The organism is Pseudonocardia sp. CA-107938 (assembly GCF_050936315.1).
Classification (GTDB): domain Bacteria; phylum Actinomycetota; class Actinomycetes; order Mycobacteriales; family Pseudonocardiaceae; genus Pseudonocardia.
Map to the genome: position 1 here is coordinate 2,442,930 of NZ_JBNJNA010000001.1, position 54,130 is coordinate 2,497,059.

The 54,130-nt window shown below is 73.1% G+C and carries 63 protein-coding genes (2 of these 63 only partly in view); 35 read left to right on the forward strand and 28 right to left on the reverse strand.

Annotated features, from left to right (window positions below; genetic code table 11):
• The 5 genes from ACQEVB_RS12375 to ACQEVB_RS12395 form a co-directional block, all read left to right on the forward strand.
• Positions 1-687 carry the 3' portion of a glucosyl-3-phosphoglycerate synthase gene (locus ACQEVB_RS12375; RefSeq protein WP_432969249.1) on the forward strand. It extends 288 nt beyond the left edge of the window, so the window shows 687 of its 975 coding nt (coding positions 289-975); its start codon lies off the left edge, out of view; the stop codon is at positions 685-687.
• 53 nt (positions 688-740) lie between these two features.
• Positions 741-1,094, forward strand: a complete 354-nt coding sequence (locus ACQEVB_RS12380; RefSeq protein ID WP_432969252.1) for a DivIVA domain-containing protein — start codon at positions 741-743, stop codon at positions 1,092-1,094.
• Positions 1,091-1,552 (forward strand): SRPBCC family protein, encoded by a 462-nt coding sequence (locus ACQEVB_RS12385; protein WP_432969255.1) that lies wholly within the window; start codon positions 1,091-1,093, stop codon positions 1,550-1,552. Before ACQEVB_RS12380 ends, ACQEVB_RS12385 begins: the two co-directional genes overlap by 4 nt.
• The gene (locus tag ACQEVB_RS12390; protein WP_432969258.1) at positions 1,545-2,099 is read left to right on the forward strand and encodes a DNA-3-methyladenine glycosylase I; all 555 of its coding nucleotides are present in this window, start codon (positions 1,545-1,547) and stop codon (positions 2,097-2,099) included. The genes ACQEVB_RS12385 and ACQEVB_RS12390 overlap by 8 nt, the downstream gene beginning before the upstream one ends.
• A 193-nt stretch (positions 2,100-2,292) precedes the next feature.
• The gene (locus ACQEVB_RS12395; RefSeq protein WP_073458381.1) at positions 2,293-2,460 is read left to right on the forward strand and encodes a DUF3117 domain-containing protein; all 168 of its coding nucleotides are present in this window, start codon (positions 2,293-2,295) and stop codon (positions 2,458-2,460) included.
• Positions 2,461-2,538: 78 nt separating this feature from the next.
• On the opposite strand, the gene ACQEVB_RS12400 is transcribed toward ACQEVB_RS12395, so the two are convergent.
• Positions 2,539-2,733, reverse strand: coding sequence for a hypothetical protein (locus tag ACQEVB_RS12400; RefSeq protein WP_432969262.1), 195 nt, complete (start codon positions 2,731-2,733; stop codon positions 2,539-2,541).
• Between the two features lie 77 nt (positions 2,734-2,810).
• On the opposite strand from ACQEVB_RS12400, the gene ACQEVB_RS12405 reads away from it, so the two are divergent.
• On the forward strand, positions 2,811-3,362 hold the full coding sequence (locus ACQEVB_RS12405; RefSeq protein WP_432969265.1) for a CGNR zinc finger domain-containing protein: 552 nt from the start codon (positions 2,811-2,813) through the stop codon (positions 3,360-3,362).
• A gap of 169 nt (positions 3,363-3,531) precedes the next feature.
• Here the strand turns inward: ACQEVB_RS12405 and glgA are convergent, their stop codons facing one another.
• Positions 3,532-4,683 carry a glycogen synthase gene (gene glgA, locus ACQEVB_RS12410; RefSeq protein WP_432969268.1) on the reverse strand — a complete coding sequence of 384 codons (1,152 nt, stop codon included), beginning with the start codon at positions 4,681-4,683 and terminating at the stop codon, positions 3,532-3,534.
• Positions 4,684-4,841: 158 nt separating this feature from the next.
• Between glgA and glgC the strand changes: the two genes are divergently transcribed.
• The gene (glgC, locus tag ACQEVB_RS12415; protein ID WP_432969271.1) at positions 4,842-6,101 is read left to right on the forward strand and encodes a glucose-1-phosphate adenylyltransferase; all 1,260 of its coding nucleotides are present in this window, start codon (positions 4,842-4,844) and stop codon (positions 6,099-6,101) included.
• A gap of 79 nt (positions 6,102-6,180) precedes the next feature.
• On the forward strand, positions 6,181-6,840 hold the full coding sequence (locus ACQEVB_RS12420) for a response regulator (protein WP_432969274.1): 660 nt from the start codon (positions 6,181-6,183) through the stop codon (positions 6,838-6,840).
• Here the strand turns inward: ACQEVB_RS12420 and ACQEVB_RS12425 are convergent.
• From ACQEVB_RS12425 to ACQEVB_RS12470, 10 genes are all read right to left on the reverse strand, one after another.
• Positions 6,818-9,706, reverse strand: coding sequence for a GAF domain-containing protein (locus ACQEVB_RS12425; protein ID WP_432969277.1), 2,889 nt, complete (start codon positions 9,704-9,706; stop codon positions 6,818-6,820). The genes ACQEVB_RS12420 and ACQEVB_RS12425 overlap by 23 nt on opposite strands.
• A 67-nt stretch (positions 9,707-9,773) precedes the next feature.
• The gene (locus ACQEVB_RS12430; RefSeq protein WP_432969280.1) at positions 9,774-10,007 is read right to left on the reverse strand and encodes a hypothetical protein; all 234 of its coding nucleotides are present in this window, start codon (positions 10,005-10,007) and stop codon (positions 9,774-9,776) included.
• 41 nt (positions 10,008-10,048) lie between these two features.
• Positions 10,049-10,309 carry a hypothetical protein gene (locus tag ACQEVB_RS12435; protein WP_432969283.1) on the reverse strand — a complete coding sequence of 87 codons (261 nt, stop codon included), beginning with the start codon at positions 10,307-10,309 and terminating at the stop codon, positions 10,049-10,051.
• Positions 10,310-10,327: 18 nt separating this feature from the next.
• Positions 10,328-12,019 carry a GAF domain-containing sensor histidine kinase gene (locus ACQEVB_RS12440; protein WP_432969286.1) on the reverse strand — a complete coding sequence of 564 codons (1,692 nt, stop codon included), beginning with the start codon at positions 12,017-12,019 and terminating at the stop codon, positions 10,328-10,330.
• A gap of 4 nt (positions 12,020-12,023) precedes the next feature.
• On the reverse strand, positions 12,024-13,157 hold the full coding sequence (locus tag ACQEVB_RS12445) for an FIST signal transduction protein (protein ID WP_432969290.1): 1,134 nt from the start codon (positions 13,155-13,157) through the stop codon (positions 12,024-12,026).
• Positions 13,158-13,269: 112 nt separating this feature from the next.
• Positions 13,270-13,650, reverse strand: coding sequence for a response regulator transcription factor (locus tag ACQEVB_RS12450; protein WP_432969293.1), 381 nt, complete (start codon positions 13,648-13,650; stop codon positions 13,270-13,272).
• A 143-nt stretch (positions 13,651-13,793) separates the two neighbouring features.
• On the reverse strand, positions 13,794-15,140 hold the full coding sequence (locus ACQEVB_RS12455; RefSeq protein WP_432969296.1) for an FAD-dependent oxidoreductase: 1,347 nt from the start codon (positions 15,138-15,140) through the stop codon (positions 13,794-13,796).
• Positions 15,137-15,700 carry a PadR family transcriptional regulator gene (locus ACQEVB_RS12460; protein WP_432969299.1) on the reverse strand — a complete coding sequence of 188 codons (564 nt, stop codon included), beginning with the start codon at positions 15,698-15,700 and terminating at the stop codon, positions 15,137-15,139. Before ACQEVB_RS12460 ends, ACQEVB_RS12455 begins: the two co-directional genes overlap by 4 nt.
• 125 nt (positions 15,701-15,825) lie before the next feature.
• The gene (locus ACQEVB_RS12465) at positions 15,826-16,272 is read right to left on the reverse strand and encodes a DUF6918 family protein (protein WP_432969302.1); all 447 of its coding nucleotides are present in this window, start codon (positions 16,270-16,272) and stop codon (positions 15,826-15,828) included.
• Between the two features lie 78 nt (positions 16,273-16,350).
• Positions 16,351-16,974 carry an O-methyltransferase gene (locus ACQEVB_RS12470; protein WP_432969305.1) on the reverse strand — a complete coding sequence of 208 codons (624 nt, stop codon included), beginning with the start codon at positions 16,972-16,974 and terminating at the stop codon, positions 16,351-16,353.
• On the opposite strand from ACQEVB_RS12470, the gene sigE reads away from it, so the two are divergent.
• From sigE to tatB, 4 genes are all read left to right on the forward strand, one after another.
• On the forward strand, positions 16,973-17,761 hold the full coding sequence (sigE, locus tag ACQEVB_RS12475; protein ID WP_432969308.1) for an RNA polymerase sigma factor SigE: 789 nt from the start codon (positions 16,973-16,975) through the stop codon (positions 17,759-17,761). The genes ACQEVB_RS12470 and sigE overlap by 2 nt on opposite strands.
• A complete protein-coding gene (locus ACQEVB_RS12480; RefSeq protein ID WP_432969311.1) occupies positions 17,758-18,384 on the forward strand; it encodes an anti-sigma factor family protein in 627 nt (208 codons plus the stop codon). Before sigE ends, ACQEVB_RS12480 begins: the two co-directional genes overlap by 4 nt.
• A 93-nt stretch (positions 18,385-18,477) precedes the next feature.
• Positions 18,478-20,046, forward strand: a complete 1,569-nt coding sequence (locus tag ACQEVB_RS12485; RefSeq protein ID WP_432969314.1) for a S1C family serine protease — start codon at positions 18,478-18,480, stop codon at positions 20,044-20,046.
• A gap of 9 nt (positions 20,047-20,055) precedes the next feature.
• Positions 20,056-20,445 (forward strand): Sec-independent protein translocase protein TatB, encoded by a 390-nt coding sequence (gene tatB, locus ACQEVB_RS12490; RefSeq protein ID WP_432969317.1) that lies wholly within the window; start codon positions 20,056-20,058, stop codon positions 20,443-20,445.
• A gap of 15 nt (positions 20,446-20,460) precedes the next feature.
• Here tatB and ACQEVB_RS12495 read toward each other — a convergent pair whose 3' ends face one another.
• Both ACQEVB_RS12495 and ACQEVB_RS12500 read right to left on the reverse strand, forming a co-directional pair.
• The gene (locus ACQEVB_RS12495) at positions 20,461-21,858 is read right to left on the reverse strand and encodes an amidase (protein ID WP_432969320.1); all 1,398 of its coding nucleotides are present in this window, start codon (positions 21,856-21,858) and stop codon (positions 20,461-20,463) included.
• A complete protein-coding gene (locus tag ACQEVB_RS12500) occupies positions 21,855-22,805 on the reverse strand; it encodes a D-2-hydroxyacid dehydrogenase (protein WP_432969323.1) in 951 nt (316 codons plus the stop codon). The genes ACQEVB_RS12495 and ACQEVB_RS12500 overlap by 4 nt, the downstream gene beginning before the upstream one ends.
• Before the next feature lie 119 nt (positions 22,806-22,924).
• Between ACQEVB_RS12500 and ACQEVB_RS12505 the strand changes: the two genes are divergently transcribed.
• From ACQEVB_RS12505 to ACQEVB_RS12525, 5 genes are all read left to right on the forward strand, one after another.
• Entirely contained in the window at positions 22,925-23,410 is a 486-nt protein-coding gene (locus ACQEVB_RS12505) for a DUF3830 family protein (protein ID WP_432969326.1), read from the forward strand.
• Between the two features lie 5 nt (positions 23,411-23,415).
• Positions 23,416-24,204 (forward strand): maleate cis-trans isomerase family protein, encoded by a 789-nt coding sequence (locus ACQEVB_RS12510; protein WP_432969329.1) that lies wholly within the window; start codon positions 23,416-23,418, stop codon positions 24,202-24,204.
• Entirely contained in the window at positions 24,201-24,914 is a 714-nt protein-coding gene (locus tag ACQEVB_RS12515) for a maleate cis-trans isomerase family protein (protein WP_432969332.1), read from the forward strand. The genes ACQEVB_RS12510 and ACQEVB_RS12515 overlap by 4 nt, the downstream gene beginning before the upstream one ends.
• Complete coding sequence (locus tag ACQEVB_RS12520) at positions 24,911-25,609, forward strand: GntR family transcriptional regulator (protein ID WP_432969335.1); 699 nt, start codon at positions 24,911-24,913, stop codon at positions 25,607-25,609. The genes ACQEVB_RS12515 and ACQEVB_RS12520 overlap by 4 nt, the downstream gene beginning before the upstream one ends.
• Positions 25,610-25,771: 162 nt before the next feature.
• Entirely contained in the window at positions 25,772-27,016 is a 1,245-nt protein-coding gene (locus tag ACQEVB_RS12525) for an aspartate aminotransferase family protein (RefSeq protein WP_432969338.1), read from the forward strand.
• 69 nt (positions 27,017-27,085) lie between these two features.
• Here the strand turns inward: ACQEVB_RS12525 and ACQEVB_RS12530 are convergent, their stop codons facing one another.
• Complete coding sequence (locus ACQEVB_RS12530) at positions 27,086-28,231, reverse strand: Mrp/NBP35 family ATP-binding protein (protein WP_432969341.1); 1,146 nt, start codon at positions 28,229-28,231, stop codon at positions 27,086-27,088.
• 125 nt (positions 28,232-28,356) lie between these two features.
• Here ACQEVB_RS12530 and ACQEVB_RS12535 point away from each other — a divergent pair, with 125 nt between their 5' ends.
• Positions 28,357-28,824 (forward strand): MarR family winged helix-turn-helix transcriptional regulator, encoded by a 468-nt coding sequence (locus ACQEVB_RS12535; protein ID WP_432969344.1) that lies wholly within the window; start codon positions 28,357-28,359, stop codon positions 28,822-28,824.
• Here ACQEVB_RS12535 and ACQEVB_RS12540 read toward each other — a convergent pair.
• Positions 28,802-29,311 (reverse strand): DUF1003 domain-containing protein, encoded by a 510-nt coding sequence (locus ACQEVB_RS12540; protein ID WP_432969346.1) that lies wholly within the window; start codon positions 29,309-29,311, stop codon positions 28,802-28,804. The genes ACQEVB_RS12535 and ACQEVB_RS12540 overlap by 23 nt on opposite strands.
• Positions 29,304-30,605 (reverse strand): magnesium transporter MgtE N-terminal domain-containing protein, encoded by a 1,302-nt coding sequence (locus ACQEVB_RS12545; protein WP_432969349.1) that lies wholly within the window; start codon positions 30,603-30,605, stop codon positions 29,304-29,306. The genes ACQEVB_RS12540 and ACQEVB_RS12545 overlap by 8 nt, the downstream gene beginning before the upstream one ends.
• Positions 30,606-30,761: 156 nt before the next feature.
• Between ACQEVB_RS12545 and ACQEVB_RS12550 the strand changes: the two genes are divergently transcribed.
• The 6 genes from ACQEVB_RS12550 to ACQEVB_RS12575 all read left to right on the forward strand — a co-directional run bounded on the left by ACQEVB_RS12550 (position 30,762) and on the right by ACQEVB_RS12575 (position 35,811).
• The gene (locus ACQEVB_RS12550) at positions 30,762-31,721 is read left to right on the forward strand and encodes an HpcH/HpaI aldolase/citrate lyase family protein (RefSeq protein WP_432969352.1); all 960 of its coding nucleotides are present in this window, start codon (positions 30,762-30,764) and stop codon (positions 31,719-31,721) included.
• A 21-nt stretch (positions 31,722-31,742) separates the two neighbouring features.
• On the forward strand, positions 31,743-32,015 hold the full coding sequence (locus tag ACQEVB_RS12555) for a hypothetical protein (protein WP_432969355.1): 273 nt from the start codon (positions 31,743-31,745) through the stop codon (positions 32,013-32,015).
• 76 nt (positions 32,016-32,091) lie between these two features.
• Positions 32,092-33,285 (forward strand): acyl-CoA dehydrogenase family protein, encoded by a 1,194-nt coding sequence (locus tag ACQEVB_RS12560; RefSeq protein WP_432969358.1) that lies wholly within the window; start codon positions 32,092-32,094, stop codon positions 33,283-33,285.
• A 117-nt stretch (positions 33,286-33,402) separates the two neighbouring features.
• Positions 33,403-33,936 carry a general stress protein gene (locus ACQEVB_RS12565; protein ID WP_432969361.1) on the forward strand — a complete coding sequence of 178 codons (534 nt, stop codon included), beginning with the start codon at positions 33,403-33,405 and terminating at the stop codon, positions 33,934-33,936.
• The gene (locus tag ACQEVB_RS12570) at positions 33,933-34,739 is read left to right on the forward strand and encodes a class I SAM-dependent methyltransferase (RefSeq protein WP_432969364.1); all 807 of its coding nucleotides are present in this window, start codon (positions 33,933-33,935) and stop codon (positions 34,737-34,739) included. Before ACQEVB_RS12565 ends, ACQEVB_RS12570 begins: the two co-directional genes overlap by 4 nt.
• A gap of 172 nt (positions 34,740-34,911) precedes the next feature.
• Positions 34,912-35,811, forward strand: coding sequence for a DMT family transporter (locus tag ACQEVB_RS12575; protein WP_432969367.1), 900 nt, complete (start codon positions 34,912-34,914; stop codon positions 35,809-35,811).
• On the opposite strand, the gene ACQEVB_RS12580 is transcribed toward ACQEVB_RS12575, so the two are convergent.
• Both ACQEVB_RS12580 and corA read right to left on the reverse strand, forming a co-directional pair.
• The gene (locus ACQEVB_RS12580; protein WP_432969370.1) at positions 35,781-36,743 is read right to left on the reverse strand and encodes a DUF5914 domain-containing protein; all 963 of its coding nucleotides are present in this window, start codon (positions 36,741-36,743) and stop codon (positions 35,781-35,783) included. The genes ACQEVB_RS12575 and ACQEVB_RS12580 overlap by 31 nt on opposite strands.
• On the reverse strand, positions 36,734-37,822 hold the full coding sequence (gene corA / locus ACQEVB_RS12585; protein WP_432969373.1) for a magnesium/cobalt transporter CorA: 1,089 nt from the start codon (positions 37,820-37,822) through the stop codon (positions 36,734-36,736). Before corA ends, ACQEVB_RS12580 begins: the two co-directional genes overlap by 10 nt.
• 229 nt (positions 37,823-38,051) lie before the next feature.
• On the opposite strand from corA, the gene ACQEVB_RS12590 reads away from it, so the two are divergent.
• The 6 genes from ACQEVB_RS12590 (at position 38,052) to ACQEVB_RS12615 (ending at position 41,522) form a co-directional block, all read left to right on the forward strand.
• Positions 38,052-38,555, forward strand: a complete 504-nt coding sequence (locus ACQEVB_RS12590; RefSeq protein WP_432980316.1) for a MaoC family dehydratase — start codon at positions 38,052-38,054, stop codon at positions 38,553-38,555.
• A gap of 85 nt (positions 38,556-38,640) precedes the next feature.
• Positions 38,641-38,892, forward strand: a complete 252-nt coding sequence (locus ACQEVB_RS12595) for a hypothetical protein (RefSeq protein ID WP_432969376.1) — start codon at positions 38,641-38,643, stop codon at positions 38,890-38,892.
• Positions 38,893-38,894: 2 nt separating this feature from the next.
• Entirely contained in the window at positions 38,895-39,446 is a 552-nt protein-coding gene (locus ACQEVB_RS12600; RefSeq protein ID WP_432969379.1) for a PH domain-containing protein, read from the forward strand.
• A 52-nt stretch (positions 39,447-39,498) separates the two neighbouring features.
• Entirely contained in the window at positions 39,499-40,350 is an 852-nt protein-coding gene (locus tag ACQEVB_RS12605) for a PHP domain-containing protein (RefSeq protein ID WP_432980319.1), read from the forward strand.
• A gap of 84 nt (positions 40,351-40,434) precedes the next feature.
• Positions 40,435-41,259 carry a RecB family exonuclease gene (locus ACQEVB_RS12610; RefSeq protein ID WP_432969382.1) on the forward strand — a complete coding sequence of 275 codons (825 nt, stop codon included), beginning with the start codon at positions 40,435-40,437 and terminating at the stop codon, positions 41,257-41,259.
• Positions 41,256-41,522: a hypothetical protein gene (locus tag ACQEVB_RS12615; RefSeq protein ID WP_432969386.1), complete on the forward strand. Its 267-nt coding sequence runs from the start codon at positions 41,256-41,258 to the stop codon at positions 41,520-41,522. Before ACQEVB_RS12610 ends, ACQEVB_RS12615 begins: the two co-directional genes overlap by 4 nt.
• Before the next feature lie 6 nt (positions 41,523-41,528).
• On the opposite strand, the gene ACQEVB_RS12620 is transcribed toward ACQEVB_RS12615, so the two are convergent.
• Genes ACQEVB_RS12620 through ACQEVB_RS12630 form a run of 3 tightly spaced genes read right to left on the reverse strand, consistent with a single transcriptional unit; the run spans position 41,529 to position 45,314 of the window.
• A complete protein-coding gene (locus ACQEVB_RS12620) occupies positions 41,529-42,302 on the reverse strand; it encodes an oxygenase MpaB family protein (RefSeq protein WP_432969389.1) in 774 nt (257 codons plus the stop codon).
• Positions 42,303-42,321: 19 nt separating this feature from the next.
• Positions 42,322-43,599 (reverse strand): Rv3212 family protein, encoded by a 1,278-nt coding sequence (locus ACQEVB_RS12625; protein ID WP_432969392.1) that lies wholly within the window; start codon positions 43,597-43,599, stop codon positions 42,322-42,324.
• Positions 43,600-43,613: 14 nt separating this feature from the next.
• Positions 43,614-45,314, reverse strand: a complete 1,701-nt coding sequence (locus ACQEVB_RS12630; RefSeq protein ID WP_432969395.1) for a DEAD/DEAH box helicase — start codon at positions 45,312-45,314, stop codon at positions 43,614-43,616.
• Positions 45,315-45,642: 328 nt separating this feature from the next.
• Between ACQEVB_RS12630 and ACQEVB_RS12635 the strand changes: the two genes are divergently transcribed.
• Complete coding sequence (locus ACQEVB_RS12635; protein ID WP_432969398.1) at positions 45,643-46,305, forward strand: ferritin-like fold-containing protein; 663 nt, start codon at positions 45,643-45,645, stop codon at positions 46,303-46,305.
• 95 nt (positions 46,306-46,400) lie between these two features.
• On the forward strand, positions 46,401-46,631 hold the full coding sequence (locus ACQEVB_RS12640; RefSeq protein WP_432969401.1) for a DUF3107 domain-containing protein: 231 nt from the start codon (positions 46,401-46,403) through the stop codon (positions 46,629-46,631).
• A gap of 117 nt (positions 46,632-46,748) precedes the next feature.
• Here ACQEVB_RS12640 and ACQEVB_RS12645 read toward each other — a convergent pair whose 3' ends face one another.
• Together ACQEVB_RS12645 and ACQEVB_RS12650 are read right to left on the reverse strand one after the other, a co-directional pair.
• Positions 46,749-47,228, reverse strand: coding sequence for a DUF4873 domain-containing protein (locus ACQEVB_RS12645; RefSeq protein ID WP_432969404.1), 480 nt, complete (start codon positions 47,226-47,228; stop codon positions 46,749-46,751).
• The gene (locus ACQEVB_RS12650) at positions 47,221-47,853 is read right to left on the reverse strand and encodes a TetR family transcriptional regulator (protein WP_432969407.1); all 633 of its coding nucleotides are present in this window, start codon (positions 47,851-47,853) and stop codon (positions 47,221-47,223) included. Before ACQEVB_RS12650 ends, ACQEVB_RS12645 begins: the two co-directional genes overlap by 8 nt.
• 185 nt (positions 47,854-48,038) lie before the next feature.
• Between ACQEVB_RS12650 and ACQEVB_RS12655 the strand changes: the two genes are divergently transcribed.
• Both ACQEVB_RS12655 and ACQEVB_RS12660 read left to right on the forward strand, forming a co-directional pair.
• On the forward strand, positions 48,039-48,929 hold the full coding sequence (locus ACQEVB_RS12655) for an AurF N-oxygenase family protein (RefSeq protein ID WP_432969410.1): 891 nt from the start codon (positions 48,039-48,041) through the stop codon (positions 48,927-48,929).
• An 11-nt stretch (positions 48,930-48,940) separates the two neighbouring features.
• The gene (locus ACQEVB_RS12660) at positions 48,941-49,837 is read left to right on the forward strand and encodes an alpha/beta fold hydrolase (protein ID WP_432969413.1); all 897 of its coding nucleotides are present in this window, start codon (positions 48,941-48,943) and stop codon (positions 49,835-49,837) included.
• A gap of 13 nt (positions 49,838-49,850) precedes the next feature.
• On the opposite strand, the gene ACQEVB_RS12665 is transcribed toward ACQEVB_RS12660, so the two are convergent.
• Complete coding sequence (locus ACQEVB_RS12665; protein WP_432969416.1) at positions 49,851-51,014, reverse strand: acyl-CoA dehydrogenase family protein; 1,164 nt, start codon at positions 51,012-51,014, stop codon at positions 49,851-49,853.
• Positions 51,015-51,065: 51 nt separating this feature from the next.
• Between ACQEVB_RS12665 and ACQEVB_RS12670 the strand changes: the two genes are divergently transcribed.
• Positions 51,066-51,725: a TetR/AcrR family transcriptional regulator gene (locus ACQEVB_RS12670; protein ID WP_432969419.1), complete on the forward strand. Its 660-nt coding sequence runs from the start codon at positions 51,066-51,068 to the stop codon at positions 51,723-51,725.
• Here ACQEVB_RS12670 and ACQEVB_RS12675 read toward each other — a convergent pair.
• The 3 genes from ACQEVB_RS12675 to ACQEVB_RS12685 all read right to left on the reverse strand — a co-directional run.
• Positions 51,709-52,335, reverse strand: a complete 627-nt coding sequence (locus ACQEVB_RS12675; RefSeq protein WP_432969422.1) for a TetR/AcrR family transcriptional regulator — start codon at positions 52,333-52,335, stop codon at positions 51,709-51,711. The genes ACQEVB_RS12670 and ACQEVB_RS12675 overlap by 17 nt on opposite strands.
• A 127-nt stretch (positions 52,336-52,462) precedes the next feature.
• Positions 52,463-54,037 (reverse strand): HAD family hydrolase, encoded by a 1,575-nt coding sequence (locus tag ACQEVB_RS12680; protein ID WP_432969424.1) that lies wholly within the window; start codon positions 54,035-54,037, stop codon positions 52,463-52,465.
• A protein-coding gene (locus tag ACQEVB_RS12685) for a hypothetical protein (RefSeq protein ID WP_432969427.1) crosses the window boundary here: on the reverse strand, positions 54,034-54,130 show its final stretch. The gene runs 737 nt beyond the window's last position; the window shows 97 of its 834 coding nt (coding positions 738-834); its start codon lies beyond the right edge, outside the window; it ends in the stop codon at positions 54,034-54,036. The genes ACQEVB_RS12680 and ACQEVB_RS12685 overlap by 4 nt, the downstream gene beginning before the upstream one ends.

The following is a 54,130-nucleotide window of genomic DNA, read 5'->3' on the forward strand; positions in this document are numbered from 1 at the left end:
CCCGAGCTCGCGCCCGTGCCCGGCAAGGGCGAGGTGCTGTGGCGCTCGCTGGCCGCCACCACCAGCGACATCATCTGCTACATCGACTCCGACCTGATCGACTTCGATCCGGGGTTCGTGCCGGCGCTGCTCGGGCCGCTGCTGCTCGAACCCGACGTGGAGCTCGTCAAGGGCTTCTACCGGCGCCCGCTGCGGCTGGAGACGGAGCAGGCCGACACCGGCGGGGGCCGCGTCACGGAGCTGCTGGTGCGCCCGCTCGTCGCGGCCTTCCGGCCCGAGCTCGCCGGCATCGTCCAGCCGCTGGGCGGGGAGTACGCCGGCACCCGCGAGCTGCTGGAGTCGCTGCCGTTCGCCGCCGGGTACGGGGTGGAGATCGGGCTCCTGCTCGACGCTCACGCCGCCCGCGGCATCGACGCGATCGGCCAGGTCAACCTCGGTGTGCGCAAGCACCGCAACCGCTCGCTCGTCCAGCTCGGTGCCATGGCCCGGCAGATCCTCGCGGCCACCCTCGCCCGCTGCGGCGTGGCCGAGGCGGGTGCCGCGCTCGTCCAGTTCCTGCAGGTCGGCGGGGAGTGGCTGCCCACGTCCACCGAGCTGCAGGTGAGCGAGCGCCCGCCGATGCGGGAGGTCCCGAGCTACGCGACGCGCGTGCCGGAGCCCGACGTGGTCCCTGAGGCCGCTGGTTAGACACGGCCTGACCCGCGTGGACCCTGGCGGGTCCGCGTGGTGGGATGTGTGAGGTGGGGACCGCGCTGATCTACCTGGTCGTGATGGCCGCGGTGGCGGCCGCCGTCTTCGGGGTCACGGCGCTGGTCTTCGGCCGCGGCGAGGAGCTGCCGCCGCTCGCGCCCGGCGCCACCCCCACCCGCCTGCCGGTGGAGGGTGTCACCGGCGACGACGTCCGCGACCTGCGCTTCCCGCAGGCCGTGCGCGGCTACCGCATGGCGGAGGTCGACTGGGTGCTCGACCGGCTCGCCACCGAGCTTGACCGCGCCGACCACGAGCGGGCCGTCCTCGCCGGGCAGGTCGCCGCGCTGCGCGCGGAGCTGGCCGGGAAGAGCGAGGCAGGTGTCGAGGCGGAATCGCCCCGATGACCGCCGAGCTCACGCTCACCGTCGACGTCGCAGCACCGGCCGAGCTGGTGTGGGACGTCGTCACCGACTGGCCGGCGCAGGGCGAGTGGATGCCCGCCACCCGCGTGGAGACGACGAGCGACGGTGACGGTCGCCGGCTCGGCGCCACGCTCTCGGCCGTCACGGGCGTGGGGCCGCTCGCGGTCACCGACACGATGGAGATCACCGAGTGGGACCCGCCGCGTCGCTGCGTGGTGCGGCACACCGGCGCGGTCGTCCGTGGGGACGGGATCTTCGAGGTCGTCCCGCTGGGTGCGGAGCGCGCCCGGTTCGTGTGGTCGGAGCTGCTCGATCTACCGTTCGGGATCCTGGGGCGGGCCGGCTGGCCGATCGTGCGGCCGCTGATGCGGGCCGGGGTGGCGTACGCCCTGCGCGCACTGGCCCGTCGATGCGAGGAGAAGCACCGAGCACATGGATGATCGCGTCCGCTGCGGCTGGGGCAGCAGCACGCCCGACTACGCGGCCTACCACGACGAGGAGTGGGGGGTGCCGCTGCGCGGCGAGCCCGCGATGTTCGAGCGGATCTCCCTCGAGGCGTTCCAGTCCGGCCTGTCGTGGCTGATCATCCTGCGCAAACGTCCCGGGTTCCGGGCAGCGTTCGCCGGCTTCGACCCGGAGAAGGTGGCGGCGTTCGACGACACCGACCGCGAACGGCTGCTCGCCGATCCCGGCATCGTCCGCAACCGCCTCAAGATCGACGCCACGATCGCCAACGCGCGCGCCGTGCTGGAGCTCGACACCCCGCTGGACGACCTGTTGTGGTCGTTCGCGCCGGAACAGCACCGCCGCCCCGCCACGCTCGCCGACGTGCCCGCCACCTCACCCGAGTCGGTGGCGATGGCGAAGGCGCTCAAGAAGCGCGGCTTCCGCTTCGTCGGACCCACCACCTGCTACGCGCTCATGCAGGCCACGGGCATCGTCGACGACCACGTCGCCGACTGCTGGCGGGCCGCGGCGGACGGATGACGTGGCGGTACCGCGTGGATGCACAGGGTGAAATGCCGCCCTCGTGATCGCGCCGGTTGCGTCGTCTTCCGGCCGATGAGGAAAGATGGACGCGCACCCGACGTTCGCAAGCATCACCGTCGCGCCCGGTTCTGTCGCGCGGCGATCCTGCTCGCAGTACGACTTCGGCTGATCGAGATGGAGGAGGCAGGAGATGGCGGCGATGAAGCCCCGGACCGGCGACGGTCCCCTGGAGGTGACCAAGGAGGGCCGGGGCATCGTGATGCGCGTCCCTCTCGAAGGCGGTGGCCGCCTGGTGGTGGAGATGTCCGCCGAGGAGGCGAGCAACCTCAGCGAGGCGCTCAAGGGCGCCGTGGGCTGACCCACCCCGCGCCGACACGACGGCGCCGCACGCTGCTCACGGGCAGCAGTGCGGCGCCGTCGGTCGTTTTCCGGGACGTCAGCCGGCGAGGATCCCGACCCGGGCGTCGGCCGTCTGCACGGGCGCGTCGTCGTCGGTGCGGGCGAGCGTGATCAGCTCGATCCCGACCGTGCCGCACATGCACCGGCGGTACCGCACCCACCCCTCCGACGTGCGGTGCGTCGACAGCACCTTCGCCTCGTCCGTGGGCCACCCGCAGCGTGCGCAGCGCATCGGCCGCGCCTCCTTCCGATGTAAGATGTGTTTGCACTTCACATCTTACACCTCGGACGCGGTGAGGTAAGAGGCAATTGGACTTCATCGGTTACAAGAGTGACGCACTCGGCGCTGCTGTCGACCTCGTGAACGCCGTCACGGCCACGCCGCCGGACCAGCAGCAGCCCGCCGACGCGCTGCGCACCATCCTCGTCGAGCACGGCTACCTGGCCCGACGCGCGCCCGCGTCCGTCGAACCGGCGCTCCGGGCGTGGGCGCGGCGCATGCGGACGGTCTTCGATGCCGTCGACCTCCGCGACGCGGCTGTCGCAGTCAACGCGCTGCTCGCCGACGTCCGCGTCGAACCGCACCTGTCCGACCACGACGGCCAGGCCTGGCACCTGCACTACTCGCCGCCCGAGGCCGGCGTCGTCGACCGGTTGCGGTCCACCACGGCGTTCGCGCTCGCCATGCTCGTCTCCGAGTACGGCATCGACCGGCACGGCCGCTGCGCCGCCGAGGGCTGCAACCGGGTCTTCGCCGACACCTCCCGCAACGCCGCCCGCCGCTACTGCTCCCCGGCCTGCGCCAACCGCTCCGCGGTAGCGGCCCACAGAGCCCGGGCAAAGGAGAAGGCGCGCTCCTGACCGGGCAACGGGCCAACTCGCGCTGTCGAACCGGCCAACTCGCCGTCCTGAACGGGCCAACTCGCCGTCCCGAACGGGGCAACTCGCGGGCGAGTGCCGCGTGGGCCCGCGAGTTGGCCGTCCCGACGCCGCGAGTTGGCCGTCTCAGCAGGGCGAGTTGGCTGTCCTGTCAGGTCAGGGCGCGGTAGATCTGCGCCGTGCGTTCGGCGGCCGTGCGCCAGGCGAACTCGGCCACCGCGCGTTCGCGGCCGGCGGCCCCCATCGCCGCCGCGCGGGACGGGTCGGCCAGCAGCTCGTTGACGGCGGTGGCGAGGTTCCTGCGGAACTCGTCGACGGCGTGCTCGTCGTAGTGGACGAGGAGGCCGGTGCGCCCGTCGTCGACGACCTCGGGGATGCCGCCCACGTCGGAGGCCACGACGGCGGTGCCGCAGGCCATCGCTTCGAGGTTGACGATGCCGAGCGGCTCGTACACCGACGGGCAGACGAACACGGTGGCCGCGGAGAGCACCTGCCGCACCTTGACGGTCGGCAGCATGCCGCGCACCCAGACGACGTTGCCGCGCGCGGCCTGGAGATCGGCGACGGCCTTCTCGGTCTCCTCGGCGATCTCCGGGGTGTCGGGGGCGCCGGCGAGCAGGACGAGCTGCGCGTCCGGGTCGATGTGGTGTCCGGCGGCGACCAGGTGGCCCAGCCCCTTCTGCCGGGTGATGCGTCCCACGAAGACGACGCTGGGCCGGTCTGGGTCGATGCCGGCCTCGACGACGGCGTCGCGGGCGGGGTCGGGGCGGTAGAACTCGGTGTCGATGCCGTTGTGCACGACGTGGACGCGGGCGGGGTCGAGGGCGGGGTAGCAGTCGAGCACGTCGTCGCGCATGCCCGCGCTGACGGCGATGACGGCGTCGGCGGCCTCGTAGGCGGTCTGCTCGACCCACGAGGAGAGCCGGTAGCCGCCGCCGAGCTGCTCGGCCTTCCACGGGCGGCGCGGTTCGAGCGAGTGCGCGGTGACGACGTGCGGCACGCCGTGCAGGATCTTGGCGAGGTGCCCGGCCAGGTTGGCGTACCAGGTGTGCGAGTGCGCGAGGTCGACGCCGTCGAGCGCGGCCACCATCGACAGGTCGACGCCGAGGGTCTGCAGCGCCGGGTTGGCCGCGGCGAGCGCCGAGGGCACGGCGTGCGCGGTGGCACCGTCGCGCGGCTCGCCGAAGCAGTGCACGTCGACGTCGACGAACTCGCGCAGGGCCGGGGCCAGGTACTCGACGTGCACCCCCGCCCCGCCGTAGACGTCCGGGGGGAACTCGCGGGTGAGCAGGCCGATGCGCACGCCAGCACGCTAGTACGCCGACACCGGGGCCACAGGAGGAAGCGCACAAGTGTTAGCTGTCTCGCCTCCGTCGTGCGGTGGCCCCCCGGGCACGGTCGCACTAGGGTCCCCTTCGTGACGACGATGCGGCCCGGAGACGCAGGAGCAGCCTTCGCGGGGTGGTCGCGGTGACGGGGGTGCGGGTGCCCAGCGGGTTGCAGCGCGGGTTCTCGCCGAACGTGCTGGGCATCGTCCTCGCGGGCGGCGAGGGCAAGCGCCTGTGGCCGCTCACCACGGACCGCGCCAAGCCGGCCGTCCCGTTCGGCGGCAACTACCGCTTGATCGACTTCGTGCTGTCGAACCTCGTCAACGGCGGCCTGCACCGCATCTGCGTGCTCACGCAGTACAAGTCGCACTCGCTCGACCGGCACATCTCCACGACGTGGCGGCTGTCGAGCATCCTCGGGCAGTACATCACCAGCGTGCCGGCGCAGCAGCGGCTCGGCCGCCGCTGGTACACCGGCAGCGCAGACGCGATCTTCCAGAGCCTCAACCTGGTCTACGACGAGCGGCCCGACTACATCGCGGTGTTCGGCGCCGACCACGTCTACCGCATGGACCCGTCGCAGATGATCGCGCAGCACATCGAGAGCGGCGCCGGGGTCACGGTCGCCGGCATCCGGGTGCCGCGGGCGGAGGCGAAGGCGTTCGGCTGCATCGCGTCCGACGACGCCGGCAAGATCACCGAGTTCCTGGAGAAGCCGTCGGACCCGCCGTCGGTGCCGGACGACCCCGACGTCACGTTCGCGTCGATGGGCAACTACGTCTTCTCCACCGACGTGCTGCTCGAGGCGCTGCGCGCCGACGCGGAGGACGGCGACTCCGACCACGACATGGGCGGCGACATCATCCCGCGGCTCGTGCGCGACGGGGAGGCGTCGGTCTACGACTTCGCCGACAACGTGGTGCCGGGCGCGACCGACCGCGACGCCGGGTACTGGCGCGACGTCGGCACGCTCGACGCGTACTACGAGGCGCACACCGACCTGGTGTCGGTGCACCCGATCTTCAACCTCTACAACGACCGCTGGCCCATCTCGACGGCGGTCACGCCGCTGCCGCCGGCCAAGTTCGTGGAGGGCGGGATCGCGCAGGACTCGATCGTCGGCGCGGGCACGATCATCTCGGGCGCGATCGTGCGCCGCTCGGTGATCAGCCCGAACGTGCGGATCGACGCGGGCGCCGAGGTGTCCGACTCCGTGGTGCTCCCCGGCGCGCGGGTCGGCCGTGGCGCGGTCGTGCGCGGCGCGATCCTCGACAAGAACGTGATCGTGCCCGACGGCGCACTGGTCGGCGTCGACCTGGCCACCGACCGCGCCCGCTACACGGTCAGCCAGGGCGGCGTGGTCGTGCTCGGCAAGGGCACCACAGCTCTCTGACGGCACCACCTGCAACGATCCTCCGACACCCTGCGACCGGCGGATCGCCGCGGAGCCCCGATGTCCGATAATCTCCGCCATGGCGTCGAGGCCCCCGCGAGTGGTTGTCGCGGAGGACGACGTCCTGCTCCGCGAGGGTCTCGCCAGCCTGATCGATCGCTCGGGGTTCACGGTCGTCGGTCAGGCAGCCGATGCCGCCGCCCTCCTCGCGCTGGTCCGTGAAGAGGTTCCGGACCTGGTGGTGGTCGACATCCGGATGCCGCCGACCCAGACCACGGAAGGGCTGCAGGCGGCCGAGGTGATCCGCCACGAGCTGCCGGACACCGCCATCCTGGTCCTGTCGGCGCACGTCGAGGTCGACCACGCGATGACGCTGCTGGCGAGCGGCCGCGGCGTCGGTTACCTGCTCAAGAGCCGGATCAGCGACGTGTCGGAGTTCATCGAGACGCTCTCGCGGATCGCCGACGGGGCGTGCGTCGTCGATCCCGCGCTCGTGCAGGAGCTCGTCAACGTCAACCGGCGCAACGACCCGCTCTCCGTTGTCAGCGCCCGGGAGCGGGACGTGCTGACGCTGATGGCCGAGGGGCGTTCCAACGCCGGGATCGCCCGCCGGCTGTGGATCACCGAGGGCACCGTCGAGAAGCACGTGCGCAGCATCCTGACGAAGCTGAGCCTCCCCGAGACCGACGACGACCACCGGCGGGTCCTCGCCGTGCTCACGTTCCTCGAGTCCCGCTGACCGGCAGCGTCACCTGCACCACCGTGCCGTCACCGGGCGGGCTGTCGACGTCGATCGAGCCGCCCAGCGCCTCCACCCGGTCGCGGAGCCCGATCAGGCCGGAGCCGTGCGCCGGATCGGCCCCACCGACGCCGTCGTCGGAGATCGAGAGCAGCAGATCGCCGTCGCGCTCGTCGACCGCGACGGCCGCGCCGGTGGCCTCGGCGTGCTTCGTGGTGTTCGTGAGCGCCTCGGAGACCACGTAGTACGCCGCGACCTCGACGGCGTCGGGGAACCGGTGCTTCGTGCGGATGTCGAGCTCGACCGGCAGCGGGCACCGCCGGGCGAGCGTGCGCAGCGCCGGGCCGAGCCCGCCCTCGGACAGGACGGCCGGATGGATCCCCCGCGACATCTCGCGCAGCTCGTCGAGCACGTCGTTGAGCTGATCGACGGCCTGGTCGATCCCGGACCGCAGCTCGGGGAGATCGGGAGGCACCGAGTCCTGCGCGATGCGCAGTTCGAGACCCAGCGACACGAGCCGCTGCTGGGCGCCGTCGTGCAGGTCCCGTTCGATGCGCCGGCGGGTCTGGTCGGCCGCGGCCACGACCCGGGCGCGGGAGGCGGCCAGCTCGGCGCGGCTCTCCGCGTTCCCGATCGCCATCGCGACGAGCTCGGTGAAGCTCGCCAGGCGTTCCTCGGTGTCCGGCGGCAACGCCGCGTGCCTCGTCGCGACGCTCACCGCACCCCACAACCGTCCCTCGGCGACGACCGGGCTGGACACCGTGCTGCACAGGGTGCCCACTGCCCCGTTGGTCGACGCGTCCGCGTCCACGCGGGCGGAGCGGCCGGTGCGCCACACCGCGGTCGTCGCCGCGGAGTCGACGAGCTGCCGGCTCCCGCCCGGCTCGAGCTCCCCGAACCGGGCGACCAGCACCGACGTGCCGTCGGGCTCGAAGCGGCTCACCGCGGCGACGTCGGCGCCGAGCGGCCGGCCGATCTCCTCGGCGACCGCGGCGCACACCGCGGCCGGGGTGGGCCCGCTGGCGACGAGGGTCGCCACGCGGCGCAGCGCGGCCTGCTCGTCGAGCAGCTGGGCGATCCGGGCACGGCTCTCGGCGTTCGTGACGGCGGTAGCGACGAGCTCGGCGAAGTTCTCGAGGCGCTGCTCGGCGTCGGTGGCGAACCGCTCCTTGCGGGTCCCGACGCCCAGCGCACCCCACGTCCGGCCCTGGACGACGATCGGGATCGCGACCGACGACCTGAGCCGCATCCCGCGGATGACCTCGGCGAACGGGCCGGGGATCCGGCTGTAGTCGTCGCGGCGGGCGGGCCGGCCCGTGCGCAGCACCTCCGCCATCGCCAGTCCCGGGTCGAGCTCCCACCGGCTCCCCACCTGCATGTGGCCGGGATGGTCGCCGACCTGGCCGAGCACGGTCGTCGCGCCGTCGGGATCGAGCCGGAGGACGATCGACGCGTCGGCTCCCAGGACGCGGCCGACGTCCTCCGCGACCGCGGTGAAGATCTCCTCGGGCGGCACCTCCCTGGCCACCAGCGTCGCCACGTGGCGCAGCGACGCCTGGTGCTCGATGAGCCGATCGACCTCGGCGCGGCTGTCGGCGTTGGCGATCGCGGTGGCGACGAGCTCGGTGAAGTCGACGAGGCGCTGCTCGGTGTCGGCCGGCATCGGTCCGCCCCGCGATCCGACGCCGAGCGCGCCCCACACCCGGCCCTCGACCGTGATCGGGATGGAGATCCGGCCCTTGATCCCCTCGCCGCGGACGCTCTCGGCGAGACTGGCGGTCCCGCTGAAGTCGTCGTTCCGCGCCGCGGTGCCCGACTCCAGGACGCGCGACAGAGTTCCGGACGGCTGGAGCGAGACCGTGTCGCCCACCCGCATGCCGGCGCCCCTCCAGCCGTCCCCACCGAGGTAGGTCGCGATCCCGCCGGGTTCGAAGCGGAGCAATATGGTCACGTCGAGGTCGTGCAGCCGGCTGACCTCCTGGGTGACGGCCGCGAAGACCTCGCTCTGCGGCGTTCCGCGGGCGACGAGGGTCGCCACCCTGCGCAGCGCGGCCTGCTCGTTCACGAGTCGGCGCCGCTCGCTCCGCCCTTCGGCGTCCGCGACCGCGATCGCGACGATCTCGGTGAACGCCGCGATGTGCGCTTCCGTGTTCGGCGGGAACGGCGCCCCCGTCGACGATGCCGAGATGACGCCCCACAGCTGCCCCGAGACCACGATCGGAGCGCCGACCGACGAGCGGATGCCCTGGTCGCCCGGCGCCGGGTGGTCCGACCGAACCGGGCGGCGCATCTGCCGCACCTGCCCGGCGACGCTGTCGCGCTCGATGGCGCACCGCGTGCCCACGTCGAGCGGAGCGTTCCAGCCGGCGACCGCGGTCACGGTCCCGTCGGGTTCGTAGCGCTCCATGCGCGCGAGATCGGCGCCGGAGAACTGCCCGACCTCCCGCGTGACGGCCGCGAAGAACTCCTCCGCGGGAACGGACTGCCCCACGAGGACCGCGAGCCGCCGCAGCCGCAGATGCTCCTGCGCGAGCCGCGTCGCCTCCTCGGCTCGCCGCCGCAGCTGCGCCGCCAGCTCGCCCGTCACGACCGCCACCACGAGGAAGACGCCCAACCTGACGCCGTCGCGCAGATCATCGGGAGGCACGAAGATCCACGCGAAGAGCACGGTGCTCGCCACCGACATCCCGACGGCGAACCACGTGCCCCACACGACGGCGATCGGCAGCACCGCGAGCAGGTAGAGGACCGCCAGGCCCCGCAACGGGACGTGCGGCTCGATCAGCAGCAGCAGCCCCGTGACGGCAGCCAGCAGGGCCGCGCCGGCGAGCAGCCCGCTCACCCTGCGACGGATCGGCGTACTCACCCGAGCATGTGCCATCCCGCGGCTCCCGCGCGGAAGGCTAACGGGTCTGGTGGTCCGTGAGGAGGGTTCAGCCGGCCGCCTGCCGCCGGCCGGCATCCGGGTTCCAGACCAGCTGGGACTCCGCGACGTCGAGCGCGCGCAGCGCCCACCCCGACAGCTGGCAGTCCGGGCAGGGGTTGGACCGGTGCCGGCAGAGCGGGCAGCGGCCGTCGTCGTCGGCTCGGTGGCGGTCCAGGATCCGACGGGCGCGGGCCGGCTCGACCGCCAGGAACCACACCGCGGTCGCCACCGCGTCACTCATCGGGCGCGCCACGCCGGAAGGGCCCCATCGATGGTTGCGACTCATGCCGCTGCCCTCCGGGTCCGGGCCTGCCGAGCGGCGACCGCCCACCCCGACGCGCGGGCCCGCGCGACCGCCTGCCGATGCCGATCCGCCACCGCCTTCCGCAGCTGCATCGCGGTGACCCGGTTGGTGGCCGGGCGGCAGGTGCAGTCGGCGGGCAGGACCCAACCGCAGTGCTCGCAGATCATCACCCGCGGCGTCGAACGCGCCGCGGTGAGTGCCTCGGCGAGGTGGGCGGCAAGCGGGTCCGACTCGGTCATTCGACGCCTCCGTAGCAGTCAGGTGCCACTGTCGTCGAATCCGACGTGATCCGCATCACCGCCAGCGGCCGTCGTGGAATGGGGGCTGGCTGGAATCGGGAGCGTGACGAACAGCGTCGTCCCGACTCCGGATGGACTCGTGACCTGGACCGTTCCGCCCAGTGCCTCGACGCGGTCGCCGAGCCCGATCAGCCCGGACCCGTGCGCGGGATCGGCGCCCCCGACGCCGTCGTCGGAGATCGAGAGCCGCACCAGCTCGCCGGTCGCGTCCACGTCGACGCGCACCACGGAGGCCGCGGCGTGCTTGGCGGCGTTCGTGAGCGCCTCCGCGACCACGTAGTAGACCGCCACCCCGATCCGTTCGGGAACCCGGCGGTCCGCCTGCACCTGCAGCTCCACGGGAACGGCGGAGCGCCGCGCGAGCGCCTTGAGCGCAGGCCCGAGACCGCCTTCCGAGAGGATCGCCGGATGGATGCCGCGCGAGATCTCGCGCAGCTCGCCGAGCGCATCGGCCAGCCCGTTCTCGACCAGTTCGAGCTGGTCTCGCAGGCCCTGCAGCTCGGCGGGCAGATCCGCCGCTGCGGAGCGCAGGACGAGCGCGAGCGAGACGAGCCCCTGCTGGACCCCGTCGTGCAGGTCGCGCTCGAGCCGCCGGCGCGCGTCGTCGGCGGCCGCGACGACCCGCGCCCGGGATGCGGTGAGCTGGGTGCGCGCCTCTGCGTTGGAGATCGCGGTGGCGATCAGGTCCGCGAAGTTGGCGATGCGTTCCTCCGCGTCGGCGGGCAACGTGTCGGAGAGCGTCGCCGACGTCGTCACGGCCACGCCCCACAGCCGGTCGCCGATGACGATCGGTGCGCCGGCGGACGAGAACTCGTGCCCCGGAAGGGCCTTCGCGATCGGGCCGGCCGCATCGCCGTAACCCTCCAGGCGGGCAGGACGACGGGTGCGGAAGACCCGCGCGGTGACGCTGTCGCCGTCGAGCGACCAGTTCGAGCCCACCGCCATGCGGATGTCCGCGGTACCGCACTTCGCGACGACGGTCGCCGTGTCGTCGGCCTCGTAGCGCAGCACCATCCCGGTGTCGACGTCGGAGATCCGCGCGATCTCCGAAGCGACCGCGGTGAAGATGGCGTCGGGCGCCAGTCCCTGCGCGACGAGCGTCGCCACCCGGCGCAACGACGCCTGCTCCTCCGCCGACCGTTCGAGCAGCTGCTGGTGTTCGGTGAGGCGGGCGAACAGTCGGGCGTTCTCGGCGCCCTGGCGCTCGCTCTCCCTGCGCAGGGCGCGCTCGGCGTCGAGCAGGCTCAGCGTCCGCAGCGCCATCGCGGTGAGCCGCGCCATCCCCTGCAGGACCCAGATCTCCTCGCGGCACAGGGCGTCCGTGCTCGACCGGGCCACGACGAGCCGCGCGCCCGGCGGGTGGACGAGCTCGACGACGGTGGCGGGGCACAGCCCGCTGCCGGGGACGGTGAGCAGGCGGCGCGTTCCGCGAGCCACCGCGTCGAGCTCCCCGACCGGGGCCTCGCCCGCCGGGTAGCCGATCGCGGCGAGGAGCTCCCCGCCGTCGATGATCGCTGCGACCTCCGCGTCGAGCGCCTCCGCCACCCGCTCGACCGCACCCAGCGCCGCCGCCGGCCCGGACGTGAACGCGGAGACCGCGGCGAGGAACTCGGCGAGCTTCTGCGCCGCCCACTCCGGCGGGATCACCACCACGTCAGGCGACCGACAGCACGACGATCGTCTGGTTGTGGAAGCCGCCGACGCCACGGGTCCGGGCGATCTCCCCGTACGTGTAGAGGCCGGCCACCGGTGCACCGGCCGCACCCTGCAGGATCCGGTCGATCTCGACCTGGATCCCGTCGTCGTCGAGCACGCTGCGCCGCGAGACGCAGTCGAACGCCAGCATGCCGAGCGGTTTGTTGCCGGCGAGGGGCAGCAGCGAGTCGGCGCAGGCGGCGTCGGTCGCCTCGATGACCGATGCCGCGTCGCCCTCCATGATCCAGACCTGCCCGCCCTGCGGGATCTCGGTCATGCAGGAGAGCGTGCGTTCGACGACGTCGGCGCCGGAGATGTAGCGGACCTGTTCCTCGCCGTCGCGGCGGATCAGGCCGAGGGGGTGCACGAGCGCGGCGCGGGAGACCTCCTCCTCGCTCGGGTCCTTCGGAGCGCTCGCGCCGAGCCGCTCCAGGTACATGTCGAGCGCGGGTTGCCCGTCCAGCGTGCGGATGCAGCCGCCGTCGCTGCTCGTGACCAGCATCGGCTCCCCGATCTTGCGCCAGCCGTGCCGGACGCCGATCCCGAGCGGCGCGTCCGAACCGATCCCCGCCGCGACGACGGAGTCGGTCAGCACCTGGTCGCCGTGCAGCTGGTAGGTCCGCGTCATCTTCAGGTCGTCGCCTGCGCACCCGCCGACGAGCGGGACGCCGGCACCGAGCACCCCGTAGACACCGCGCAGGATCTCCTGCTGGTCCCCGGTGAGACCGTCCGTGAGCAGCATCAGGACGCGGTGCGGCCGGTCCTCGACCCGGGCGAGGCAGCTCGCCGCCTGCGCGCCCGCTGCACGCGGGTCACGCGCCGCGTCCGTGGCGGCGCACGTCTCGATCGAGAACCCGTCGCCGCCGAACGCGGTCACGACGACGCTCGGCTCGCGGCTCGGCGCGATCTCGCCCGCCGTCGAGCACCCGATCAGCGGCACGCCGCCGGACCGGTCGTTGATCTGGCGGAGGACGGCCGGCAGGTCGTGCTCGCTGGAGCAGAAGACCACCAGCAGCTTCGCGTCATCGGCCACGAGCGCGCGGTCCGCCGCGCGCGTCCCCGGGTCGGGCTCCGAGAGTCCGGCCTGCCCCACTGCAAGCCATCGTGTTGCACGCATCAGTCACCTCGGTTCGAGGGTGCCCCGGGAAGGGGCCGCCGAGCATACTGCTGTCGGGGAGTGATGAGGCGACTTCGTCGCGTGGCGGTCAGGACGCATCTGCCAACAGCGCCCGCACCGCCTTCGCGGAGAGCCCGATCTTCGGGAGGAACCCGGCCGCGGGACTCTCCGCGATCAGGTCCGCGTAGTCCTCCTCGCCCCGCGTCGAGATCAGCACGACGCGGGCACGGAGGTCCGGGAAGGAGGCGACGAGCTGCCGGACGAGCTCGAAGCCGCTCTCCCGGCCGAGCGCGACGTCGACGAGGACGATCTCGGGGCGGAGCTGCCCAGCCTTCTCCAGCGCGTCCGCGGTGGACGTGGCCGTGCCGACGACCTCCATCCCCTCCCGTTCGAGGCTGGAGTGGGCGACGGCGAGAAACCCCTCGTTGTCGTCGACGATCAGGCAGCGCCGCAGCACAGCCCCGATCATCCCATCGCCCGTCCGGCCGACGCATTGCAGCTAACGGGAACGCGGCCGGCTTCCAGCCACCCGGTAGTGCAGATACCGGCAGGCCGTGGCGACATCCCGGTCGGTGGAGGGGACCCTGTGAACGGTGACCGCAGCCGCCGTGATCAGCCCCGGGTCCCGGCCGGATAGCTGCGGTCACCACTTCGTCCGCTCCCCAGCGGTGCGTCCGGGCCGCCACGCAGGATCCGCCGGACGCGGAAGTACGTGCGGCCCGCGTGCCGGCTGAGCCGGTTCGACGTCGTGGCGCGCCGGGTGTTGCTCGCGGCCTCGCGCAGCGCGGCGTAGCCCCACTCGCGCATCCGCTGCTCGTACGCCCCGATCGACGGCACGAGCGGCGCGCCGTTGCGGACGGCGATGAGCTGTCGGGCCAGCTCGGCGGCGTCCCGCAGCGCCGTGTTGGCGCCGAGCCCGCCGACGGGGGACATGTTGTGCACGGCGTCGCCGAGGACGGTGACGGCCGAGCTGGGCCACGGGTCGACGGTCCTCGACTGCTGGACGACCAGCGGGGCGACCGTCGCCGGGTCGCACTCGGCGTAGATCCTGCGCAGGACCGGGTGCCAGCCGTCGAGCATCCCGGCGGCGACCCCGGCCAGCGCCGGCCCGTCGAGGTCGTGGAGGTGGGTCGGCAACGACCGCGTGTCGGCGATCAGGGCGCACAGCACGTAGTCGTCGACGGTGTCGAGCAGCGCGTCGCGGTCGATGCCGAGCCCGGCGAGGTCGAGCCCGCCGGTCAGCGCGCCGGCCACGGTGTCGCGCCCGGGGAACGCCGAGGTGAAGACGGTCCAGCTGCCCGACGCCGGCATGACGAGCGCCATGCCGTCGGTGAGGAAGTCCGGAAGCCAGGCGCGGGTGTCGTCGGTCAGCGGCAGCCGCGCGGCGATCGTCGTGGCGCCGGTCGCGACGCGGCCGGCGTGCGGCAGGAGCTGCGTGCGGACGCGCGAGTTCGCCCCGTCCGCCCCGACGAGCACGTCCCCGGTGGCGGTGCTGCCGTCGGCGAAGTGCGCCGTGACCTGCCCGTCGGGTTCGACCGTGTAGCGCTCGAACTCCGCCCCGAACCGGACGACGTCGTCGAGGCCGGCGAGCAGCAGCCGCCGCAGCACCATCCGGCTGACGCCGTACTGCCCGTCCGCGGCGTCGGTCGAGCCGCCGATCATGTCCGCCCGGGTGAGGGTGAACAGCTCCGCCAGCGTCTCGGTGCGGAACGTGATCCCGCCCGGCGGCGTGGCCGACGTGGCGACGAACGCCTTCCACAGCGCCGGTGGCAGGCAGTCGTGCAGCGCGCGGGCGCCGTGCGGGTTGATGTTGATCCGGTAGCCGTGCAGCCACCCTTCCGGTGACGCGTTGCGTTCGTGCACCTGGACGTCGATGCCGGCGCGCACGAGCGCTTGGGCGAGTGCCAGGCCGCCGATCCCGCCGCCGACGACGATCACGCGTGGTGCAGAGCTGCTCATGTGGGTTCCCCTTGTGCCGGATCCGGACGGGTCGTGGGCAGTTCGGCGAGCACGAGGTCGTGCCAGCGCAGTTCGGCGTCCAGCCGGCTCTGCTGGTGGCGGAACGACAGCCGCTCGATCGCGCTGAGGTGCGGCGCGGCCTGCGTCTCGAGCCGGTTCCAGGCGTCGAGCTCGCTCTGCAGCGCGGCGCGGCGGACGCGGAAGGCCTCGACGATCTCGTCGAGGGGGAGCCCGTCGCTGAACTGCAGGGCGAGGTCGACGGGGTCGGGCCGCAGCCGGACCTCGCGCAGCACGCCGTCCCGCAGCGCGGAGAGCTCGGCGCGGCCGGCCGGCGTGATCCCGTAGACGGTGCGGGCCGGCATGTTCCCGGCGCGCTCCGTGCGCACGGCCTCGATGATCCCCTCGGCCGCCATGCGCCCGAGCGCGCCGTAGAGCGAGCCGACCTTGACGTCGGTCCACAGCTCGGTGCGGTCGATCTGGGCCTCGCGGCGGATCTGGTGGCCGTGCATGGGGCCCCGGGTGTCGAGCATCCCGAGGACGTACAACCGAACGCTGCTCACCCATCTACTCATACGCGAGTACTCGCGCCTGTGCAAGAGCGAGTACCCATATGCGAGTAGATCGATGCCCGGACACGACGAAGGCGGGCCCGGCAACAGCCGGACCCGCCTTCGGTGTCAGCAGTTCAGCGAGCGTGCTTGTCGATCAGCGAGCCCAGGCGGGGCAGCGCCTCCTCGACGTTCTTGCGCGCGTTCGGGCGCAGCTTCGAGTACGCCTTCTTCAGCGCGTCGGAGCTGGAGTACTCGGCCCGGTCGTCGGTGACGGAGAGCAGGGCCTCTGCGGCCTGCTCCGGCCGGCTGGCCAGGAAGGCGCCGAAGTCGGTGCCCCCGGAGGCGCGGTACTCCTGGTAGAACGGGTCCAGCGCCTCGGTGAAGCCGGGGAGCATCTTGTCCACGGCGGCCGGCACGACGCCGGGCTTGATCTTCGTCACGGTGGCGTACCCGAGCTTGACGGCGGCACCGGAAACGCCGCTCTTGTCAGAGACCTCCTGGCCGACCAGCTCGTTCAGGTCGGCGACCACCGTCGGGCGCTTGGCAGGGTTCAGCAGGATGTCGTTCAGGGTCTGCGTCACAGCGCTTTTCGTCCTTCCTTCATCGCGGCCGGAGTCGGGGTGCACCGGCGCGTGATGCGGGACGGTATTACAACGCTGTCAGGACCTCTTCACCGCGGCCAGCAAACCGTCACCCAGGGGGAGGAGGACCGGCGCCAACCGGTCGTCCGCGCGCACCTGCCTGGCCACGTCCTGTGCCGCGCCAGCCGGTTGACCTGCGGTGCTGCCCCCATCGGGGGTCACCCCGTTGATCGCGACGATGCCGCCGGTGCGCAGCAGCCGCAGGGACTCGTCGAGGTAGCGGGGGTGATCGTTCGGGGTGGCGTCGACGAACACGAGGTCGTAACCGCCGTCGGTGAGCCGGGGCAGCACCTCCAGGCCCATGCCGTTGATCAACCGCAGCCGTGCCGGACCGTTGCCGCCGGCGACGAACGCGGCGCGGGCGGCGCGCTGGTGCTCGGGGTCCACGTCGATCGAGGTGAGGGTGCCGTCGGGGACCATCCCGCGCAGCAGCCACAGCCCGCTCACCCCGGTGCCCGTGCCGATCTCGACGACGGCGCGGGCGGAGATCGCGGTGGCGAGGAACCGCAGCGCGGCCCCCACCGCGGGGGCGACCGGCCGGCAGCCGACGCGGACGGCGTGTGCCCGGGCGTCGCCCAGCACATCGTCCTCGGCGACGAATCCGTCCACGTCACCTCGCGTCGCCACCCACCCGTCCGTCATGGGCGAAGGTTACTGCGGTCACGGGGATCGGCCGACTTCACAGGTTCCTCTCAGACGCTTATCACCCCTCTTTCACCGCGGTGGGGCACCGTATGCGGTGTCGGTCGGGGTCGTCGGCCGTCGGACGGGCGGGAACACGGGGGCTCCCGCCGTCGTTACCCACGCAGGCACGACCCGCCGCAGGAGGATTGAGACCGCGATGACCACCACGGTGCTCCCCGGTGAGGGCGCAGAGTGGGCCCCGCCGAGCTGGGACGACATCGTGCGCGATCACGCCGACCGGGTCTACCGGCTGGCGTACCGGCTCACGGGCAACCCGCACGACGCGGAGGATCTCACTCAGGAGACCTTCGTGCGCGTGTTCCGGTCCCTGGCCTCCTACAAGCCGGGCACGTTCGAGGGCTGGCTGCACCGCATCACCACCAACCTGTTCCTCGACATGGTCCGTCGTCGCGCGCGCATCCGCATGGAGGCGCTGCCGGAGGACTCCGACCGCATCGCCGGCGCCGGCCCCGAGCCGGAGCAGGTCTTCTCCGACACCCACCTCGACCCCGACCTGCAGGCCGCGCTCGACGAGCTCCCTCCGGAGTTCCGCGCCGCCGTCGTGCTGTGCGACGTCGAGGGGCTGTCGTACGAGGAGATCGGTGCCACGCTCGGCGTGAAGCTCGGTACGGTGAGGAGCAGGATCCACCGTGGTCGGGCCGCGCTGCGCAGCGCGATCGAGCGCCAGCGCGCGCTGCGCGACGAGACTGCCGCGACGCGGGTGTTGGAGGAGGTAGGAGCGTGACCGGAGCTCGTCGTCGGTTCACCGTCACGGTGCCGGACTGGGGGTCGGACCACCTCTCCACCGAGGCGGTCGTGGCCTTCGTCGACGACGAGCTCGCACCCGGCCCGCGGGAGCGGGCCGTCCGTCACCTCGACGCGTGCCGGGAGTGCGCCGCCCAGGTCGCGGCGCAGAACCGGGCCCGCAGTGCGCTCCGCACCGCCGAGACGCCCTGCCTGCCGTCGTCGCTGCTGTCGTCGTTGCGGGCGATCCCGCAGGCCACCGAGCTGCCGCCGCCGCCGGCCGGCCTCGCGGTCGGGCCCGACGGTCAGCTGGTGAACGTGCTCCGGCACGACCCCGTCCCCACGCCGCGCGTGAGCCGGCGCGACTCCGTCCGCGAAGGGGTGTCCCAGCGCCGCGCGCTGATCGGGGCCACCGCCGCGGTCTCCGGCCTCGCACTGGGTGCGCTCGCCTTCGGGGTGAGCGCCTCGGCCGGTCCGGCGCCTCAGGCGCCCGAGCGCGGGGTGTTCAACGGTTCGGTGCTCGGCGGGTCCAGCCTGCCCACCGACGCGAGCCTGCGGCTGCCCGTCGAGGAGCAGCTCAACACCGCCGACCACGGCGTCCGGTCCTGGCTGCTCGGTCACTGAGCTGCCGCCGGGCACCGCGAACGCGGACTTCACCGCCCGTCCGGCAGTCTGGGGCATCGATCCCGTTCGTGACCTCAGGAGCGTTGCGCCGCGATGACCGATCGTGAGCCCGTGGTGGCCCCGCCGTCCGACCCGCCTCAGGTCCCGACGGCAGGCGGCAACGGCCACCCGGTCGCCACCAGCAACGGGTCCGGCCCGCCACGGCTGGGTCCGCGCCCGCTGGCCCGGCCCGCCGTCGATCCCGCGGTCGCCGCCGCCTTCGGCCGGCCCGACGGCGTGGCGGGAGCGTTCGAGGCGGATCGGGCCGCGCAGCCGTTCACGGTGCCGCGCGCGACGAGTGCCGCACCGGCCGCGCTGGCCGCCGCGTTCAGCCGCCCGGGCGGTGGCACCGACTCGCTCCAGCGCCCGCCGGCGAAGCGTCCCGAGCGGAACGGTGCCCCCGACCCGTTCTGGGACGGCTCGGCGGAGGCCGACCCGTGGCGCGACCCCGACGCGGGGGCCACCTTGGGCCCGCCACCTGCGGAGGCCGACCGCCCGGCTACGGGCCCGGCGCCGCAGCCGGGTGCCCGGCTCAGCATGCGCGAGGTGCTCTTCGGCGACCGTGTCCAGCCCCGGGCGCTGGCCCTGCTCGCGGTGCTCGCGCTGGCCGTCGGCGCGGTCGGCGGTCTCGTCGGCCGCTACACGGCGGAGGGCGCCGGCAGCCTGACCTCGTCCGACCCGTCGATCACGCAGGTCGACGCGGCCAAGGAACGCCCGCCCGGGTCGGTGGCCGACATCGCCAAGCGGGTCGTTCCCGCCGTCATCTCGATCGAGACGCGGGTGGGCACCACCGGCGGCACGGGGTCCGGGGTCGTCATCGACCCTAAGGGCTACGTGCTCACCAACAACCACGTCGTGTCCGCGGCGGCCTCCGCACAGGGCGCGGAGATCGAGGGCGTGTTCACCGACGGCACGCGCGTGCCGGTGCGCATCGTCGGGCGCGACCCCAAGACCGACCTGGCCGTCGTCAAGGTCGAGGTGGCGAACCCGGTGGTGGCCACCATCGGCTCGTCGAAGTCGCTCGCCGTCGGCGACGCGGTGATCGCCATCGGTTCCCCTCTGGGCCTGGCCAGCACGGTCACCACGGGCATCGTGAGCGCACTGAACCGGCCGGTGCGGCTGTCCGGCGAGGGCACCGACACCAACGCCGTCATCGACGCCGTGCAGACCGACGCCGCCATCAACCCGGGCAACTCCGGTGGCCCGCTCGTCGACTCGACGGGGGCGGTCGTCGGCATCAACACCGCCATCCGCGGCAGCGGCGACAGCGGCGGCTCGATCGGGCTCGGTTTCGCCATCCCGATCGACGACGCCCGCGAGATCGCCGACGAGCTGATCCGCGGCGGCTCGGTGAAGCACGCCGAGATCGGGCTGGCCACGCGCTCGGTCAGCGACGGCACCACCGACGGCGCCCAGGTGCAGAACGTCACCCAGGGCGGCGCGGCCGCCGCGGCCGGCATCGTGGAGGGCGACGTGATCGTGAAGGTGGGGGATCGGCCGATCGCGGGGGCGGACGAGCTGGTCGTCGCGGTGCGCGAGCGCAACCCCGGCGACAGCGTGCCCGTGCAGCTCGTGCGGGACGGGCGGCCGCTCACCGTCACCGTCGTCCTGGGCACGGACTAGGCTGGCGGCATGTTCGACAGCGTCGGTTGGGGCGAGATCCTGGTCCTGATCGTGGCCGGGCTGTTCATCCTCGGCCCGGAGCGGCTGCCGTCCGCTGCGGCGTGGCTGGGCAAGACGATCCGGCAGGTCCGCGAGTACGCCACCGGAGCGCGCGACCAGCTGCGCAACGAGCTCGGCCCCGAGTTCGACGAGCTGCGCAAACCCCTCGAAGAGCTGCGCGGCCTGCGCGACTTCAACCCGCGCAGCGCGCTGCAGCGCAGCCTGTTCGACGACGAGCCGCCTGCGGTCAAGCCGAACGGGCACACACCGGGCCCGAACCTGACCAAGCCCCCGGCCCCGCCGGTCGACGAGGCCCTCGCCCCGAACGAGCGCCCGCCGATCGACCCGGACGCCACCTGACCTGCCGGCTGCAGATCACCCCAGCAAGGGCGGCCGGCGGGTGTGCCAGTCGGTGACCTGCTGGTAGGCGTGCGCGGCGGCGAGCACGGCCGCGTCGGCGTGCCGGGGGCCGACGAGCTGCAGCCCGATCGGCAGCCCGGCGCGGGAGAACCCGCAGGGGACGCTGGCGGCCGGCTGCTGGGTGATGTTGAACGGGTAGCTGAACGGCGTCCACGTCATCCAACGCCGGTGCGGCCAGCCGGGCGGCACCTCCAGCCCGATCTCGAACGCGGTGATCGGCAGCGTCGGGGTGAGGAGCAGGTCGTAGCGGGTGTGGAAGGCGCCCATGTGGATGCCGAGCTCGTTGCGCGCGGCCATGGCCCGCAGGTAGTCGACGGCCGAGTAGCGCGCGCCCTGCTCGGCGATCTCGACGAGCCCGGGGTCCATGCGGGCCCGCTGCTCCGGCCCGATGTGCTCCAGCGCCTTCGCCGCGCCGGAGAACCACAGCGTCTCGAACGCCGCGATGGGGTCGCCGAACCCCGGGTCGACCTCCTCGACGTGCGCACCGAGCGACGTGAACACCTCGACGGCGGCGGCGAACGCGGCCGCGACCTCCGGGTCGACGTCGACGTAGCCCAGCGTCGTGCTCACCGCGATGCGCGTGCCGGCGATCGCCGAGCCGATGGCCGCCTCGGCATCGGCCACCGCCGGAAGCGCCCACGGGTCGCGGTCGTCGAAGCCGGAGAGCACGTCGAGCAGCAGCGCGGCGTCGGCGGCCGTGCGGGTCATCGGGCCGAGGTGCGCGAGCCCGCCGTAGGGGCTCGCCGGCCACGCCGGCACCCGGCCGTACGTGGGCTTGATCGTGGTGGTGGCGGTGAAGCCGGCCGGGATGCGCACCGAGCCGCCGCCGTCGGTGCCGACCGACAGCGGGCCCATGCCGAGCGCGACCGCGGCCGCGCTGCCGCCGGACGAGCCGCCGGCCGTGCGCGTCGGGTCCCACGGGTTGCCTGTGGCGCCGGTGAGCGGGGAGTCGGTGACGCCCTTCCAGCCGTACTCCGGCGTCGTGGTCTTGCCGATGATCACGGCCCCGGCCGCGCGCACGCGGGCGACGGCAGGCGCGTCGTCGGACCACGGGCCGGCCGGGTCGATCGTGTGCGAGCCACGCAGCGTCGGCCGTCCGGCGGTGTAGAGGATGTCCTTGATCGAGATCGGCACGCCGTCCAGCGGGCCCTGCGGCGCACCGGCCTGCCAGCGGCCCGCCGACTCCTTCGCCGCGGCCAGCGCGGCGTCGTCGTCGCGCAGGCAGAACGCGTTGACGGCGGCGTCGTGGGCGTCGATCCGGTCCAGCGCGGCCTGCGTGGCCTCGACGGGGGAGAGGTCGCCCGAGCGGTAGCCCGCGAGCAGGTCCACAGCGGTCAGATCCGCGGGGTTCATGATGGGCCTCTCACGTATCCGAGTTGCATGTCCACGACGTTGGCGAGCGGTTCGCCCGCCCGGTACCGCGCGAGGTTGGCGGCGAAGATCTCGGCCAGTTCGGCGCGCCAGCCGGCGACGTCGCCGGACATGTGCGGCGAGACGATCACCCCGGGCAGCTCCCACAGCGGCGACGAGGCGGGCAGCGGTTCGGTCGCGAACACGTCCAGGGCCGCTCCGGCGATGCGCCCCTCCCGCAGGGCCGCCACCAGGTCGTCCTCGACGACGAGGGCGCCCCGCCCGACGTTGACGACGCGCGCCTGCGGCGGCAGCAGGGCGAGTGCGGCCGCGTCGAGCATGCCGCGCGTGGCCTCGGTGAGGGGAACGGCGAGCACCAGCCACGCCGCCTGCGGCAGGAGCTGCGGCAGGTCGGGGAACTCCCGTCGACCCACGACGTCGACCTGCATCCCGACGGCGCGCAGGTGGCCGGCGATCGCCGCGCCGATCGGCCCGCCACCGACGACGACGGCGCGGCGCCCGGCGACCCGCTCGGTCTCCCGGTGGCGCCACTCGCGACCGCCCTGCAGCGCGAGCGTGCGGGCGAGGTCCTTGGCCTGCGCGAGGACGAGCCCGAGCACGTACTCGGCGATCGGGACGTCGAACACGCCGCGCGAGTTGGTCACGGTGATACCGGCGTCGACCAGCCCGGGGAAGGTCAGCCGGTCCACCCCGGCGCTGGCGGTGTGCACCCAGCGCAGCGCGCTCGTGTCGGCGGCCGGCCACGCGTCGCGGACGGCGTCGGAGAGGAAGTCCCAGACGAGCAGCACCTCGCTGCCGGGCAGCGCCGCGACCAGCGATTCGGCCGAGTCCGCGAAGCGCGCGTCGCCGAGGTCCAGCCCGTCCGGCAGATGGTCGCCGTGCAGCACCGTGACCTGCGGATCATGCCGCTGAGCTGCGGAAACAGGCAAGCGGGAGATCCCTTCGAACGGCGCGGGCCGGTGATTGACACGCTAGGAACCGCTCGTATGATTGTCAACAATCCGCGTCGCAGCGGTGTTCGACGTCGACGCCGGAGGTACTCGCCCTCATGTCGAAACTCATCCGCATCGCCCTGGAGCGCCGGGGCGTCTCGTGCGTGGCCGAACTCCTCGAGAAGGAGGCGCCGCGCACCTGCGCGGCGGTCTGGGCGGCCCTGCCGCTCGGCGGCGACGCGCAGCACGCCAAGTACGCGCGCAACGAGGTCTACACGATCGTCCCGCGGTTCGCGGCGCTCGGCCAGGAGAACCCCACCGTCACCCCGATCCCGGGTGACGTGTGCGCGTTCGACTTCCACGGCGGCATGCTCGACACGGCGTTCAAGGCCGACCAGGGCATCGACGCCGAGTCCGGCGGCATCGACCTCGCGATCTTCTACGGCCGCAACAACCTGCTGATCAACGGCGACGTGGGCTGGGTGCCCGGCAACGTCTTCGCGACGATCGTCGAGGGCCTGTCCACGATGGCCGAGGCCTGCCACGACGTGTGGCGCTCGGGCAGTGTCGGCGAGCGCCTCGTGTACTCCCGCGCCGAGTAGGGGCCATGCCCACCGAGCTGTCGGTCGGCCAGGCTCAGGAGCCCCAGCACCAGGGCATCGGGGTGGTCGCACCGTTCGACTTCGCGCTCGACCGCGAGCTGTGGCGCTGGGTGCCGGAGGACGTCTCCCTCTACCTGACGCGGCTGCCGTTCTTCACCACGCCGATGACCGTGCAGATGGCAGTGGCGTGCGGCGACCGCAAGGCCGTCCGGCGGGCCACCCGCGACGTGCTCACGCCCGAGCCGGGGGTGGTCGCCTACGCGTGCACGTCCGGCAGCTTCGTCGACGGCGCGGCCGGGGAGCTCGTGCTGCGCCGCTCGATGGTCGACGCGGGTGCGCCGGCCGCCTGCACCACGTCAGGGGCCCTGATCGACGCGCTGTCCGTGCTGGGGGTCAACCGGATCGCGGTCGCGACGCCGTACGTGCAGCCGGTCACCGACCGGCTCGTCGGGTTCCTCGCCGAGCACGGCGTGCGCACCGTGGCGTGTGAAGGGCTCGGCCTGCTGGGCAACATCTGGCGGGTCCGGCACGAGCAGGTCGTCGAGATCGTCAACGCGGCCGACAGCGACGACGCCGAAGCGCTCTTCATCAGCTGCACGAACCTCCCGACCTACGACCTGATCGAGGGGCTCGAAGCGGCGCTGGGCAAGCCGGTCATCACGGCCAACCAGGTCACCATGTGGGCCGCCCTGCGCGCGCTCGGCCGCTCCGCGGTCGGCGGCGGGGCGCTCCTGCGCCACCCCACCTCCGTGTCCACGCCGCACGCGCCCGACACCAACCCAGGAGCAGCATGAGCCCGACCGTCGGCATCCTCTACCCCGGCTTCTCCGCCGAGGACGACTACCCGCTCGCCGAGCAGTTGCTGGACGGGCCGCGGCTGCCGCTCGTGCACACCGAGATGCGCGAGGACGCCCACCGCGTCGACGCGCTCCTCGACATCGGCGGCGACGACGTCCTCGCGGCCGGGGTGCGGGCGCTGCCGCAGCCGCTCGACGCCGTCGTGTGGGCGTGCACGTCCGGCAGCTTCGTGTTCGGCTGGGACGGCGCGGCGGCGCAGGTCGCGGCGTTGGGGCAGGTCGCGGGCGTGCCGGCGTCGAGCACGTCGTTCGCGTTCACCGACGCGTGCGCGTACCTGGGGATCTCCCGGGTCGCGGTCGGCGCCACCTACCCCGACGACGTCGCCGAGCGGTTCGTGGCGTTCCTGGCGAAGGCAGGCGTCGAGGTGCTGGTGCTCTCGGCGAAGGGCATCGTCACGGCCGCCGAGGTCGGCACCCTCGACCGCGACGCCGTGGTCGAGTTCGCCGCCGCCGTCGACCACCCGGAGGCGCAGGCCGTGCTGCTCCCCGACACCGCGCTGCACACGATCGGCCTGCTCGACGCGCTGGAGGAGCGGGTCGGCAAGCCGGTGCTCACCGCGAACCAGGTGAGCGTCTGGCAGGGGCTGCGCCTGTCGGGGGGCGCGGCACCGCGGAGCGGCCTCGGAGCCCTGTTCCGGGCGGCATGACGATGGACCTGTCGGGGATCGAGCCCGTCGAGCAGCGGTCGACCGCCGCGATCGTCGCCGACCGGATCCGCGACGCGATCATGCGCGGCGTGCTCACGCCGGGCACCCAGCTCGGCGAGGTGGAGCTGGCCAACCGGCTCGGCGTGAGCCGCGGCCCGCTGCGCGAGGCGATGCAGCGGCTCGTCGCGGAAGGGCTGCTGCGCAGCGAGCGCAACCGCGGCATCTTCGTGCGCGACCTCGACGCCGCCGACGTCCGCGACGTCTACACCGCGCGGACCGCCGTCGAGGGCGCCGCCGGCATGCTGATCATCGGCAGCGACCGGGCGTCGGCGGCGCTGCGGCTCGCGGCGGCGCTCGCGCACATGGAGGCCGTCGCGGGCGACCCGATGGCGCTGGCCGACGCCGACCAGGCCTTCCACGCCGAGCTCGTCGCCGCGTCGGGCAGCCCGCGGCTGCAGCGCATGGCCGACGGGTTGCTCGTCGAGACCCGGATGTGCCTGGCGGCGCTGCAGCAGACCGCGCCGCCCGCGCCGGCGCTGATCGCCGAGCACCGCGAGCTGCTCGACGCCCTGCGCACGGGCGACCCCAACCGCTTCGCCACGGTGCTGGAGGCGCACATGGCCGACGCGGTGGAACGCATCCTCGCCCCGCACGCCGTCCCCCCGGTGCCGCCGGCGCCGAGCATCCCGGCCTGAGCCGCCCGCCACGGTTCCCCGTCGAGAACGAAGTTGTGGTGATCAAATCGCCCTGTTGATCACCACAACTTCGTTCTCGACGCATCGGGGGTGGGGCCTTGCACCGGGCCAGGGGGCGTGCTTCCCTTTGATTGTCGACAATCCGACAACCTTGGAGTGTTCATGGCCTCGCTGTCCCCGGTCCTGCTGCAGGCGACCCCCGTGCAGGTCGCCCGAGGCGAGGGCGCCTACCTGTACGACACCGACGGGCGCCGCCACCTCGACTTCACCGCGGGCATCGGCGTCACCAGCACCGGGCACTGCCACCCGAAGGTCGTCGCGGCCGCGCAGGAGCAGGTCGCGACGCTGATCCACGGCCAGTACACGACCGTCATGCACCAGCCGCTGCTGCGGCTCGCCGAGCGGCTGGGCGACGTGCTGCCACCCACGCTGGACAGCGTGTTCTTCCTCAACTCCGGCAGCGAGGCCGTCGAGGCGTCGGTGCGGCTGGCCCGGCACGCGACGGGCCGCCCCCTCGTCGTCGCGTTCGACGGCGGGTTCCACGGCCGCACGATGGGCGCTGCCGCGCTCACGTCGTCGGGGGCGAAGATCCGTTCGGGGAACGGGCCGCTGATGGGTGGCGTGGAGTTCGCGCCGTTCCCGTACGCGTTCCGGTACGGGTGGAGCGAGGAGGAGACGGTCGCGTTCGCGCTGCGCGAGCTCGACCGGCTGCTCATCACCGCCGCGCCGGCCGCCGACGTGGCGGCGTTCATCATCGAGCCCGTCCTGGGCGAGGGCGGCTACGTGCCGACGCCACCCGCGTTCCTCGAAGGGCTGCGCGAGCGCGCCGACGCGCACGGCATCCTGCTGATCGCCGACGAGGTGCAGACCGGCTTCGGCCGCACGGGCTTGTTCTGGGGCCACCAGCACTCGTCGGTCACGCCCGACATCCTGATCACGGCCAAGGGCCTGGCCAGCGGGTTCCCGCTCTCCGGCATCGCCGCGTCGGCCGAGCTGATGGCGAAGGCGCGGCCCGGCTCGCAGGGCGGCACGTACGGCGGCAACGCCGTGGCGTGCGCCGCCGCACTCGCCACCCTCGACGTCATCGAGGAGGAGGGGCTCGTCGCCAACGCCGCCGAGCAGGGCACCCGGCTGCTGGAGGGCCTGCGCAAGGTCGCCGCCGACCACCCCGGCATCGCCGACGTGCGCGGGCTGGGTCTGATGGTCGGCAACGAGTTCTGCACGCCCGACGGCGCGCCGGACCCGAAGGCCGCGGCCGCGGCGCACGCCCGGGCCGCCGAGCTGGGCCTGCTGCTGCTCACGTGCGGCGCGACGGGCAACGTGGTCCGCATGATCCCGCCGCTGATCGTCACGGCGGAGCAGGTCGACGACGCGGTCGCCCTGTGGCGCTCGGCCGTGGCCGGCTGAGCTCACACAGCGAGTAGGGGCCTCACACATGCTGCAGCATGTGTGAGGCCCCTACTGCGTGTGTGACGTCTACCTGCGGACGGGGCTGATCCCCAATGACATGCCGGCCAGGCCCCGGGCGCGGGTGGCCAGGCCGTCGGCGATCTTCTTCAGCGCCGCGCCGCTGGCCGACTCCGGTGCCGCCAGTACGACCGGGGTGCCCTCGTCGCCGCACTCGCGCAGCTTCGGCTCCAGCGGCACCTGCCCCAGCAGCGGGACGGGCGCGCCGAGCGCACGGGTGAGCGAGTCGGCCACCGTCTGGCCGCCGCCCGCGCCGAAGACCTCCATGCGGGAGCCGTCGGGCAGCTCCATCCACGACATGTTCTCGACGACGCCGGCGAGCCGCTGCCGGGTCTGCAGCGCGATCGAGCCGGCCCGCTCGGCCACCTCGGCGGCGGCCATCTGCGGCGTGGTGACGACGAGCAGCTCCGCGTTGGGCACGAGCTGCGCCGTGGAGATGGCGATGTCGCCGGTGCCGGGCGGCAGGTCGAGCAGCAGCACGTCCAGGTCGCCCCAGTACACGTCGGCGAGGAACTGCTGCAGCGCCCGGTGCAGCATCGGGCCGCGCCACACCACCGCGTCGTTGCCGGCGGTGAACATGCCGATCGAGATCAGCTTCACGCCGTGCGCCTGCGGCGGCATGATCATGTTGTCGACCTTGGTGGGCCGGTCGCTGCAGCCGAGCATGCGCGGGATCGAGTGCCCGTAGATGTCGGCGTCGACGACCCCGACGGAGAGCCCGCGCGCGGCCAGCGCGGCCGCCAGGTTCACCGTGACCGACGACTTGCCGACCCCGCCCTTGCCCGACGCGACGCAGAACACCCTGGTCAGCGAGCCGGGCTGGGCGAACGGGATGACCGGTTCGGCGCTGTCGCCGCGCAGGCTGCGGCGCAGCTCGGTGCGCTGCTCGTCGCTCATCACGTCGAGCTCGACGCGCACCTCGGCGATACCGTCGATCCGCGACACGGCGTCGGTGACGCGCTTGGTGATGGTGTCGCGCATGGGGCAGCCGGCCACGGTGAGGTAGACCCCGACCTGGGCGATCCCGCCGGCGACGGCCACGGATTTGACCATGCCGAGGTCGGTGATCGGCTTGTGGATCTCGGGGTCCTCGACCGTGGCGAGTGCCGCGTGCACCGCCCGCTCGAGGCCGGTCGGGTTGTCGGTGGTGGACATCCGTGCCTTCCGGTTGCGGTCGCGCTCCATGTTACGTCTGTGCCAGATGTGCCCCGGCGTCCGTAGCATCAGGGGTGACGTGGGTCCGGGGGGACTCGCCCCTACGCGGAGAGGGTGGACTCAGGGTGACAGAGGTAGCGGACCGGGTGGTCGGGGAGCGGCGGACACCGACGGCGGACGAGCTGGCGACGTGGCGCTGGTTCCTGCGCGCGCACGCGACGATCACGCGCGCGCTGGAGAACGAGCTGGAGGCGGCGGAGAAGCTCTCCCTCGCCTCGTACGACGTGCTGGTGCAGCTCGCCGAGGCCCCCGACCGGCGCCTGCGGATGACCGAGCTGGCCGACGCAGTGCTGCTGTCGCGGTCCGGGGTGACGCGGTTGGTCGACCGGCTGGAGCGGATGGGCTTGGTCTCCCGCTGCCCCGTCGAGTCCGACGGGCGCGGGGTCGCGGCCAGGCTCACCGACGCCGGGTTCGCCCGCCTGCGCACCGCGTCGCGGGTGCACCTGACCGGTGTGCAGCGGCACTTCGTGACGCGGCTCGACCCGCAGGCGCTGGAGGCGCTCGAGGGGATCAGCCGCCGCCTGAGCCTCTGACCTTCCCGCCGCGCGGGCGCTCGGCGGCCCCCAGCCGCTCGGCGAGCTTGTCGAGCTCCCCGCGCAGGTAGTCGCGGCTGGCCATGTCCCCGACGGCCAGCCGCAGCGCCGCGAGCTCGCGGGCCAGGTACTCGGTGTCGGCCTTCGTGCGCTCCGCCCGCACCCGGTCCTCCTCCAGCGCCACGCGGTCGCGGTCGTCCTGCCGGTTCTGCGCGAGCAGGATCAGCGGCGCGGCGTACGCGGCCTGGGTGGAGAAGGCCAGGTTGAGCAGGATGAACGGGTAGGGGTCCCACCGGTCCTGCACGGCGAGCACCACGTTCAACGCGATCCACGCGACGACGATCACCGTCTGGATCGCGAGGAACCGGCCGGTGCCGAGGAACCGGGCGATGCGCTCGGAGAAGCGCGCGAAGCTGTCGGGATCGATCTCCCAGCGGGCGCCGCCCGCGCGGGGCTGGTCGAGCCGCCGACGGCCGGCCTCAGGCATCCGGGCCCTCCAGTGCTGCGGTGATCTCCCGGATGTCCAGCTCGCCGGTGGGGTCGTCGTCCTCGGGCAGCTGCTCGCGCCAGTCGTCGGGCAGCAGGTGGTCGAGCACGTCGTCGACGGTGACGGCGCCGAGCAGGTGGTCCTCCGCGTCCACGACCGGGCCGGCGACCAGGTTGTAGGTGGCGAAGTAGCGGGTGATCTCGGCGAGCGACGCGTCCGGGGAGAGCCGGGCGAGGTCGGCGTCGACGATGCCCGCGACCAGGTCGAACGGGGCCTCGCGCAGCAGCCGCTGGGTGTGCACGCAGCCCAGGTAGCGGCCGGTCGGGGTCTCGCTCGGCGGGCGGCAGACGAACACCATGCTGGCGATCGCCGGCCCGAGGTCGGGGTTGCGCACCCTGGCCAGCGCCTCGGCGACCGTGGCGTCGGGCCGCAGGATGATCGGCTCCGGGGTCATGAGACCGCCCGCGGTGTCGGAGGAGTAGGACAGCAGGCGGCGCAGGGGAGCGGACTCGGCCGGCTCCATGCGCTCGAGCAGGTGCTCGCGCTCGGCGTCGGTCAGCTCGCCCAGCAGGTCTGCGGCGTCGTCGGGCGACATCGCCTCCAGCACGTCGGCGGCCCGCTCGGCGTCGAGGTGCGCGATGAGGACCTGCTGGTCGGAGTCGGGCAGCTCCTCGAACACGTCGGCCAGCCGCTCGTCGTCGAGCGCGTCGACGACCTCGAACTGCCGCTTCTCCGGCAGCTCCGACAGCGCGGCGGCTACGTCGGCAGGGCGCATCGTCTCGAAGACCGCGAGCAGGCCGGCGGTGCCCTGCCGGTCGGTCAACGTCAGGCCGGTGACGGCGCTCCAGTGCACCACCTGCACCTGGCCGCGCCGGGTGAGCCCGGTGCGGCGTGCGCGGACGGCCAGCCGTCCGATGACCCAGTCCCGTGAACGCGTCTGCTCGATCGCGGCGTCGACGACCACGACCTGCTCGCCGGACTCCGTCAGCTGCACGCGCGCGTCGATCAGCTGGCCGACGACCAGCGTCTCGTTGGGGCGCTGGGTGAAGCCGCGCAGGCTCACCGAGCCGGTGGTGAGCGTGACGGCGCTCGGGTCGACCCCGGCCACGCGCAGCATCGGTATGAAGATCCGCCGACGGGTCGCCAGCTCGCACACCACGCCCAGCACCCGCGGTGGATGGGTGTCCACCCGCAGGGATGCGACGAGGTCGCGCACCTTGCCGATGCGCTCGCCGTCGGGCCCCACGATCGGCAGGCCCACCATCGGCGCCACGAAGACCCGCTCGCCGCCCATGCGAAGAGCCTATTGCGATCGACGTGTTGCCGGTGTTGCCGCCGCGACCTCGCGTGGGTGAGAAACCAATCACCCCGGGTCCCGTTCAGTGGCACGGCGTGCCACCATCGGGCCCGAGCCAGCCCGCCTCTGCTCGATCTCAACGAGGAGTCGCCCGTGACCTCCCAGCTCCGTCCCCGCCGTTCGTGCCTCGCCGTCCCGGGTTCGAGCCAGAAGTTCATCGACAAGGCCCGCACACTCAACCCCGACCAGGTCTTCCTCGACCTCGAGGACGCCTGCGCGCCGCTGGCCAAGCCGGGCGCGCGCAAGACGATCGTCCAGGCGCTGAACGAGGGCGGCTGGGACGGCAAGATCCGCGTGGTCCGCGTGAACGACTGGACCACCGAGTGGACCTACCGCGACGTCACCGAGGTCGTCGAGGGCGCCGGCGCCAACCTCGACGCGATCATGCTGCCGAAGGTGCAGACGGCCGAGCAGGTCGTCGCGCTGGACCTGCTGCTCACCCAGATCGAGAAGACGATGGGCTACGAGGTCGGCAGGATCGCGATCGAGGCCCAGATCGAGAACGCCAAGGGCCTGCTGAACGTGGAGGCGATCGCCACCGCGTCGGCGCGCGTGGAGACGATCATCTTCGGTCCGGCCGACTTCATGGCGTCGATCAACATGAAGTCGCTGGTCGTGGGGGAGCAGCCGCCCGGATACGACGTGGGCGACGCCTACCACCACATCCTGATGTCGATCCTCATGGCCGCGCGGGCCCACGACAAGCAGGCCATCGACGGCCCCTACCTGCAGATCCGCGACGTCGACGGCTTCCGGCGGGTCGCCGGCCGCGCCGCCGCCCTCGGCTACGACGGCAAGTGGGTGCTGCACCCCGGCCAGATCGACGCCGCCAACGAGACCTTCAGCCCGTCGCAGGAGGACTACGACCACGCCGAGAACATCCTCGACGCCTACGAGTACTTCACCTCGGAGAAGGGCGGCAAGAAGGGCTCGGCGATGCTCGGCGACGAGATGATCGACGAGGCCAGCCGCAAGATGGCGCTGGTGATCTCCGGCAAGGGCCGCGCAGCGGGGCTGCAGCGCAAGGACGTCTGGACCGCCCCCGAGGAGTGACCCGGCTGCGATGATCACCGCATGTGGTCGGTGATCGTCGAGGAACTGGTCGGCTTCGGCGACGGGCGGCGCTGGCAGCTGTCGCGTCTGGAGGCGGTGCCCGAGCGCGAGGCGGCCTGCCGGCGCGCCCGCGAGCTGGCCCACCGGCACGTGCCGGAGCACCCGATGTCGGTGCGGAAGCGGACCGTGCACCGCCGCGACGACGACGAGTTCCTCGTCGTCGTGCGCGGCCGGACGCAGGACCACCACTTCCGCGTCGGCGTCTGGCTGGAGGACGAGCCGCTTCCCGGGTGAGAACCTTCACTCTGCACTGCTAGATATGCCAAGCACCGCGATACTGGCCCATCAGTACCCAGCGCCGGGAGGAACGATGGCAAAGCTCGCCCAGACCGCCGGTCTGACCGAGATCCAGCAGGAGATCCTGTCCACCGTCAGGACGTTCGTGGACAAGGAGATCATCCCGCACGCCACGGCGCTGGAGCACGCCGACGAGTACCCGCAGGACATCGTCGACGGGATGAAGGAGATGGGCCTGTTCGGGCTCACCATCCCGGAGGAGTACGGCGGGCTCGGCGAGTCGCTGCTGACCTACGCGCTGGTCGTCGAGCAGATCGCGCGCGGCTGGATGAGCGTGTCCGGCGTGATCAACACCCACTTCATCGTCGCGTACATGCTCATGCAGCACGGCACCGACGAGCAGAAGCGGAAGTACCTGCCCGGCATGGCCGAGGGGAACGTGCGCGGCTCGTTCTCGATGTCGGAGCCCGACCTCGGATCCGACGTCGCCGCGATCAAGACGAAGGCCGTGCAGGACGGCGACGAGTTCGTCATCGACGGCGCCAAGATGTGGCTCACCAACGGCGGCACGTCCACCCTCACCGCGGTGCTGGTGAAGACCGACGAGGGCCAGCCGAAGCCCTACCAGAACCTCACGACGTTCCTGGTGGAGAAGCCCGTCGGCTACGGCGAGGTCGTCCCCGGCGTGATCATCCCCGGGAAGATCGACAAGATGGGCTACAAGGGCGTCGACACCACCGAGATGGTGTTCAAGGGCCACCGCATCGCCGCCGACCAGATCCTCGGCGGCAAGCGCGGCGGCGGGTTCGCCCAGATGATGGACGGCGTCGAGGTCGGCCGGGTGAACGTGGCCGCACGCGCGTGCGGCATCTCGATCCGCGCGTTCGAGCTGGCCGTGGAGTACGCGCAGCAGCGGAGCACGTTCGGCAAGCCGATCGCGGAGCACCAGGCCATCGCGTTCAAGCTGGCCGAGATGGCCACGAAGGTCGAGGCCGCGCACCTGATGATGGTCAACGCCGCGCGCCTGAAGGACCGCGGCGAGCGCAACGACGTCGAGGCCGGCATGGCCAAGCTCATCGCCAGCGAGTACTGCGCCGAGGTCACCCAGGAGGCGTTCCGCATCCACGGCGGCTACGGCTACTCCAAGGAGTACGAGATCGAGCGCCTGATGCGCGAGGCGCCGTTCCTGCTGATCGGCGAGGGCACGTCCGAGATCCAGAAGACGATCATCAGCCGGGGTCTGCTGCGGGAGTACAAGGCTCGCTGACCGGCTCGTCCGGGTTGTGACGTGCGTGCTTTGCGGCACCACGTCGGGGTGTTGGACGTTGACAGGACAGACGACCGTGAACACGATGCGGTCTGACCGACGTCCTAGGAGATACCCGTGACCACACCGTTCGGCGGTGCTGGACGCCCCGCGCCCGGGCTGCCCAGCCTGCCCACCCCGCCCACCGGTTGGCCCGTCGGTTCCTACGCCACCTACGAGGAGGCGCAGCGCGCCGTCGACCACCTGGCCGACTCCGACTTCCCGGTCCGCGACGTCACGATCGTGGGCGTCGACCTGATGCTCGTCGAGCGCGTGATCGGCCGGCTGACCTGGGGTCGGGTGCTCATGTCGGGTGCGCTGTCCGGCGCGTGGTTCGGGTTGTTCGTCGGCCTCCTGCTCGCGTTCTTCACGCCGACGGGCCCGGCGCTCGGTCCGGTGCTGGTCGGTCTGGTCAGCGGTGTGGTCTTCGGTGTGGTCTTCGCGGCCGTCGGCTACGGCGCGACCCGCGGACGCCGCGACTTCACCTCCGCCAGCCAGATGGTGGCCGGCCGCTACGACGTGCTGTGCCAGCCGCGCAACGCCGAGAAGGCGCGCGAGCTGCTGGCGAAGCTCGCCATGGGCACGAGCGGCACGGGGACGTCCCCGGCGTGACCCGGCGCGGCGCCGGCAAGCGGGTCGATGCGACCAGCTTGATCAAGTCGTTCGACGCGCAGGCGCGGTCGTACGACCGGATGGTCGGTGCCGACAAGGGCTACCACGAGCACCTGCGCTTCTCCGCCCGCCGCATGGGGATCCCCGGCGGTGGGGCGGGGCTGCGGCTGCTCGACATCGGCTGCGGCACCGGTGCCTCCACCGCGGCCCTGCTCGACGCGGCGCCGGAAGCCGAGATCGTCGCCGTCGACGCGTCCGGCGAGATGCTCGCCCAGGCCCGCCGCAAGACCTGGACCGGCAAGGTGCAGTTCGTGCAGGGCGACGTCGAGGACCTGGAACGGTCCGTCACCGGCCCGTTCGACGGCATCATGGCCGCCTACCTGCTGCGCAACGTGGAGGACCCGAACGCCGCGCTGCGCGCCTTCTACGGCCTGCTCAGGCCGGGCGCGCCGCTCTGCGTGCACGAGTACTCGGTGCGCGACTCCGGCCGCAGCAGGCTCGTGTGGACGATCGTGAGCTGGGGCGTCATCATCCCGATGGCCAAGCTCCGCACCGGCGACGCCGGCCTCTACCGCTACCTGTGGCGCAGCGTCCTCGACTTCGACGGCGTCGAGGCACTGGCCACCCGCATGCGCGCCTGCGGCTTCGTCGACGTCCTGCACCAGACCATGCCTGGTTGGCAGCAGCACATCGTGCACACCTTCCTGGGCCGCCGTCCGCCCGGTACCGAGGAGGACGAGCAGCCGAAGGGCTTCGGCAACGACGCCCCCACCCCACCGTCCGGCCTGGACCTGACGAAGTAGCCGCACTAGCGTCGGTCCCGTGCACCGGACGTTCCTCAGCACTCCGCCCCCGCGCGCCTCCTAAGGAGCGCGCCTCCCTCGACCGGACGCACCGTGCGTCCGGTTCGTCGTGCACCGCACGGGACTCCGCGCTCCTCCGCGTCCGCTTCGGAGTCCTCAGGAGTGCTCTTCCATGCACGTCTCCTTCGGGCGCGCCGGTTCCGGCGTGCCCCTCCTCGTCCTCGCCGGTGTGCTGTGGGGCACCGGTGGCCTGCTCGGTCAGGCGCTGGCCGCCGCGACCGGGCTGTCCGCGGTCGCCGTGGCCGGCTACCGCCTCGCGCTGGGTGGCCTGCTGCTGTGCGGGCCCCTCCTCGCCACCGGCCGCATCCCGCGAACCCGGGGCGCCTGGTCGCGGGTGCTGGCCGTCGGCCTGCTCGCCGCGGTGTTCCAGTCCGGCTACTTCGTCGCCGTCACGACGACGTCGTTGAGCCTCGCCACGCTGGTCACGATCGGGGTAGCCCCGGTGGCGGTGCTCGTGATCGAGCGGTTGGGGCGGCTGCGGCGGATCGGTGCCCGCTCGGTGCTCGGGGCCGCCGCTGCGGTGACGGGCCTTGCGCTGCTCGTCGGGCCGGCCGGTGATCCGGGGCCCGGCTTGCTCGCCGCGGTCGCGGCCGGCTGCGCGTTCGCCGTCGTGACGGTGCTGTCGGCGCGTCCGGTCGACGGGCTGGACGCCGCAGCGACGATCGGGCCGGCGTTCGTCGTCGGCGGGGCGCTCTTGCTGCCCGTGGCGGCGCTGGTGCCGGGAGGGCTCGGGTTCGCACCGTCGCCGCAGGCGGTGCTGCTGCTCGCCCTGTTCGCCGTGGTACCGACGGCGCTGGCCTACACCGCCTACCTCGGTGGCCTGCGCACCGCACCGGCCGGTGTGGGGGCGGTGCTGTCGCTGCTGGAACCGCTGACCGCGGCCGTGCTGGCCGCCGTGGTGCTCGGCGACCGGTTGGGCCTGCTCGGCTGGGTCGGGGCGGCCGTCCTGTGCTGCGCGGTGCTGGTCGTCGCCGGCGACGGCTACCGGACGGCGCCGGAGCGCACCGCGTAGCGCCGCTCGGCGTAGGCGAGGTCGTCGCGCCACAGCCGCCGCGCCGCGTACCGCATCGCCGGGCGCAGCGCGGCGGCCGCCTGCACGGCCCGCCCGAAGCCCTTCCGCGCGGAGTGCGCCACCACGGCCTCGATGACGGCCGTGCGCGGCAGCCCGTCCGGCCCGTCGCCGAGCGGGGTGGCGTGGGTCTCGACGACGCTGCCCGCGCCCTCCCCGTCGACGATCTCCATGGTGATCGTGCGCGGGTCGGGGCAGGAGAACTCGGCGACGACGGGCAGGCCGATCCGGCGGCCGACGGCGTAGGTGACCTCGAGCCGGAACTTCTCGGTGCCGAGGTCGGTGACCGCCAGCTCCGCGAACGAGTACGGGTGCAGCCACACCCCGTGCCAGGGATCGAGCCGGTTGGCCAGCACGTCCTCGGGCATGCACCGGCCGATCATCGTGGCCACGGCCCCGACGCTGTGCTCGGCGGGCGGGCGCGGGCCGACGTGCGGGAGCTCGCTGACCGGGCTGTCGGCCAGGTCGTCGAGCCGCACCCACACGAGCAGCCCGTCGTCGTGGACGGGCAGGACGCGCCAGCCGGGCCGACCCTCGGGCCCCAGCGCGAGCCCGTGCCAGCGGCACACCAGTGCCCCGCAGTGCACCGCGGCGTCGGCGAGCGGCGCCCCGAGGTGCGGGCAGGCGCCGGGCCCGGCGTGCACGGCGCCGTCGGGTCCGCGCCAGGCCACCACCTCGCGCCCGGCGACGGTGCGGGCGAACACCCGTCCCGCCTGGACGTCCGCGCCGGCGCACAGCACGAACCAGCCGCCCGACGGGCGGGCGAGCGCGACGCGCAGCGCGGCCTCGATCCGCGCCGGCGCCGCGTCGCGCCAACTCGGCTCCTGCTCCGCCCACCGGCTGCGGCGCAGGAACTGGAACGGCGTCAGAGCCATTCGTTGCGGCGGAAGATCCTGAAGAGGGCCAGACACAGCACCACGGTGACACCCAGGACGACGTAGTAGCCGGCCGCCCAGTGCAGCTCCGGGATGTTGTCGAAGTTCATCCCGTAGATCCCGGCGATCATCGTCGGCACCGAGATGATCGCGACCCATGCCGAGATCTTCCGCATGTCGTTGTTCTGCCGCATGGTGATCTTCGCCAGCACGGCGTCGACCAGCGTGGTGAGCAGCTCGTTGAAGCCCGCGATGCGCTCGGTGGCGGTGACCAGGTGGTCGTCGACGTCGCGGAAGTACTGCCGCACCTCGTGCGGCACCAGCGAGCTGTAGCCCTCGGTGAGCTTGCGCACCGGCGCACCGAGCGGCACCACGGCGCGCCGCAGCTCGAGCACCTCGCGCTTGAGGACGTAGATCTGCTCGGCGTCCATCGCCGACCGCGGCTCGAAGACCTTCCGCTCCATCTCCTCGATGTCGTCCTCGATCGCCTCGGTGACCTCGAGGTAGGTGTCGACGACGCGGTCGGCGATCGCGTGCAGCACAGCGGCCGGGCCGAGTGCGAGCTGCTCGGGGTCGTCCTCGAGCCTGCGGCGCACGTCGTGCAGCCCGTTGTGGTCGCCGTGCCGGACGGTGATCACGAAGTCGGCGCCGATGAACGCCATGACCTCGCCCGTCTCGACGATCTCGTGCTCGGCCTTCGGGGCGGAGTTGCCGAGGTAGCAGACGGTCTTGAGCACCATGAACAGCGTGTCGTCGTAGCGCTCCAGCTTGGGCCGCTGGTGCGCCTGGACGGCGTCCTCGACGGCCAGCTCGTGGAGCTGGAACACGTCGGCGATGCCCGTGATCTGCTCCTCGTCGGGCTCGTGGAGCCCGATCCAGACGAAGCCCTCGCCGCGGCGGCGCACCTCGGTGATGGCGCCGTCGTGGGTCCAGCGGCCGGGCAGCCGGTGGCCGTCGACGTACACGGCGCAGTCGACGATGTACGCCGAGATCGGTACGCGCAGCTTCGGCAGCAGCGGCCGGGTGTTGGTGGTGCGGCCGCGGAGCGCGGCCGGGCGGAGTGCGGACAGGTGCGGCACGGGGCACACCTCCATGCGTCGGGGCGCGCACCACACACGGGTGCGCGAGAACGGTGGACCGTGCGTCCCCGACGGATGAAGCTCAGCAGCCTTGGTGAACCGCCGGACCGGGAACGCGGCGACTACTGCATCCGGGTGCCTGTGGCACCGCGCTCACCTCCTCGTCCTGGGTAGAACCACCGGTTAGATTACGCCAACGACTGATAACTCGGCGATGGAGGCGAGAGCGTTGCAGTTCGGCCGGTACTACGAGGAGTTCGAGGTCGGCGCCGTGTACAAGCACTGGCCCGGCAAGACGGTCACCGAGTACGACGACCACCTGTTCTGCCTGCTCACCATGAACCACCATCCGCTGCACATGGACGCGCACTACGCAGAGCAGACCACCGACTTCAAGCAGAACGTCGTGGTCGGCAACTACATCTACTCGTTGTTGCTCGGAATGTCGGTGCCGGACGTTTCGGGCAAGGCGATCGCCAACCTCGAGGTCGAATCGCTCAAACACACCAAACCGACCTTCCACGGCGACACCATCTACGGCGAGACGGAGGTGCTCGACAAGACGCCGTCGAAGTCGAAGGACGACCGCGGCGTCGTCTACGTCGAGACCCGTGGCTACAAGCAGGACGGCACGGTCGTGTGCACGTTCCGCCGCAAGGTCATGGTGCCGAAGCTGTCCTACGGCGAGGCGCGCGGCGGCGAGCAGCCGGGGCGGCCGACGCCCGCGGAGTGATCTGCGTCATGCTCCACTTGGAGCATCACCCCAGCGGAGCAGTCACGCGTCGCCGTGCGTGTTCCTGACTTCTTCGAAGTGCCCGATGCGGGTCCGCGTGCCGGATACCATCGACCCCGGACATGCGGTACAAAGCAACGTACGAGGGTTTGATCCCCCTACGGCGAACGGCGGTCTAGTGGACTTGAAGAAGCTGCTCACTCTCATCGTGGTGGCACTTGCTCTGTTCTTCGTGTTCACCCGACCGCAGACTGCCGGCAATCTCGTCACCAACGGTCTCGGGTTGCTGCGCGACGGCGCTGAACAGGTCGTCGCCTTCATCACCTCCATCGTCTGACGGTGCTCGCTCCGCGGGAGATCGACGAGTACCTGCTCCCCACGGAGCGGCGGGTCATCCGCGTGCGGCAGCACTGGGCCTTCATGTCCAAGCCGCTGCTGCAGACGGCGCTCTTCCTGCTCGGCTGCGTGCTCGTCGAGCGGTTCGCGCAGACCAACAGCACCACGGCCGACTTCCTCATCGACAACGTCACGTTCTACCTGGCGCTCGTGGCGGTGCTCCGGTTCACCGTGCTGACGATCCTGTGGTGGATCGAGCGGATCGTGATCACCGACAAGCGCGTGATGCTCGCCCAGGGGATCATCGTCCACAAGGTCGGCATGATGCCGCTCGGCAAGGTCACCGACCTGACGTTCGAGCGGAGCCTTGGCGGGCGCATGCTCGGCTACGGCACGCTCATCGTCGAGTCGGCGGGGCAGATCCAGGCGCTCAACCGCATCGACTACATGCCGCGCCCGGAGGAGATCTACGAGGCGCTCTCCGAGCTGGTGTTCGGGGAGAAGGGCAAGACGCGCGCGACGGGCATGCTGGCCCGCCCGCGCTGGCGCCGCTGACCCCGTCACACCGCACGAGCTAGCCTGGGCCGTGGCCGCACCGCGCATCGACATGCACACCCACAGCACCGCGTCCGACGGCACCGACCGCCCGGCAGGGCTGGTCGCGGCGGCGCACGCCGCGGGCGTCGAGGTGCTGGCGATCACCGACCACGACACCACGGCCGGATGGGCGGAGGCAGCAGACGCCCTGCGGCCGGGCATGTCGCTGGTGCGCGGCTCGGAGTTCTCCTGCGTCTCGGCGACGGGGCGCGGTGACCGTCCGGTCGCGGTGCACCTGCTGGGCTACCTCTTCGACCCGCAGCACCCCGCCGTCCGGGCCGAGCAGGCGCGGCTGCGCGACGAGCGCGGCACACGGCTGCGGCGCATCACCGAGCGGATGGCCGCCGACGGGTACCCCGTCGACGTCGACGGCGTGATGGCACTGGTGCCGGCCGGGGCGAGCGCCGGCCGCCCGCACCTGGCGAGGGCGCTGGTCGCCGCCGGTGTGGTGGAGTCGGTGACGGAGGCGTTCGCGAAGCTGCTCTACAGCGGCAGCCCGTACTGGGTGCCCAAGGCGGACACGCCCGTCGAGACGGCGATCGAGATGATCACCGCAGCCGGCGGGGTCACCGTGTTCGCGCACGCACTGGCGCGCAAGCGCGGCCGGGTCGTCGAGCCGTCGCGGATCGTGGAGCTGGCCGCCGCCGGGCTGACCGGCGTCGAGGTGGACCACCCCGACCACAGCCCGGAGGACCGCGAGCTGCTGCGCCGGCTCGCCGGCGAGCACGGCCTCGTCACCACCGGGTCGAGCGACTACCACGGCACCAACAAGGTCACCCCGCTCGCCGCGGAGACCACCGATCCGGAGTCGCTGGAGAAGCTCGTCGCCCAGGCCACCGGGGTCCCGGTCCTCCACGCCTGACGCGTCGAGAACGACGTTGTGGTGATCAACAGGCCCATTTGATCACCACAACGTCGTTCTCGACGGGTGGGCTACGTTGGGCGCGTGCAGCTCGGGCTCGACTTCGACACCCCGCGGCTGGTCCGGGTCACCCCGGCGCGGCTGGCCGTCTGGGCCGACTGCCGGCGCCGCTACCGCCTGACCTACCTCGACAAGCCGGCGCCGCCCCGCGGCGGTGCCTGGGCGCACGCCACGCTCGGCGCGGTCGTGCACCTGGCGCTGCGCGCGCTGCTGGACCTGCCCCCCGCCGGCCGCACCCCGGCGCGGGCGGCGGCGCTAGTGGACGCCAACTGGTCGAGCGAGGGCTTCCGCGACGCCGCCCAGGCCGCCGACTACCGGGAACGGGCCCGCGGCTGGGTCGCCGACTACGCCGCCGAGCTGCCGCCCGACCTGGAGATCGCCGGGCTCGAGCAGTGGGTCACCGTGGCGACGGACCGCATCGTCGCCGAGGGCCGCGTCGACCGCATCGACCGGCGCGGCGGCGAGCACGTCATCGTCGACTACAAGACGGGTCGGCTCCCCACGCCGGAGGACGCCCGCGACTCGACGGCGCTCGCGCTCTACGCCATCGCCACAGAGCGCACCCTGCGCCGCACCTGCCGCCAGGTCGAGCTGCACCACCTGCCCACGGGCACGGTGGCGGCGTGGAAGCACGACCGGGCGTCGCTCGCCGAGCACGTCGCCGCGGCGGAGGAGACGGCCGGCCGGCTCGCCGGCGCCGCCGACGAACTGGCCGCGGGCGGCGATCCCGAAGCCCTCTTCCCGCCGTCGACGGGCCCGCGCTGCGGCTCGTGCGACATGCGCCGCAACTGCCCGGAGGGCCGGGCAGCCGCACCGGAGCGGCCGGCCTGGTCGTTGCTGGCGTCGTGAGGGTGCTGCGCGGGTTCACCGGGCTGCTGGCCGGCGGCCTGGTCGCGCTGGTGCTGGCGCTCGGTGTGGCGTGGGCATTGGCGGCCGCCGAGGGGGCGCCCGGGCCGGGGCCGGTGCGGGTGCTCGGACACCTCGTCGCCGCGGTCGTGGCAGTGGCGGCGCAGCGCTACGCCGACCGGAACGCGGGCGGGCGGGCCGCCGTCGCCGCGCTCGCGGTGGTCGTGGTGACCGTCCTCGTGCTCGTCGTCGCCTGGATCGCCTGAGGACGGTCAGCCGGGCGGGTGGCGCCCCGTGACCTGGCGGGCGCCCATCAGCGCCGTACGCACGGACCACAGCCCGGCCGTGGTCATCGCGTCCGCCCCGGGGAGGACGGGCAGGCCGTAGAGCCGGCGGGCCCACTCCGGCAGCAGCCCGATCGCGACGCTCGACAACGCCGCCCACGCCGGCCGGGCAGGCGTCAGCCACGCCACCTTCCACGGCATCGGCGGCACCAGCAGCCTGCGCACCGCCTGCTTCGCCGCCGGGCTCGCCACCAGCTCCGGTCGCACCTGCGCGAAGTACGCGGCCACCTCGGCGCGGCTCGCCGGCACGTCGGTGGCGCCGAGCAGCTCGGCGGCCCGCACCTGCTCGGCGAGGAACGCGTCGGCCTGCGCGTCGTCGACGACGCCGATGCGGTGCACCGCGCCGACGAACGAGCTGACCTCGCAGACGTGCACCCAGCGCAGCAGCTCGGGGTCGTCGGCCGAGTACGCCGAGCCGGTGACGGGGTCGACGCCGCGCACGTGCGCGTGGATGCGGCGCACCCGCGCCACCGCCTCGTCGGCGGTCGCGGTGTCGGCGAACGCCAGCGTGGTGACGTAGGCGATGGTGCGCTGCAGCCGCGGCCAGAAGTCGTCGGGGAAGCTGGAGTGCTCCAGCACGCCCGCCATCGCCCGCGGGTGCAGGGCCTGCAGGTAGAGCGCGCTGATCCCGCCGACGAGCGCCGCCGGGTCGCCGATCACCACGCGGGTGGGGCTGTGCGGGGCGAAGTAGCCGACTGTCACCCCTCCAGGGTGCCAGCTCTCAGCGGGCCGGGACGAGCGCGACGACCTCCGCGCCTCGCTGTTCGGCCAGCACCGCACCCTGGGTGGCCAGCCGCACCGGCGCGGCGCGGTCGGCGCGCGCGACCGGGATGGTGCGCACGACGGGTCCGGTGCCGCTGCGCCCGAGCACCGCGAGCCCGTCCGGGACGGGCACGAGGGTGGCGTCGCCGTACGTGACGCCGGGCCCGAGGGTGCCGTCGACGGTGGCCAGCGGAGTGAGCGACTCCGGGTCCAGCAGCACCGTCGACGAGCCCGTCCACCACGACACCTGGCGGGCGTCGGCGCCGGTGGCGGGCACCCCGGCGGGCGGGTCGGCCGCGGCGGCGAGCGCCGCGTCGGTCATCGTGACGGGGAAGCTGCCGGTCTCGTTGCCCTGCTCGTCGAACACGACGATGCGGGCCGGGTCCGGCACGACGACCGCGACCCGGGTGCCGCTGATCGCGACGAGCCCGGTGCCGCTGGCGGGCAGCGTCTTCGAGAAGCGCTCGACGGGTTTGCCGTCCTTGGTGTCGTCCGGGTCGATGACGCTGAGGCGGTCGGTCGCGTCGCCGGGGCAGCGCTCGATCACGGCCAGCCGGTCGACGCCGAGCAGGGTGCTGGCGTGCAGGCACTGCGGGCGCGGCTGCGAGCCGCCGTTGATCGGCGCGTCCAGGTAGCCGTACTCGAGGGTGCGGACCAGGTCGCTGCGCATGACCTCGATGGTCAGCGCCCCGGTGCCGGCGACCAGGGTGCCGTTGTCGATCAGCGCGGTGTCGCCGCGCAGATCGGGGTTGCGGGCGGCCGCGCGGGTGCCGGTGTCGGGGCGGAGCGCGGTGAGCTCGCTGCACCACTCGCCGTTGCGGTAGAGCGCGAGCACCCGCTCGGAGTCGGCGCTCGCACCGAACCCGGCGCCGGCGGTGCACAGCGGCTCCACCCGTTCGTAGGTCCACGCCGTGCCGCCGTCGGCGGCGGTGTGGCCGCTGACGGTGCTGCCGTCGGCGGTGACGATCGCGTTGCCCGCGACCAGCGGGCTGCGCGTGGCGCGGCTGGGCGCCCGCCAGGCCTCCGTGAACGCCGCCGGCACGCCCGTCGCCGGTGGCGGCGCCACGATCGGTGCCGCTGCCGGCTCCGACGTCGTACGGGCCGCGTCGCTCGTCGCGCCGAACACGACGGCACCGGCCAGCACCAGCACGCCGAGGACCGCACCCGCGATCAGGTCGCCACGGGTGCGGCGCTCAGGTGCCGGCCGGCGCGGCCGGGTGGCCTGCTGGGTCGCCACCGGCCCGGTGATGGTCAGCTCGCAGCGGCGTCGGTGCCGAGCTCCGCGCTCTCGTCGACCGACTGCGACTCGCCTGCGGTGCGACCGCTGCGGCGGCGCCCACCCCGGCGCCGACGGCGGCGCGGGCCGTCCTCGCCGGACGCGTCGGCGGCGGTGTCGGCCGCAGGACCGGTGGTCGGCGCGACGGACTCGGCCGTCGTCTCCGCCGGAGCGGCGTCGCCCTCGGCCGTGACCCCGCCACGGGTGCGGGTGCGCGGGCGGCGGGTGCGCCGCGGCACGACGACCTCGTCCTCGCGGCGCCGCCCACCGTCACGGCGGTTGCGCGGCTTGGAGCGGCCACCGTGGTCGCCCTCGGTGTCGACGTACTCGGCGTCGAGACCGGCGCGGGTGCGCTTGGAGTGCGGCAGCCGCCCACCCGCGTTGGTCGGGATGCCCAGGTCGCTGAACAGGTGGTCCGAGGTGGAGTAGGTCTCGACGGGCTCGTCGATGCCCAGCCCCAGCTCGTCGCTGATCAGCTTCCAGCGGGAGATCTCGTCCCAGTCGACGAGCGTGACCGCGACGCCGGTGCGGCCCGCTCGACCGGTGCGGCCGATGCGGTGCACGTAGGTCTTGGCGTCCTCCGGGCACTGGTAGTTGACGACGTGGGTGACGCCCTCGACGTCGATGCCGCGGGCGGCCACGTCGGTGGCGACGAGCACGTCGACCTTGCCGGAGCGGAACGCGCGCAGCGCCTGCTCGCGGGCGCCCTGGCCCAGGTCACCGTGCACGGCGGCGGCGGCGAACCCGCGGTCGGCGAGGTCGTCGGCCACCCGCTGCACGGTGCGCTTGGTGCGCGCGAAGATCATCGTGAGGCCGCGGCCGTCGGCCTGCAGCACGCGGGTGAGCAGCTCGACCTTGTCCATCGCGTGCGCGCGGTAGACGAACTGCGTGGTGCGCTCGTGGATGGAGCCCTGGTCGGCCTCCTCCGCGCGGATGTGCGTCGGCCGCGTCAGGAACGTGCGCGACAGCTGGATGATCGGGCCCGGCATCGTGGCCGAGAACAGCATCGTGTGACGCTGGTCGGGCAGCATCCGCATGATGCGCTCGACGTCGGGCAGGAAGCCCAGGTCGAGCATCTCGTCGGCCTCGTCGAGGACGAGGGCCTTGACGCGGCCGAGCACCAGGTGGCGCTGCTCGGCGAGGTCCAGCAGCCGCCCGGGCGTGCCGACGACCACGTCGACGCCCTTGCGCAGGGCGGCCAGCTGCGGCTCGTACGCGCGCCCGCCGTAGATCGCGGTGACGCGGATGCCGAGGTGCTTGCCGGCGTCGGACAGGTCCTTGGCGACCTGGACGCACAGCTCACGGGTGGGCACCACGACCAGTGCCTGCGGCACGTCCTTGGTGCGGTCGGCGGTCTCGCCCTCCGCGGTGGCGGCCGGCTGCTCGGCCGGCGGCACGACGCGCTGCAGCAGCGGCACGCCGAACCCGAGGGTCTTGCCCATGCCCGTACGGGCCTGACCGATGACGTCCTCGCCGGCCAGTGCCAGCGGCAGCGTCAGTTCCTGGATGGCGAACGTGCGCACGATGCCGGCCTCGGCCAGCGCCTGCACGATCTCGGGGCGGACACCCAGCTCTGCGAAGGTGGGGGAGTCGGGCTTGACCGGGGCGTCGCCGGCGAGCGGGTGCGCCTCCTCGGTGCCCTCCTCGACGGCGTCCAACGCGGGGATCGACGCCACCGATTCGTGCTCTTCTGTTGAGTTCTCGTTCTGGACGGACAGGATGATCGCCTCTCTCCGCGCACAGATACCGGTGCAGGTTCTGCGAACCGCCGCACGTCCGTACGGGGGAGAACCAGCGAGGCGCTGCACGCACAATGTCGTTGCGGCTGGAGCCCGGCTCCGAGTGGCCGCGGGTAGGGCGCGCGCCCGGTGAGGCACTGCGCTGATCAGCATGATAGCCGTAGCGCGGCGGCAGCGACACCGCAGCGCCCTCCGGCGGGTCGTGATCTGTGTCGTACCTGCTGGTCCGCGCGTGCGCCGCGGCGGCGACGATAGGGTGCTCGTCATGGGGACCGATGCCGGCAACGGCGAGGCCGGCTCGGCATCCGTCGATCTGCTCGGGGTGCTGGCCTACGGGGAGTTGTCGGCGTTCGACCGGCTCTCCGAGGACGCCCGACTCGCCCCGACGCTGAGCGGCCGGGTGGCGCTCTCCGCGATGGCCGCCGCCGAGATGGGCCACTTCGCGCTCATCCAGACGCGGCTGGCCGAGCAGGGCGTCGACGTCGAGGAGGCGATGTCGCCGTTCATCGCGGCGATCGACGCCTACCACGCCTCGACCGCGCCGCGCAGCTGGCTGGAGTCGCTGGTCAAGGTCTACCTCGGCGACGGGCTGGCCGCCGACTTCTACTCCGAGATCGCCGGCTGGCTGCCCGGGGCGACCGGGCAGCTCGTGCAGCAGGTGCTGGCCGACACCGGGCACGGCGCGTTCGCCGAGCGCGAGGTGCGGGCCGCGTGCGAGGCCGACCGGCGCGTGCACGACCGCCTCGCGCTGTGGGGCCGCCGCCTCCTCGGTGAGGCCGTCACCCAGGCCCAGCACATCGTGGCCGAGCGCGACGGGCTCGCCGATCTGATCGTCTCCGGCTCCGGCGACATCTCCGGCATCGCCGCCCTGATCAAGCGGCTCCAGTCCAACCACGGCAAGCGGATGGTCAAGCTCGGCATCGGCTGAGCGGTTCACCGAGGGCGGACACCCGCACCCCCTGCGGTCGACTAGCCTGGCCGCGTACGACGGATCGCCCGCACGTCACGACCTGGAGGTTCCCGGTGGAGGTCAAGATCGGCATCGCGGAGAGCGCGCGCGAGCTCCTGGTGTCCAGCGACCAGACCCCGGAGGAGGTCGCGAAGCTCGTCGACGAGGCCATCGCCGGCGGCGGGGACGGGCTGCTGCGGCTCACCGACGAGAAGGGCCGCAAGTTCGTGGTCCGCGGCGAGCGCATCGCCTACGTCGAGATCGCGCCCGAGGAGGCGCGCAAGGTCGGTTTCGCGATCGGGTAGTCAGCCGCGCTGCCCGAGTTCGACGGACGTCGAAAGGCTTGTGGCTCCCCGCCGATCGACGACCATGAGGTGGTCAGCTCTGAGTCTGCCTTGGAGATCCTCATGAACGTGGTCACCTCATCCGTCCGGGCCGCTGCTCTCGCTGCTGTTGCCGGGACGCTCCTCGTGTCCGGGCTCACTGCGATCGCCGTTGCCGACTCGTCCTCCGACGAGACCGGCAGCGTCCGCATCACCAGCAGCAACGATTGGACGGGCGCCGGTTCCGGCGGTGTCGCTGGATCCAGCCAGGACAACCGGGACTTCTAGCGCGCTCCCGCCGACCAGGGCCCACCGGTAGGGCGGCGCGCCGACGCCGGTGATCCGGTGGCGGCCCCACGGGTCCGCCTCGCCCAGCCGCCCCTGCGCGCTGCCCTCCTTTGTGCGCAGCTCGACGGGGCCGTCCGCGGTGGGGATGTCACCGCCGTCAGGTCGGAGCCGTCCGAACCAGTGCAGCCGCCCGTCGACGGGTTCGTGGCGGGCGTCGAGCAGGGCATGCACGGCGATCTCCCGCCCGTCGACGACGAGCGTGGCGGGACCGGACCAGCCGTCCTCAGCCACGGGTGTCGTCGGTGCCGTTCCCGACGACGCGCAGGGGCACCGCGGGGGCGTTCGCCTGCGGGCCGAGGACGGCCGACATCCCGCCCCAGATCAGCGTGGTGAGGTACTCGGTGAGGGCGCTGCGGCTCATGGTGCGCCGCTCCAGCCACCAGTCACCGGCGCTCTGCACCATCCCGACGAGGCCCTGCGCCCACGCCTCCGCGCCCCCGGAGTCGAGCTTGAGCTGGCGCAGCCGGCCGCCGATCAGCGTGGCCAGCATGCGCGCGATCTGCTCGCGGGCGTCGTCGACCACGGCGCCGGTGCTCGCGCGTTCCAGCGTGGGGTGCACGACGAAGCGCCACAGCTCCGGCTCGTCCTCGATGCTCGCCAGGAACGCGTCGACGAGACCGGAGATCAGCTGGCGCGGGTCCGCGGTGGCGGCTTCCGGCCCGTTCTCGGCGAGGGCGGGCGCGATGCGGGCCATGAGCAGCGCGGCGGCTTCGCGGCCGACGGCGTGCTGGAGGTCGGCGCGATCGGTGAAGTGCCGGTAGAGGACGGGCTTGGTGATGCCGGCCTCGGCGGCGATCTCCGCGACGGACACGCCGGGTCCGTGCCGGCGGACCGCCTGCATCGCGGCCTGGACCATCTCGGCCCGTCGTTCGGCTCTGCGGTCCTCGCGGGCACGCGGCGCGGTTCCGTCGGTAGGAGGCACCCCGTCAGTCGTAACAGTTACCGATGGTTACAGCAAGTGCTTGACACAGCTAGCGCTTCGCGGGACCGTAGCTCTCGAGTAGATGTTACCGGCGGTTACAATCAACGGGGAGCCGTCCGATGGACGCAGGCGTGCAGGGTCGGGAGGCCACCGCGGAGCGGCTGCTCCGCTCCTCCCTCGAGCACTCGTACGAGCCGAACATCGACATCGACTGGGACGCACCGCTGGTCGACGGCCTGTGGGGCATCCCAGAGCATCGGGTCTCGCTCTACGGCACCGATCTGTGGGCCGGGCTGACCGACGAGCAGCGCCGCACGCTGTCGCTGCACGAGCTGTGCAGCGTGGCCCGGATCGGCCTCTGGTTCGAGATGATCCTGATGCAGATGCTGCTGCGCTACGCGTACGACCGCGATCCGCGCAGCAGCCACATCCAGTACGCGCTCACCGAGATCGCCGACGAGTGCCGGCACTCGGTGATGTTCGGCAGGCTCAACGCCCGCCTCGGCGCGCCCGACTACAAGCCGCGCCGGATCACCCACGAGCTGGGCAGGCTGTTCAAGACGATCGGCTACGGGCCCGCGATGTTCGCCGGCACGCTGTTCGTCGAGGAGATCCTCGACCAGCTGCAGCGCGAGGCGATGCGCGACGAGACGGTCCAGCCGCTCACCCGCATGGTCAACAAGGTGCACGTCACCGAGGAGGCGCGGCACGTCCGGTACGCCCGCGAGGAGCTGGTCCGGATCATGCCGCGGGTCGGGTTCGCCGAGCGGCAGCTCGCCCGCTACCTCACCGCGCGCATCGCGTACGTGGTCGCGCGCAACCTGATCCACCGCGACGTCTACGCGTCGGTGGGCCTCGATCCCGCGCAGGGCCGCCGGGCGGCACTCGCGAACCCGCAGTTCCAGGAGACGCTGCGCTGGTCGGCCCGCAAGCTGGTGCCGTTCCTGCGCGAGCAGGGACTCGTCGGTGGCCCCACCGAGGCGTTCTGGCGCCAGGCGCACCTGGTCTGAAGGAGGAACTGGTGGGAGTCACGGTCCCGGGCGCCGACGGCGCGCCCCTGAACGTCGAGATCGACGGTCCGGTGACGGCGCCGGTCACGGTGGTGCTCGCGCACGGCTGGACGCTCGACGGCCGCACGTGGGGCCCGGTGGCGCGGTCGCTGCGCGGCGGGCGCGCTCCGGTTCGGGTGGTGCGGCCCGACCACCGCGGCCACGGGCGCTCAGCCGTCGTCGACCCGACGACGATGACGATCGAGCAGCTGGCCGACGATCTCGCCGAGGTCATCGCCGTCACCGCCCCCGCCGGGCCGCTCGTGCTGGCCGGGCACTCCATGGGCGGCATGACGCTGATGGCGATGGCCGAGCGGCATCCGGAGGTGTTCGACCGGGTGCACGGCATCGCGCTGGTCTCGACCGCGGCGGGCGGGCTGGCCGCCGCGACGCTGGGGCTGCCGCCGTGGGCCGCGGCGATCTTCCAGGGCGGCGAGCGGGCCCTCTACGGTTCGGCGCGCTGGAAGGCCGGCGAACGGCTGGGCAACGCGCGGCTGCTGAGCCCCGCGCTCTCGTGGTTGCTGCTGGGCGAGCGCCCGACGGCGGAGGCGCGCCGCATCACCGTGGAGACGGTGGCCGCGTGCCGTCCCGCGACCGTCGCCGGCTTCCGACCCACCCTGAACGCGCACGAGCGCGACGCCGCGCTGGCCACGTTCGCCGAGATCCCGACCGCGGTGCTCGTGGGCACGAAGGACCGGCTCACCCCGGTGGCGGCGTCGCGACGCATCCACGACGCGCTGCCGTCGGCCGAGCTGGCGGTGCTCCCCGGCGCGGGCCACATGCTCCCGGTGGAGCGGGTGCCCGAGGTGGTCGGGCGGATCGGAGCGCTGGTGCACGGCGCGACCGGCGGGATGCGCGCGACGGCGTAGGCGCCGCCCACGATCAGAACCACGACGTGTCCTGCTCGATGCCCAGCCGCGTCATCGCGTAGCGCTTGCTCGCGGCCTGCGAGAAGTAGATGTGCTGGTCGGCGGCGTGGATGTCGCGCAGGCACCGCTGCAGCGGGTGGTCGGCGTGCATGCCGGCCGTGCCGCCCAGCCCGACGGCGGCCGTCACGACCTCGACGGCGGTGCGCATCGCGTTCTGCGTCGCGAGCAGGAACCGGGCGCGGCGGTGCACGTCCGGGACGTTGCCGGCGAGCGCGCTCTCCCACACCCCGCCCAGCGCGTCGACGACGAGCGCACGGGCCGACTGCAGGGCGGCCTCGGCGCGGGTGATGGCGATCTGGACGTCGCCGTCGTGCCCGATGGGCAGCGGGCTCGGCGGCCGCGCCTTCGCGGTGGCGATCGCCGTCAGCTCGTCCAGCGCCCGGCGGGCGACGCCCAGCGGGAAGCCCACCATCTGCGTGCCGACGAAGGTGAAGAACGGCAGCCGCCACAGCGGCCCGTCGTGCCGCGCCGGTTCACGGAAGGGCGCGATCGTGTGCTCGTGCGGCACGGGCACGGCGTCGACGACGACGTCGTGGCTGCCGGTGCCGCGCAGGCCGGCGCAGTCCCACGTCTCGACGATCGTGACGGCCGACGTGGGCACGATGCCCAGGCGCCAGTCCGGGCCGTGCCCCGGCACGATCCGCGGGCCGGGCCCGTCGAGGACGAAGCCGCCGCCCCAGAACCAGTCGGCGTGCGGGCTGCCGCTCGCGAACCCCCAGCGCCCGTCGAGGCGGAAGGTGCCGGGCGCGGTGTCGGTGAACCGGCCCATCGGCGCGAACACCCCTGCCGCGACCGTGTCGGTCCGGGCGGCGAGCAGCTGGGCGGCGACGTGCGGGTCGAGCCACGCGAGGAAGCCGGTGGCGTTGCCGATGAGGATGGTCCAGCCTGCGGATCCGTCGGCGCGGCTGACCTCCTCGATCACCTCTACGGTCTGCTGCGGCGGCAGTTCGAGGCCGCCGAGGATCCGGGGGGTGGTGAGATTGAACAGCCCGGCGCGGCGCACGTCCGCGACGAGGTCGGCGGGCATCGTGCAGGCGCGCTCGGCCTCCCGGGCGCGGGCCGAGAAGGGGGAGGCGAGGGTGCGGGCGGCGTCGAGAGGGGCGAGATCGGTGAACATGGTCCACCTTCCGGTAGATGAGCCTCTATTCAATAGAGGAGTATCTACGGAATGAGCGACCCGGTCAAGACGCCGAGGAGGTACGACGCGTCCCGGCGGCAGGCACAGGCCGGCGAGACCCGTGCCCGGATGCTCGCCGCGGCCCGCGACCTCTTCCTCGAGAAGGGCTACGCAGGCACGGCGATGCCCGACGTCGCTCGTGCTGCCGGCGTGTCGGTGCAGGCCGTCTACAAGGCGTTCGCCAACAAGGCATCGCTGCTCAAGACCGTCTTCGACGTCGCGGTCGCGGGCGACGACGAGGCCGTGCCGATGGCGGACCGCGACACCGTCGCCGCGGTGATCGCCGAGCCCGACGCCCGGCGGAAGATCGAGATGTACACCGCGCACCTGGCCGCGCTGGCGCCCCGCGTCGCACCGGTGCAGCTGCTCGTGCGGGACGCGGCGCACACCGACCCGGCCGCCGCCGCGGTCTGGGAGCAGATCCGCGGCGAGATGTTCGCCGCGATGACGATGTTCACCCGCGACCTGGTCGCCACGGGCCGGACGCGCCCCGACCGCAGTGACGACGAGCTGCGGGATCTCTTGTGGACCTATCACTCGCCCGAGGTCTACGAGCTCCTCGTGCTGGCGCGCGGCTGGACCGCGCAGCGCTACGGGGAGTTCCTGGCCGAGGCGATGTCGGCCGCTGTGCTGGCTACCGCTCCTCGCTGACCAGTGGCAGTGCCGACAACCCGCGCCAGGCCAGGCCGGACATCAGCGCCACGGCCTCGTCGCGGGGGACGCCCTGGTCCGAGTCGAGCCAGTAGCGCGCGGTGATCTGGCTGAGCCCCACGAGCCCGACGGCCAGCAGCTTCGCCCGCGCCGTGTCCAGGCCGGAGTCGACCGTGACGACCTCGGCGATGGCGTCGATGCACCGGCTGAGGGCCCCGTCGACGACGGCGGCCGCCTCGGGCTGGGCGCGCATGTCGGACTCGAACACCAGCCGGTAGGCCTGGCCCTCGCCCGCGACGAAGTCGAAGTACGCGCCGACCGCCGCCTCGACCCGCTTCTGGTTGTCGGTGGTCGTGGTGATCGCGCGCTCCACGCTCGCCACCAGCTCGTCGGCGTAGGTGGTGAGCAGGGCCTGGTACAGCTCCAGCTTGCCGGGGAAGTGCTGGTAGAGCACCGGCTTGCTGACCCCGGCCTTCTCGGCGATGTCGTCCATCGCCGCCGCGTGGTAGCCCTGCGCGGCGAACACGTCGCGAGCCGCGAGCAGCAGCTGCGCCCGTCGCGCCCCACGGGTCAACCGGGCCCCTCGCTGCACCGCCGGTGCCTCGCCCACCCGAACCTCCCCGCGCCGTCGACTTTCGGACGTCAACACTACCCGTGGGTAGCCACGATCGGGGAACGCCGGGCGGCCCGAGAGCGCGGTGTCGTCGCTCCGGTGCGGCGGGTGCGGCGTTCGGTGATCAAGGGCAAAAGGTCGTCGGACGATCTTGGGGAGCGACCTTTTGCCCTTGATCACCGACATCCAGCCGGCGCCGCGGCCGACCGGGTCGATCTGCGGCCCGGCGGTCCCCGTGCCCGCGGAATCCCCGCAGCGCCATACCGGCGGCCGCGATGGGCAGCAGCGGTAGCGCCGTCCACACCAGCGCCGCCACCGGGTCGTACCGGCCCGCGGCCGCGCAGGTGACCGCCGCGGCCGTACCGGCGACCGCCCAGCAGAGGTTCCAGCGCGCCACCGTCGTGGTGCGGCGGGCGAGCCGGATCGTGTCGACGGCGGCGGCGAGGTCGGGGCCCGGAAGCTCCAGCTCTGCCACGCCGGGCCCGGCGCCCAGCGACGCGACGACGCGGCCCTCGGCGTGCAGGGTGCGGACCCGTTCGACGTCGCCCACGTCGGCGGGGTCGATGCCCACGGCGGCGGCCAGCCGGGCCGCGACGGCGCTGTCGTCGGCGCTGTCATCGGCGCTGTCGTCGCTGGTCACGAGGATCGGGCGGATGCGGAGCGCCCGTAGTCGCGCGACGGCGGCGGTGCTGCTCGGCCGGACCGTGTCGGCGAGGGCGAGCACCGCGCGGGCGACGCCGTCCCAGGCGACCACGACGGTCGTCGCGCCCTCGGCGTGCGCCGTGTCCTGGGCGGCCACGAGCTCGTCGGGGAGGTCGACTCCGTGCGCGGCGAGCAGGGCCGGCCGTCCCACGAGCACGGCGTGTGCGCGCACCACGTCGCCGTCCAGTTCGGAGACCAGGCCGCGGACACCGAGTCCGGGCAGCTCGTCGAGCTCGGACGCACCCGGCAGCTCGGCGTTCGTCGCGCAGGCGGCTGCTGCGATCGCCGAGCCGAGGCGATGCGTGGAGTGCTGCTCGAGCGCGCCGGCGATGCGCAGGGCCTCGTCCGGGTCGCCGCCGTCCACTGGATGGACCGCGACCAGGGACATCAGTCCGGTGGTGATCGTGTCGCTCCCGGCCAGCACGACCGTGTCGATGCGGCGGGACGCCAGCAGCTCCGGCCACGACGCCGTCGCACCGGCGAGCAGTGCGGCCGGCACGGCCACGGCGAGCGCGCCCGGAGCCGCGGCGATCAGCACCGCGACGGCGGCGGCCGGCCCGTCCCCGCTGCCCAGCCGGAACCCCAGCGTCGCCACGGCGACGACGAGGACCACTGCGGTGAGCACGCCGGCGACCCGGTCGGCCGGCCCGCGCTCGCCGAGACGACGGCCGAGCAGCGCGAGCACCGTGACCCCGACGGCGACGGCGAGGAACGGCGGCCAGCTCGCCGACAGCAGCGCGTGCAGGGACCAGCCCAGCGCGGCGAGCGTGCTGATCGAGACCAGCGTGTCGACGCCGGCGGTGCCGCGTCGCAGCTGCCTGGCCGCGGCGCGGTGGAACGGCCACGCGCCCCACGTCACGACGGGTGCGGCGAGCGCCAGCGCGATCCACTGCCAGTGGGTGAACTGCCACGCCGGCACCGTCGGCAGGGCGACGACGGGCAGTGCCAGCGCCGCGGCGGCCGCCGCGCGATCGGTGGCCGGCGGCGCGAGGGTCATCCGCTGTCCCTGGTGGGCACGGTGAACTCCGCGGTGCGGACGGCGTCGGCGTGCCGGAAGTCGAAGAAGAGCCGGTAGGTGCCTGCGGTCGGC

Bases quoted from the DNA above. Each gene is read 5' to 3' on its own strand.
- ACQEVB_RS12540 (WP_432969346.1), bottom strand. From the start codon at position 29,311: ATGCCTGAGGCCGGCCGTCGGCGGCTCGACCAGCCCCGCGCGGGCGGC.
- ACQEVB_RS12520 (WP_432969335.1), top strand. From the start codon at position 24,911: ATGACGATGGACCTGTCGGGGATCGAGCCCGTCGAGCAGCGGTCGACC.
- ACQEVB_RS12580 (WP_432969370.1), bottom strand. From the start codon at position 36,743: ATGGCTCTGACGCCGTTCCAGTTCCTGCGCCGCAGCCGGTGGGCGGAG.
- ACQEVB_RS12510 (WP_432969329.1), top strand. From the start codon at position 23,416: ATGCCCACCGAGCTGTCGGTCGGCCAGGCTCAGGAGCCCCAGCACCAG.
- ACQEVB_RS12670 (WP_432969419.1), top strand. From the start codon at position 51,066: ATGAGCGACCCGGTCAAGACGCCGAGGAGGTACGACGCGTCCCGGCGG.
- sigE (WP_432969308.1), top strand. From the start codon at position 16,973: ATGGGCGAAGGTTACTGCGGTCACGGGGATCGGCCGACTTCACAGGTT.
- ACQEVB_RS12435 (WP_432969283.1), bottom strand. From the start codon at position 10,309: ATGACCGAGTCGGACCCGCTTGCCGCCCACCTCGCCGAGGCACTCACC.
- ACQEVB_RS12485 (WP_432969314.1), top strand. From the start codon at position 18,478: ATGACCGATCGTGAGCCCGTGGTGGCCCCGCCGTCCGACCCGCCTCAG.
- ACQEVB_RS12595 (WP_432969376.1), top strand. From the start codon at position 38,641: ATGCGGGTCCGCGTGCCGGATACCATCGACCCCGGACATGCGGTACAA.
- ACQEVB_RS12635 (WP_432969398.1), top strand. From the start codon at position 45,643: ATGGGGACCGATGCCGGCAACGGCGAGGCCGGCTCGGCATCCGTCGAT.
- ACQEVB_RS12680 (WP_432969424.1), bottom strand. From the start codon at position 54,037: ATGACCCTCGCGCCGCCGGCCACCGATCGCGCGGCGGCCGCCGCGGCG.
- ACQEVB_RS12390 (WP_432969258.1), top strand. From the start codon at position 1,545: ATGGATGATCGCGTCCGCTGCGGCTGGGGCAGCAGCACGCCCGACTAC.
- ACQEVB_RS12470 (WP_432969305.1), bottom strand. From the start codon at position 16,974: ATGACGGACGGGTGGGTGGCGACGCGAGGTGACGTGGACGGATTCGTC.
- ACQEVB_RS12655 (WP_432969410.1), top strand. From the start codon at position 48,039: ATGGACGCAGGCGTGCAGGGTCGGGAGGCCACCGCGGAGCGGCTGCTC.
- ACQEVB_RS12545 (WP_432969349.1), bottom strand. From the start codon at position 30,605: ATGGGCGGCGAGCGGGTCTTCGTGGCGCCGATGGTGGGCCTGCCGATC.
- ACQEVB_RS12420 (WP_432969274.1), top strand. From the start codon at position 6,181: ATGGCGTCGAGGCCCCCGCGAGTGGTTGTCGCGGAGGACGACGTCCTG.
- ACQEVB_RS12575 (WP_432969367.1), top strand. From the start codon at position 34,912: ATGCACGTCTCCTTCGGGCGCGCCGGTTCCGGCGTGCCCCTCCTCGTC.
- ACQEVB_RS12495 (WP_432969320.1), bottom strand. From the start codon at position 21,858: ATGAACCCCGCGGATCTGACCGCTGTGGACCTGCTCGCGGGCTACCGC.
- ACQEVB_RS12560 (WP_432969358.1), top strand. From the start codon at position 32,092: ATGGCAAAGCTCGCCCAGACCGCCGGTCTGACCGAGATCCAGCAGGAG.
- ACQEVB_RS12400 (WP_432969262.1), bottom strand. From the start codon at position 2,733: ATGCGCTGCGCACGCTGCGGGTGGCCCACGGACGAGGCGAAGGTGCTG.
- ACQEVB_RS12450 (WP_432969293.1), bottom strand. From the start codon at position 13,650: ATGATCGGGGCTGTGCTGCGGCGCTGCCTGATCGTCGACGACAACGAG.
- ACQEVB_RS12385 (WP_432969255.1), top strand. From the start codon at position 1,091: ATGACCGCCGAGCTCACGCTCACCGTCGACGTCGCAGCACCGGCCGAG.
- ACQEVB_RS12665 (WP_432969416.1), bottom strand. From the start codon at position 51,014: ATGTTCACCGATCTCGCCCCTCTCGACGCCGCCCGCACCCTCGCCTCC.
- ACQEVB_RS12530 (WP_432969341.1), bottom strand. From the start codon at position 28,231: ATGTCCACCACCGACAACCCGACCGGCCTCGAGCGGGCGGTGCACGCG.
- tatB (WP_432969317.1), top strand. From the start codon at position 20,056: ATGTTCGACAGCGTCGGTTGGGGCGAGATCCTGGTCCTGATCGTGGCC.
- ACQEVB_RS12515 (WP_432969332.1), top strand. From the start codon at position 24,201: ATGAGCCCGACCGTCGGCATCCTCTACCCCGGCTTCTCCGCCGAGGAC.
- ACQEVB_RS12455 (WP_432969296.1), bottom strand. From the start codon at position 15,140: ATGAGCAGCTCTGCACCACGCGTGATCGTCGTCGGCGGCGGGATCGGC.
- ACQEVB_RS12525 (WP_432969338.1), top strand. From the start codon at position 25,772: ATGGCCTCGCTGTCCCCGGTCCTGCTGCAGGCGACCCCCGTGCAGGTC.
- ACQEVB_RS12505 (WP_432969326.1), top strand. From the start codon at position 22,925: ATGTCGAAACTCATCCGCATCGCCCTGGAGCGCCGGGGCGTCTCGTGC.
- ACQEVB_RS12605 (WP_432980319.1), top strand. From the start codon at position 39,499: ATGCACACCCACAGCACCGCGTCCGACGGCACCGACCGCCCGGCAGGG.
- ACQEVB_RS12430 (WP_432969280.1), bottom strand. From the start codon at position 10,007: ATGAGTGACGCGGTGGCGACCGCGGTGTGGTTCCTGGCGGTCGAGCCG.
- ACQEVB_RS12395 (WP_073458381.1), top strand. From the start codon at position 2,293: ATGGCGGCGATGAAGCCCCGGACCGGCGACGGTCCCCTGGAGGTGACC.
- ACQEVB_RS12555 (WP_432969355.1), top strand. From the start codon at position 31,743: ATGTGGTCGGTGATCGTCGAGGAACTGGTCGGCTTCGGCGACGGGCGG.
- ACQEVB_RS12650 (WP_432969407.1), bottom strand. From the start codon at position 47,853: ATGGTCCAGGCCGCGATGCAGGCGGTCCGCCGGCACGGACCCGGCGTG.